The following is a 57,671-nucleotide window of genomic DNA, read 5'->3' as shown; positions in this document are numbered from 1 at the left end:
GGAGCAGGTGACGGCGTTCTCCGGTAACGGCTGGGCGCAGAATACCCCACAGGTGCCCGATGCGGCACGCATCACCCCGCCGGTGCTGGATCCGTCTGAAGCTCCTGTCAATCCGGTGTCGATCACTGTCCGGCTCGATCCGGGAATGCCCCTGGCACACCTGGAGAGCGTCTATCACCCCATCACACAGCAGCATGATGAGAACGGGGTCTACCATCTGGCGCTGCGCGACACGGCGGTGCCCGCCAACCGGGACTTTGAACTGGTCTGGGTGCCGCAGACGGGGGACGCACCCCAGGCGGCGCTGTTCAATGAGCAGTGGCAGGGAAATGAGTATGCCCTGTTGATGCTGATGCCGCCACTGGCGCCGGAGACGCTGCCGCAAGCCATGCCGCGGGAAGTGATCTTTGTGATCGACACATCGGGCTCCATGCACGGTGCCTCCATTGTCCAGGCCCGGGCGGCCCTCAAACTGGCGTTGCAGCGGCTGAAGCCGGCTGACCGGTTCAACGTGATCCAGTTCAATCACCAGACATCTGCCCTGTTTCCCCGGGCGGTGTCGGCGACCCCGGACAATCTGCGTCGGGCTGACGCCTACGTGGATCACCTGGTGGCGGATGGGGGCACCGAGATGTTGCCGGCCCTGCAATTGGCCCTGGGGCAGCAGGCGGAGCGGGGCATATTACGCCAGGTGGTGTTCCTCACTGACGGTAGCGTGGGTAATGAACAGGCACTGTTCAGCCTGATCCATCAGCAACTCGGTGACAGCCGGTTGTTCACCGTAGGTATCGGCTCGGCCCCCAACAGTTTTTTCATGACCCGGGCGGCCCGGTTCGGCCGGGGCACCTTCACCTATATCGGCAAGGTGTCGGAAGTGGGTGAAAAGATGGCCAACCTGTTCAGCAAACTGGAGACGCCGCGCCTGACCGATATCGAAATCCACTGGCCGGAGGATCAGAGCGTGGAGATGTGGCCGGCCCGTATCCCCGATCTCTACCAGGGGGAACCGGTGCTGGTGGCGCTGAAAATGGCCCGGTCGAACCTGCCCCTAACCCTGACCGGCAGTGCCGCCGGCACGCCCTGGCAGCAGCAGGTAATCCTGCGGGGTGGATCAGCCCGATCCGGTGTCCACCAGCTCTGGGCGCGGCGCAAGATCGCCGATCTGATGGATGGCCGGGCCCGGGGCGTAGCGGAAGCAGCGGTGCGCCAGGCGGTGCTGGAGGTGGCGCTGGCGCACCAGTTGGTGAGTCGTTACACCAGCCTGGTGGCTGTGGATAAAACGGTCTCCCGACCGGGAGAGCGGGAGCTGAAAAACAAGGCGGTGCCGACCAACCTGCCCCAGGGATGGCGTGCTAACAAGGTGTTCGGCAGCCTGCCCCAAACCGCCACCGCCGCCGATTTCCAACTGCTGTTGGGGGCGCTGCTGCTGACGCTGGGCTGGTTCAGTCGAAAATGGCTGGATGGAAAGCGGTTTCGGTTCAGCTGATACAACCCGACGGGCGGTGTTGCGGCCGGGGATCACCGCCCCAAGTCGATCTTTCTGACCCGGCATCAATAAGGAGGCCAAGATGGCAAAAACAACCGGTTCAAAGGGTAGTGGTGGTATGAAGAGCGGGGGCCGCCCGGCCACGGGATTTCCCGGTGGTAACTGGCCAAGCAAGACTGGCGGACTCTCGGGTGGTGGACGGGGCAATGCACCGGCAAAATCGGGGCGGCGTTAAACGGCATCCGGTTTGCACATTTGATTGAACCGTCGGCGGCGCGGCGGGACTGCCCACCGTGCCGCCCGGCATCTGTAACATTCAGCGGGAGTCTGTTGTGTCTTTTGTCCCATCCAGAGTAATCCATCCGATCCTTATCATCATGCTGCTTGTCGGCGGTTGGCAGATTGCCGAAGGCGGTTATATCAAGGCGAAGGTTTGGTTAGCCCAGTACCTGTTGCAGTCAGCCTGGGAAACCGCCCGGGCCGGTGGTGAACGGGTTCGTCCCTGGCCCTGGGCCGACACCTGGCCGCTGGCCCGGCTGCAGGTGCCCAGGCTCGGTGTGGACCAGATTATCCTGGCCGGCGCAAGTGGTCGGACCCTGGCTTTCGGGCCGGGTCATATGGCCGGTACGGCCGAACCGGGCGCTGCCGGGAACAGCGTGGTCAGCGCACACCGGGATACCCATTTTCGGTTTCTGCAACAGCTGCAGCCGGGTGACCGGCTTGAGTTGGTCACCCTGAAGGGGGCCCGGCTGAGCTACGCGGTCGCCAGCGCCGAAGTGCATGATAAAAGTGAGCTTTGGTTACTGGATCAGGGGCAAACCCTGCTGACCCTGATCACCTGTTACCCGTTTGATGCCTGGCTGCCTGGTGGTCCGGAACGCTTTGTGATTCGTGCCGTACCGTTGGAACGACCGATACTCCCATTCGCGGCTTCTCCCGGTAACAGTCCGGGTGATCGGCAACGGGTCTACCTATAGCCAGGCACAGGTTGAGCTGTCTTTTCAGCGGTTAATAGATATGGCGGGGCTGAAGTCGATGGGGCAGGTGTCGGTTTGGAACGGCCCGCCTGCCCGCGTCAATGGCCTGGTTGAATTCAGAGTCAGGATTTGTAGGATTCGAAGTCCGGGTGACTGGCTATAAAATGTTTCAGTACATTTTGCAGTAGCTTGGCATGGTCCGGGTTGTTGCTCTCCCTGGCGTGCTGAATATCCTCAATAATCATGCGCTTGATGGCAATTGTTCCGTCTGGCAGACGAATAAGATACTGGGCTAACTCCAGCGCGACGATCTCCGGGACATGTTCATGCTCGGCAATGGCCTTTATCTCATCTTCATCCAGATCACAGAGGCCGACGCAGTCTTCAAAAGTAAGCATGGCTAGATCCCTCCGGTTGGATACTCTCACCAGTAACTATGGCACGATGTGCCGTAGTGTGCGTTGATTCACATCATCGGAAATTACGCTTAACCGCCGGTAGCGTTCATGTGCCGGAACAGCACCGGCTGGCTGGTGAGATCAAACTCGTGACCTTTGGGTTTTATCTTCATGGAGGCGTGGATGGCGGCACGCAGGGGCGCGTCATCCAGGGGATTGGCCCGCAGCACCCGGCGCAGATCCATGGAGTGCTCCTGACCCAGGCAGAGCAGCAGCCGGCCTTCGGCGGTCATGCGTACCCGGTTGCAGCTGTCGCAGAAGTTGTGGCTGTGGGGCGAGATGAAACCCACCCGGGTCTCGCTGTCACCGAGCCGGTAATAGCGTGACGGACCGCCGGTGGTCTCCGTGGTAGGCACCATCCGGTAGACCTGTTGCAGATCCCCCAGGATCTGGTCGCTGGAGTAGTAGGCCTCGGCCCGGTCATGTTCGCTGATCACCCCCAGGGGCATCTCTTCAATGAAGCTGATATCTAATCCCCGTTCCTGGCAGAACCGGACCAGATCCACCACTTCGTCGTGATTGCGGTGCTTCAGGATCACCGCATTGATCTTGATGCGATCAAAACCGGCCTGCAGTGCGGCATCAATACCATCCAGGGTGTTCTGCAGTTCGCCGGTGCGGGTGATGGCTCGGAAGCGCTCCGGCTGCAGGGTGTCCAGGCTGATGTTGATCCGGTTGACGCCCGCCGCCTTTAACTCCTGGGCATAACGGGGCAACTGGGTGGCGTTGGTGGTGAGGGTGAAATCGTCCAGCCCTTCCAACTGCCCCAGGGCGTGGAACAGTTGCAGGATATTGCGTCGGGTCAGGGGTTCGCCGCCGGTGATGCGGATCTTGTTGACTCCCAGTTCCACGAAAGTTTTACCGACCCGGTAGAGCTCCTCCAGGGTGAGCAGCTGGGAGCGGGGGACAAACTGCATATCCTCTGACATGCAGTAGACACAGCGCAGATCACACCGGTCGGTAACCGAGATGCGCAGGTACTTGATCTCGCGGCCGAACCGATCGATCAGTCTGTTCGGCTCACTGGTGTGGTCGCGATCACTGGGTCCGGATGATGTCATAGTTTCTCCTCTCGGGAGAGTGTAGATTCAGCCTCCGGTAAATACCATAGTTGATTACTAGGGTTATTCCGGCACGGCAGCCGGTCCGGTGCACTCTTTGCCGGGGAGGCTGCCAGCCACTGGAGTTGATCCGGGCGTTTTTTCCCGAATGGTGTGCCGGATGTCGGGGAGGAGTGGTGTTATTTGTCCCAGTAATCCGGACCGGCTGTGACATTTTGCCGCAATTTTTCAGGTTGCCGAGCGGCCCGGTTGATCCGCGGGATCTGATCGCTGCTGATTCAGCGGCTGAATAGCGCGACTGGTATGGTCCTTGCGTCGTGGTTGCAATGGATAGCGGACAGGAGGTGATAGGGGATGTCTGAGCAGGGTACCGATTATCTGGCTGAACTGTCGCCCACGGTTTTTTCCCTGTCGGTGGTGATGCAGCGGTCTCCCGCTACCAGCCCCTGGCAGCGGTACGCCTGGGAAGCGACCGGAGTCACCGCCTCCCACTGGACGGATGGGGTCTCCCCGGCCGTGCACCTGGTGCACCAGGAGGGGGAACTGCGCCACTATCTCTACAGCGGCTTCCGTCTGCAACTCCATCTGGATGAGTGTGAAAGCTATTACCACAATCTCTGTTCCCCTTCGCCGCGGATGTTCGTGTTGGCGCGTGCGGACGAGGAGGGTGTGCCGGTCCCCTTTCTGGTCACCCTCAGTTTTGACGAGGCCAATGCCTACCAGGAGGGTGACGAGGTGGTCTACGCAGTGGCCATTCCGGCGGAGCTGTACCGCTGGTGTGAGCTGTTTGTACTGAACCAGTATGTGCCGGAAAAGCGAAAAAAACGTCGGCGAACCGAGTGGCATCAGAATCAGAACGGGAGCGTGGCGTCATGAGCCGGGACGAGAAAGAGCTGCTGGATTATGACCAGGGGGATGGTTTTGTGTCGCGCTGGTCGCGTCTGAAACAGGCCGCTGGTTCATCACCCCCTGAGCCGGTGACACAGCGTGCCGCAGCGCAGTTGCCGGCCGCGGAACCGGCGCCGGAGCCGGAACCTCTGACCGATGCGGACATGCCGCCGCTGGAGAGCCTGGATGAGTCATCCGATTACAGCGGTTTCCTGTCGGAACAGGTGAGTGAAGCGTTACGCCGTCAGGCGTTGCAGAAGCTGTTTCACCTGGAGTCCTTCAACGTCTGTGACGGCCTGGATGACTATGCGGACGATTTCACCAGCTTCACCAAACTGGGCGACATTATCACCGCGGATATGCGCCATCAGATGGCCATGGCGGAGGAGCGGCTGAAAGCCGCTCTGCAGTTGGAGTCGGACGAGTCCGGGTCGGCTACTGCGGCCGCCCAGACCGAATCGACCACCGGTCAACCGGTAACTCAGGAGACCATCTCCGACGGGCAACCGGACCCGCAGCCCGGCCTCGATCAGGAGGTGGTAGCGCATCATGAATGAATCCATAACCGACACGACCCGGATACGCAATCTGCGTGCGCGAGAGGCCGCACTGGAAGCGGTTGCCGGCCTGGAAACAACAGCCACTGACCTGGTTGACTACCAGTCCCGGGGGCGGGTGTTGATTATCGGAGGCAATGAGGCGCTGGAGTTTGCCCCCCGGTTGCGTCCGCCCCTGCATGCCCAGGTGCTGTTAACCGATGGCGAAGAGCTGCCCGGCGTACCGGTCATCTCCCAGGGCGGACGAACCCTCCGTATTGATGGTCACCTGGGGGCATTTCGCTTGCAGTTGGGCGAACCGGACAAACCCAACGGGGAGCTGGTCACGGCGGATCTGATCCTGGATCTGGGGGCGGTGCCGCAACTGGCGATGCCGATGAAGCCGCCGGGTTACATCTGCAGCAGCAGTGATGAACCCGATCTGACCCGGGCGGCTGAACAGCTCGCTGAACTGGTGGGTACTTTCGACAAACCGCGCTACTTCGATTACGACCCATCGATCTGTGCCCATGGCCGGTCCGGCCAGATCGCCTGTACCCGCTGTATGGACACCTGCCCGGCCGAGGCGATCAGCTCACTGGTGGAACAGATCAGCGTGGACCCCTATCGCTGTCAGGGTGGTGGGGTCTGTACCACGGTCTGCCCCAGCGGAGCGATCCGCTACCGCTATCCCCAACCGGCAGACACGCTGGAACGGGTGCGCCTGATGCTCAACAGCTATCGCCAGGCGGGTGGCTTTAATCCGGTGCTGGTGATTTACGCGGATGGGGATGGTGAGCCTCCGACTCTTTCCCCCCATATGCTGCCATTGCAGGTGGAGGAGCTGGCCAGTGTCGGGCTGGAGGTGTGGTTAAGTGCGCTGGCCTATGGCGCAGAGTCGGTCCTGCTGATGGAGCGCAACGCCCTGCCGGAGCGGGTTGCCACGGCAGTAAAACAGCAGCTGCTGACTGCGGGGGAGATCCTGGCGGCGCTGGGTTATCCGGCCGATGCCATCCGGCTGCTGGATGGGGCGGACCTGACCGACGGTGACGGGAGCGGCGCAGTGGCCATTGCGCCGGCCAACTACTCTGCCCGTGGCGGCAAGCGACAGGTCGCCTACCTGGCTATTGATCACCTGTATGAGCAGTCACCGGGACAGCGACCCCTGGTGGAGCTGACGGTGGGTGCACCGTTTGGTACCGCTCAGGTGGCGGCGGATGCCTGTACACTCTGCCTGGCCTGTGTCAGTGCCTGTCCAGGTCATGCACTGCTGGCGGGTCAGGAGGAGCCCCAGCTGCGCTTTATCGAGGCCAACTGTCTGCAGTGCGGCATCTGTACCCGCACCTGTCCCGAGGACGCCATCTGGATCACTCCCCGGTTGCTGTTCAACCGGCAAGAGCGCAACCGGGTGCGCCTGCTGCACCGGGAACCCCCCTTCTGCTGCAGCGAATGCGGCAAACCGTTCGCCACCCGCTCGGTGATAGAAAACATGCTGCAGAAGCTGGAGGGACACTGGATGTTCCAGGATGGCAGGGCACGGCACCGGTTGACTCTCTGTGAAGATTGTCGAGTGGTGGATATCGTTCAGGACCCGGAAGCGATGGCCCAGGGTGTAAAGGGCGAAACGCTCCAATAATCGATCCGGCCTGGTTGTATTACTCCCTATCGGTCATTTTTTTCCCGGGGCGTCTGGCCCGCCCATTGCTCTATAGCTGGTAATGAGGAAGGTGGAATGGTCGATCAGGTGGAGGCTATGCGGACAGAGGCGGTGGAACAACAAACAGAAACCGATAGCGCCGCGATCACCCCGGTGGATGGTGATCCGTCCCCGGAACAGCACTACCGCGCCGGTGCTTATGCCCTGCTGGCTTCGCTGCTGGGGGGAGCGCCGGACCAGGAGCGTCTGGGGTGGGTGTCCGGCTTTGCCGTGGTTGATCAGAGTGGCGATGAGATGGCGCTGGCCATGTCCATGCTGGGGCTGGCGGCCAAATCCTGCAGCCCCGAAACCATTGATGATGAATACCATGCCCTGTTTATCGGCCTGGGCCGGGGTGAACTGGTGCCCTACGGCTCCTGGTATCTCACCGGGTTCCTGATGGAGCGACCCCTGGGGCGGTTGCGGAACGATCTGGCCGCGCTGGGATTTCAGCGGGATCCGGCGGTGCATGAGCCGGAAGATCACGTGGCGGCGCTGTGTGAAGTGATGCAGCTGCTGATCAGTGATGGGGTGGCTCATGAACAGCAGTCTCAGTTCTTTAATACCCATATGGCCGATTGGTTTAAACGTTTCTTTGTCGATTTGAGCGAAGCCCGATCCGCCGTGTTTTACCGGGCGGTGGGCCGTTTTGGTATCGCCTTCATGGATCTGGAGCAGCGTTACCTGGCCATGCAGGTTTAAGCAACACTTACTGTCTGCCCACTGCGGGAGGAGATGTGATGAAACAGGATCAGAACAGGAACCCGGATGCTGATCGGCGCCGGTTTATCAAAGACTCACTGGTGACAGGGGTGGGTATCGCTACCGCTACGGTGTTGCCGGGCACGCTCATGGCGGCCGGGCAGGATGGATCGGCAGGCGAGCCGAAGGCCCAGAAAGGGTATCACCTGACGCCCCACATCATCGAGTACTACAAGACCATGAGAAGTTGAACGGCACTCGCAGCCCAGCAGGGGGAATGCAATGAAACTGACAAAAAGATCTGATCAGATAGCCACGCAATCAGGCGGCGAGAATCACGCTGAAGCGATGCCCGGACGACGCGCCCTGAGCCGGCGTGCATTCCTGCGCAACTCCGGTCTGATGGCTGGCGGTGCGGTATTGGCCGGCAACTACGCTCCCGGCATGATCAGACGGGTGCAGGCGGCCGAACCGGCAAAGGGTGGCACCACCGAACAGGTAAGGACGATCTGTACCCACTGTTCGGTGGGCTGCGGCATCATTGCCGAAGTGCAGAACGGCGTCTGGACCGGCCAGGAACCGGCCTTTGATCACCCCTTCAGTCATGGTGCCCACTGTGCCAAGGGCGCTTCGGTGCGGGAGCACGGCCACGGTGAGCGGCGCCTGAAGTATCCCACCAAACTGGTGGACGGTAAGTGGAAACGGATCAGTTGGGATGAGGCGATCAACGAGATCGGCGACCGGATGGCCCAGATCCGGGAGAGCTCCGGACCCGATTCGGTCTACTGGCTTGGATCGGCCAAGCATAATAACGAGCAGGCCTACCTGTTCCGCAAGTTTGCCGCTCTCTGGGGCACCAACAACGTGGATCACCAGGCGCGCATCTGCCACTCCACCACCGTGGCCGGGGTAGCCAATACCTGGGGTTACGGGGCGATGACCAACTCCTATAACGATATCCACAACTCCAAGGCGATCCTGATCATCGGGGGCAATCCCGCCGAGGCGCACCCGGTCTCCCTGCAGCATGTGTTGAAGGCCAAGGAGGAGAACAATGCGCCGCTGATCGTTATCGATCCCCGCTTTACCCGCACCGCCGCCCACGCCACCCAGTATGTGCGGCTGCGTCCCGGCACCGATGTACCACTGATCTGGGGACTGTTGTGGCACATCTTCAAGAATGGCTGGGAGGACAAGGCTTACATCAACCAGCGCGTGTATGGCCTGGAAGAGGTGAAGAGAGAGGTCGCCAACTGGACGCCGCAGGAGGTGGAGCGGGTGACCGGGGTGCCGGAGCACGAGATGTTAGCCGTGGCCAAGACCATGGCGGATCACCGGCCGGGCACGTTCATCTGGTGTATGGGCGGCACCCAGCACACCATCGGTAATAACAACACCCGGGCCTACTGTATCTTCCAACTGGTGCTGGGCAACGTGGGTGTGTCCGGTGGTGGTACCAATATCTTCCGGGGTCATGACAACGTTCAGGGGGCCACCGATTTTGGTGTGCTCTCCCATACCCTGCCCGGCTATTACGGTCTCTCCGAGGGGGCCTGGAAACATTGGGCCAAGGTATGGAATGTGGACTATGAGTGGCTTAAGGGACGTTTCGACCGGGAGGCCCGGGCCGGTGAATACTTTGGCGAGGAGGACGGTGGCGGAAGCGACAAGTTAGACGGGATGCAGAACAACGGTATCCCGGTGTCACGCTGGATCGACGGTGTGTTGGAAGAGAAGGCCAACATCGCCCAGAAGGATAACATCCGGGCTATGGTCTTCATGGGCCATGCACCGAACAGTCAGACCCGTGGCAAGGAGATGAAAGCCGCCATGGAGAAGCTGGACATGATGGTGATTATCGATCCCTATCCCACCGTGTCCGCGGTCATGCATGATCGGACAGATGGCGTCTACCTGCTGCCCGCCTGTACCCAGTTTGAAACCTATGGATCGGTCACCGCCTCGAACCGCTCACTGCAGTGGCGGGACAAGGTCATTGAGCCGCTGTTCGAGTCGTTGCCGGATCACACCATCCTGTACAAGTTTGCCAAGAAGCTCGGTTTTGCCGAACAGCTGGTGAAAAACATCCAGGTCAACGGGGAAGAGCCACTGATCGAGGATATCGTACGGGAGTACAACCAGGGGATGTGGACCATCGGATATACCGGTCAGAATCCGGAGCGGATGAAGCTGCACCAGCAGAACTGGGGTACTTTCGATTACACCTCACTGCTGGCGGAGGGTGGTCCCTGCGACGGGGACTACTACGGTCTGCCCTGGCCCTGCTGGGGCACGCCGGAGATGGGCCACCCGGGGACACCCAATCTCTACGATACCGGTAAGCCGGTGGCGCGTGGCGGGCTCAATTTCCGCGCCCGTTTTGGTGTGGAGCGCAACGGTGTGAATCTGCTGGCGGAAGGCTCCTACCCGGTGGGTAATGAGCTCAAGGATGGTCACCCGGAATTTACCGCCGACCTGCTGAAGAGGCTCGGCTGGTGGAACGATCTGACTCCGGAAGAGCAGCAGCTGGCGGAGGGCAAGAACTGGAAGACCGATCGTTCCGGCGGTATCCAGCGGGTAGCGATCAAACACGGTTGCGCCCCGTTCGGTAATGCCAAGGCCAGGGCGGTGGTCTGGACTTTCCCCGATCCGGTGCCGATTCACCGGGAGCCGCTCTACACCAGCCGGCGTGATCTGGTGGAGAAGTACCCGACCTACGAAGATCGTAAGTCGTTCTATCGGCTGCCGACCCGCTACGCCTCCATTCAGGCCAAGGACTACTCCACGGAGTACCCGATTATTCTCACCTCTGGTCGCCTGGTGGAGTACGAGGGCGGTGGCGACGAGACCCGCTCCAATCCCTGGTTGGCGGAGCTGCAGCAGGATATGTTCGTGGAGATCAATCCACGGGATGCCAACGATGCCGGCGTGCGGGATGGTGATGACGTCTGGGTGGAGGGCGCCGAGGGTGCCCGGGTGAAGGTGAAGGCCCAGGTGACCCGGCGGGTCTCCTCTGGAGTGGCCTTCATGCCGTTCCACTTTGGCGGACATTTCGAAGGCAAGGATCTGCGCGCCAAGTATCCGGAAGGGGCCGATCCCTATGTGTTGGGCGAAGCCTGTAATACGGCCATGACCTACGGCTATGACTCAGTGACCCAGATGCAGGAAACCAAGTGTAGCCTGTGCAGGATCAGCAAAGCGTAAACAAGAGGATATAACAATGGCCCGCATGAAATTCTATTGTGACGCTGAACGCTGCATCGAGTGCAACGCCTGTGTCACCGCCTGTAAAAACGAGAATGATGTGCCCTGGGGAGTAAACCGTCGCCGCGTGGTCACCATCAAGGATGGTGAACCGGGTGAACGCTCCCTTTCGGTGGCTTGCATGCACTGCTCCGATGCCCCCTGTATCGCGGTCTGCCCGGTTGACTGTATCTACGATACGATCGACGGAGTGGTACTGCATGACAAGGACATCTGCATCGGCTGTGGTTACTGCTTCTACGCCTGTCCGTTCGGCGCGCCCCAGTTCCCCCAGGAGGGGGCGTTCGGCTCCCGGGGCAAGATGGACAAATGTACCTTCTGTGCCGGTGGTCCCGAGGAGGACTTCAGTGTGGAGGAGCGGCGCAAGTACGGTTCCAACCGGCTGGCCGAGGGCAAACTGCCGCTCTGTGCCGAGATGTGCTCCACCAAGGCGCTGTTGGCCGGTGATGCCAATGTGATTGCGGATGTGTATCGGGAACGGGTGGTCAACCGGGGCGCCAGCGTGCTCAACCGGGGGGTCTCCTATCGCAACGCCGGCTTCCGCGCTTCCAGTGGCATGGAGGGTAAGGGGAGTAATAAAAAATAACGACACGGACATGCACGCTGGCATGGCGGGTTGATGCCCGACACCGGCTGCCTGTTGAAAACTTTCGCAACGGGCTGTGCCACTGTGTGGATTTCGCAGCCACTTGCCGACTACCCAGGGTTGCAGTCAGGAGGGCGTAATGAGCAGGGAGTGGTTCCCGCAAAGAGTGGCCGACGTGATGGCTGGCAGGGGTTGGGTACTGTTCTGCCTGGTACTGTTGCTGCCGTTACTGACATCCACCCTGGTGACAGGGGCGGAGGGAGTTGAACGGGCCCAATCCATACCGGTGCCCAATCCAAGTGCCGAACTGTGGCGGGAGGTACGCCAGCGGGATGGGGTGTTCACCGGCCGGACCCAGGTGGCGGGGGTGGACAGCGGTACCCTGATCAACCCCTACGGGGAAACCTGGCGCAATTTCCGTATGCAGCAGCTGATCCCCTACAGCGGCTATCTGCTGGCCGCTATGTTGCTGTTGCTGGCACTGTTCTATTTCATCCGCGGCAAGGTCCGGGTGAATGCGGGTATGAGCGATAAAAAACTGTTCCGCTACAGCCTGTACGAACGGGTCATACACTGGTTTATCGCCTCGGTGTTTCTGTTTCTCGCCCTGACCGGACTTGTTCTGCTATTTGGTAAACCCCTGTTGATTCCACTGATCGGGCAGGAGATGTTTGCCCTGTTCGCTTCGGCCAGCAAGGAGGGGCACAACCTGTTCGGCCCGCTGTTCGCGGTGGCGCTGTTGCTGGTCTTTATCCGATTTGTACGGCGTAATATCTATCAGCGGGGTGATCTCACCTGGCTGTTGAAAGGGGGTGGCATTATTGGCAACAGCCACGTGCCATCCAACTTTTTCAACATGGGCGAGAAGAGCATGTTCTGGCTGCTGGTACTGGTGGGTGCCGTGATTGTGGGCTCCGGCCTGATTCTGGTGTTTCCCCTGTTCGGTCAGGCCCGTATCACCATGGAACTGGCCCACGTCTCCCATGGGGTCACCACGCTGTTGATGATCGCCGTGATCATGGGCCATATCTATATCGGCTCGGTGGGTATGGAAGGGGCGCTGGACGGCATGACCACCGGTTATTGTGATCTCAACTGGGCCCGTGAACACCACGCCCAGTGGGCCGAGCGCTGCGAGCAGAAGGGCGAGGTGGTGCTGCAGGCGGAAGTCTCCCGCCTGCGGGGTGATGCCGGTCTCCGGCTGAATCCACCAGTTGATGCACAGGAGAGCAGCCGATGATCGGTGCCTTTATTGATGGACCGTTCTGGTATTTCTCCCTGGGTGTGTTCTGTATCGGGGTACTGTTTCGTCTTTTCAGTATCCTGCGTGTCGGCCTGAAGCCGGATCTGGCGCTGCCCCGTGGCAGTGGCTCCAGTGGCGCCCTGCGTAACCTGTTCAGCCTCTTTCTGCCCCGGCGGGATGTGGCGACCCGTGGCCGGCTGACACTGGTGGCCGGTTATCTGTTTCACCTGGGGCTGTTTGCGCTACTGTTTTTTGCCCGTCCCCACGTGGATTTCTATGCTGAACGGATTACCGGCTTCGGCTGGCCGGCGTTGCCCTACTGGGGCTTTATTATCAGTGCGGAGATTGCCTTCATCGGTCTGTTGCTGCTCTGGCTGCACCGTCTGCTGCATCCGGTGACCCGGTTGCTGTCAACCGCCGATGACCATATCGCCACCGGACTGGTTTTTCTGGTGATGCTGACCGGTTGTCTGGCATTGGCACAATCTTTTGAGCCGTTGCGACTGCTGCACCTGTTTCTGGCTGAACTGCTGTTGATCTATTTTCCGTTCAGCAGCCTGATGCACACCTTCACCTTTGCGTTCAGCCGCAGTTATAGCGGTGCCGTCATGGGCCGCAAGGGTGTTAACGCCTGAATCCGGGGGCCATTATGGAGCACGATTTTGCCAAAGGGGTAGAGGAGCTGGGTCTACAGATCGACTCCAGGATCGCCGCCTATTTCTCTTCCTGTATCCATTGTGGACTCTGTGCCGAGGCGTGCCTGTTTTACACCGAGACCGATGATCCCCGTTATACACCCATCTACAAGCTGGAACCGATGCGTCGGTTGTGGAAGGCGCAGCACACCTTCTGGGGCAAGTTCGCCGTCAAGCTGGGGTTGAGCAAACCTTTGACAGAGCAGGATTTCGCCGACTGGGAGGAGTTGGTGTATGACAGCTGTACCATGTGTGGCCGCTGCTCCATGGTCTGCCCGGTGGGTAACGATATCGCTTACATGATCCGCAAGGAGCGGGAGGGATTCTCTTCAGCAGGTTATTCCCCGGTGGGTATGCAGGAGGCGACGCATCGTGCCCTGACTATCGGCAGTCCCATGGGGGTAACCCTGAAAACTCTGCGGGCGGCGCTGGCCCATGTTGAAAAAGACACCGGACTGAACATACCGATGGATCAGCAGGGTGCCGACTACATGACCCTGTTCTCCTCCATGGAGATTGTCAATTTCCCGGAATATATCGAAAGCCTGGCGCGCATCTTCGCTGCTGCCGGAGTCTCCTGGACCATCAGCAGCGAGGCGTTCGAGGCGACTAACAGCGGTATACAGATCGGCAGTCACCAGGCGGCGGCTGAGCTGGTCGGTCGGGTGGTGAACGCGGCGGAATCACTGGGTGTGAAATACGTGATCAGTCCCGAGTGTGGCCACGCCTACAGCGCCATCCGCTGGGAGGGGCCGAATCTGATCGGGCGGCCCTATCGTTTCCAGGTTATCCATATTCTGGAACTGCTGGATGAACTGCAGAAGTCCGGACGCCTGCAACTCTCCGGTCACACCGATACGCCACTCACTTTTCACGATCCCTGCCAGATCGTGCGCCGTGGCGGGGTAGTTGAATCGCCCCGGGATCTGCTGGGCAAGGTCGCCAGCGGTTTTGTGGAGATGGCGGATCACGGCACCATGAACTGGTGCTGCGGCGGCGGTGGTGGTGTCAGTGCCAATGAGCGGGCCGAGGAGCTGCGCCTCAAGGTATTTGATCGTAAGCGCAAACAGCTCGATGAACTGGGGGTCACGACCATGGTTACCGCCTGTGCCAATTGCCGTATTGTGCTTGAGGAGGGGATCGAAGATCGTGAAATGAATGTGGAAGTTATTGGTCTGACGGAACTGCTGGCCGAACACCTCCTGCTGCCTGAGAAGCGCACTGACTGACAATTGCGGCACCCGGTATTAAGTTATTCGATGACATCTTTTACATTGATTTTTATCAGGTTATTGGTTGCCTAAGTTATTATTTCCACAGGGTTTTGCTGCGGTTTTTCGATCCCGGTTACCGTTTTTCCGGCCTGAATAGTCCCTCATGAATCATTGCATATCACCCAGTATGTGTGGCAAATGACCTAATCGTCTTGGTGGGTATTTGCTTTTGTGATCGGTACTTGAAAAAAGCCGGTGCCCACCATTTCTTTTAGCTCCCAACTCTCTAGACTGCCGCCTGTACGGCGTCGCGCGATGTCCGGTCCATGGCCATGGCGCATAGATGATGGACTTTGGGAGAATTTGCAGTAATGAATAAAAACAGTAGTGGGATTAATACACCTCCTTTCAGACGACGTTTGCTGGTCTTGCTGACCGCTTTTCTGGTTCAGGGCAGTGCCCTGGCAGAGGATACAGCCCCCAGTATTACGGTTAGCGCGGAGCCTGTCACTGACGGTGAAGCTCCCGACCGGACGGCCATGGATGCAGCCGTGGTGAAACGCTCGCGGGCCGCCACCAGCGACACCGCCAGTATGCTGAAAAATATCCCCGGTGTGATGACCTATAGTGCCGGTGGTGTCTCCAGTCTGCCGGTGATCCATGGACTGGCTGATGACCGTCTGCGTGTCAAAGTGGATGGTATGGATCTGATCTCGGCCTGTGGCAACCATATGAATCCGCCACTCTCCTATATCGATCCCACCAGCGTCAGCAATGCCCAGGTGTTTGCCGGTATTACCCCGGTCAGTGTGGGTGGTGACAGTATTGGTGGCGCGATCCTGGTTGACTCGCCCGATCCGGAATTTGCCCAGCCAGGCGCCGGATTGCTGACCAAGGGCGAGGTGGGCGCCACTTACCGAAGCAATGGCAATGTGCGTGGCGGTAATGTGAAAGCGACGATTGCCAACGAGAACCTCAGCCTGACCTACCGTGGCTCCACCATCAAGGCGGATGATTATAAAGCGGGCGGCGCCTTCAAACCGGCGGGGCCGGCGGCGGCCGGTCGGGAGTGGCTGGATGCCGATGAAGTTGGCTCCACCTACTACGACTCCACCAACCATGCGCTGGATATTGGTCTGCGCAATGGCAATCACCTGTTTGAACTGACCCTGGGCTTGCAGGATATCTCCGACCAGGGCTATCCCAATCAGCGCATGGATATGACCGGCAACGACAGCACCCAGATCAACTTCGGCTACAAGGGCGATTTTGACTGGGGTAGCCTGGATGCCCGGGCCTATCGGGAACATACCCGGCACAAGATGCAGTTTGGTGACGATAAACTGTTCTGGTACGGGCCCAATCCTCCTGCGCCCAACACAGATGGTGTGCCCTGCACACCGGCTGGTGGAGGTGCTGGTTGTGCCGCAGGCATGCCGATGGATACCGAGGGTGATAACCTGGGGTTGCAGGTGAAAGCGGAAATCCCCCTCTCCTTACGGGATATGTTGCGAGTCGGCGGTGAGGTCCAGCGCTACCGGCTGGATGACTGGTGGGAACCTGCCGGAAAGGGCATGTGGCCGGACGCCTTTATCAATATCAACGATGGTCAACGGGATCGTCTGGCCCTGTTTGCCGAGTGGGAGGCCCAGTGGACGCCTCAGTGGCTGACCCAGTTTGGCCTGCGGGGTGAGCGCGTCAGCATGGATGCCGGTGAGGTACAGGGTTATAACACCACCTCGGCACAGTATGCGGCGGAGTCGGCGGCATTCAACGCGGCTGACCGGGATAAGACCGACAACAATCTGGATCTGACCGCCCTGGCCCGTTTTACCCCGGACCGGAATCGTTCCATTGAATTCGGTTACGCCCGCAAGACCCGCTCACCCAACCTGTATGAGCGTTACGCCTGGTCGACCGGTGGCATGGCCATGCGCATGATCAACATGGCGGGTGATGGCAACGGCTACGTGGGTAACCTGGATCTGGAGCCGGAGATCGCCCACACCCTGAGTGCAACCTTTGATTGGCATGCCGCAGATGGGAAGGAGTGGGGCCTCAAGTTGACCCCTTACTTCACCTACGTGGATGACTATATCGATGCGAAACGCTGCGCCTCGGCTAATATGAACTGTGGCGCCGCCAACCAGACGGCAACGAATGCCTTTGTCTACCTGCAGTTTGTCAACCAGTCGGCCAGGCTGTATGGGCTGGATATCTCCGGTCACTACCCGCTGGCCAAGGGCACCCGGTTTGGCCGCTTTACCGCCCGCGGTGCGTTGAGCTACGTACGGGGTGAGAACCGGGATACCGGCGACAATCTCTACAACATAATGCCGTTGAATGCCAAGCTGGCGGTTGAGCAGCAGTATGGCGGTTGGACCAACGCCATCGAGGTGGAACTGGTGGACAGCAAGGACGATGTCTCCAGTGTCAGGAACGAGCTGGAAACCGACTCCTATGCACTGCTGCACCTGCGCGGCAGCTACGAGTGGAAGCAGTTGCGCCTGGACTTTGGCGTGGAGAACCTGTTTGACAAGTTCTACAACCACCCGCTGGGTGGCGCCTACACCGGTCAGGGCAAGACCATGTCCGGAACCGGAGTGGCCTGGGGTACGCCGGTACCGGGAATGGGTCGTTCCCTGTATGCCGGGGTTAACTACAGCTTCTAGTTCTGGCAGTTTGTGACTAGAGAAAAGCGCCGGCTCCTGCCGGCGCTTTTTTTTGCAAGGGTTATTATGTAGTCAGAGGTGGTTAAGCAGCCGTTGGTAGATCTCCTTCAGGCCGGCCGGTTTGCTCATGTAGTCGTCCATCCCGGCCTCCAGGCAGCGCTCCCGATCACCGGGCATGGCCAGAGCCGTGAGGGCAATAATCGGCGTCTTGGCCAGGAGTGGGTGCTTGCGTAATTGGCGTGTCACTTCCAGACCATCCATGTCACTGAGTTGAATATCCATAAGGATAATGTCGGGCAGATTCTGGTAGGCCAGTTTCAGGGCCTCTGTACCGCTGCTGGCGCTGATCACCCGGAAACCCTGCAGTTCCAGGAAATCGCTGACCATGCTGCGGTTCGCCGGGTTGTCTTCGGTCACCAGCACCGTTTTCTCCGCCAGGACTTCCGGTTGCAGGGTGGCGTTGCTGGTTTGCTCCTGGGGCAGTTTGTGCTGATGTGCGGCGTTATCTTCCGGGGTCCAGGGCAGGGTGATGGTAAAGCGGCTGCCGACCCCTGGCGTACTCTCCACACCCACTTGACCTCCGTGCAGCTCGGTCATGCGTTTCACCAGCGTCAGGCCGAGACCGGTACCGCTGTAACGCCGGGTCGAGTCGTTGTCCAGTTGTACGAAGGGTTCAAACAGATGGGACTGCTGCTCCTGCTCGATACCGATGCCGTTGTCCCAGACGCAGATCTCGATTGCGCGATTGTCATCCCGGGCAGAGATATCCAGGCCGATAGTGCCGCCTTCCGGAGTAAACTTGATCGCGTTGCCCAGCAGATTGACCAGCAACTGTTTCAGACGCCGTCCATCACCATGGATCAGTTGTATGGCCGGATCGATGTGCTGTTTCAGTTGATGGTGTTTGCTGTTGGCGGGTTGCCGGACCATTCTCAGGCTGGCTTCGGCAAGTTGATCGACCGGTAGATAATCCCATTTCAGCACCATCTTGCCCGATTCCACCTTGGCCACATCCAGGATGTCGTTAATCAGGGTCAGCAAGTGACGGGAACTCTCCTGGATGGTGGCCAATGAGCGTCCCTGGCCGCTGTTTACCGGGCCGTAGAGCTGATCCTGCAACATCTCCGTCAATCCCATGATGGTGGTCAGGGGAGTGCGTAACTCATGACTCATGGTGGCCAGGAACATATCCTTGGTCTTGGCTGCGCGGGCCAGTTCGGCGTTGGCGATGTTGAGGGCCCGGGTACGCCGCTCCACCCGCTCCGCCAGCTGTGACTGCTCCTGCTTCAGTCTCTCCTGGGAGGTCGCCACGCTATCCTGCATGGTTTTCAATGCCTGAAGCAGCTCACCCGCTTCATCATTGCCATGTATGGGGATGGTACCATCCAGATCACCCTTGGATATACGCCTGGCTACCTGGGTCGCCTGGGCAATTGGCCGGGCAATCACCTGGTCGCCAAACCAGACCAGCAGCATGACGGTCAGGGTCAGCACGCCGATAGCCGCAAACAGAATGCGCTGCTGTGTCGCCGATTGTTCCCGGGTGATCTGGTCCAATCGTCTGTTTTTGTAAGCCACGGCTGCATCCACCACCTGGCGCATCAATTCCGTGGGCTGGCGGTCAATGCCTCTTACGGTCCGGTCGATCTCGGTATAGCTGCTGTTGGTGATCCTGGGGTGGTTCTGCAGTGCCTGCCGATACTCTTTGCCAAGTGTTTCATGGGCCAGTTGGAAGTTGTGGGCGGCCTGCCAGGAATCGGTTTCCGGCTCGAGCAGTTCCAGCAGCCGCCTGATACTCTGCTGGGTCAAGGTCTCTTCCTGTTCAAACTGTTCGAAGTATCGCGCGTAGAGTTCATCCTGGTGGCCTCGGATCAGAATATTTTTCCACTCCTGCACCTGTTTTTTGAAATGCACCTGGGTGGCCAGGCTTTCGGTGACAATGGTGAAGGTGTGCTCGGTTATTCTGTTGGCATTAAGTGTCGCCTGCCTGAAACTGATGAAGGCGTAATACCCCACTGCCAGGTTAATGATGAGTGCGCTACTGATAGTGACGAATAGCTTCCAACGGATATTCATGGTTGGGTGGGTATCGAGTCCGGGATAATCGACGTTATAGTGTACAACGGCGTGGACTGGTATAGGTGTAAAAAGTGCTAACCTATACCACTTCCACCCTTGGTGACAGGTTTTTGAAGATGCAGCCCATTTCCGATCTCGGCCGATTACTGCAGGCCATGGAGCCCGTTCAGACGCCGGGCGTTTATATATTCACCATGCTCCCGGATGGTGTGGCTATTGATCCGGCATCGATTGTGGCCAGTATACGGGAGCCGGAAGGGGTATCCCTGGTAGTGACGGAGGAGACAGCGGTACACCTGGAACTGCCCGTTCTGTTTCGCGCTGCATGGATAACACTTAATGTCCATTCTGATCTGGCCGCCGTGGGTTTGACGGCAGCTTTTTCCACCGCGCTTGGCGAGGTTGGTATCAGTTGCAACGTGGTTGCCGGTGTGCATCACGATCATATCTTCGTGCCCTATGAACAGGCGAACAGCGCGCTGACAGCGCTGCGCCGACTGCAGCACTCCGCCAACTGAAGTAGGGGCGTTTACGATGCAGGGCAATGGTCTTGCCGGTAAGCCCCGACCGGTGACGTGTTCTGTTTAGGGTATTACCCAATTGAACCTGATACAGCTATTCACTTAACCTTAAAAGTTACTCCGAAATCATCACGTTAGGTTAAAAATATTAGAAACAGCACCGTACGAGTGCTGACAGGGAGATTTACATGAGGATTAAACTGGGTGGCTTGGGTGTTTTGTTTTCACTGTTCGCCTCAACGGGGTTGGCGCAGGGGCCGGAGGAGGCTGCCCGGGAAGTGGAAAAGGCGTTGCATCTGACGCCAGACCCGGACAACGGCAGGAAGGTTTATATGATCTGCACCGTCTGCCATGGCCCCGAAGGGTGGGCGAGCCCGGATGGTATGTATCCCCAGATTGCCGGCCAGCAGGCCAGTGTGCTGATCAAGCAGTTGGCGGATATCAGGGCGCGCAATCGTGACAATCCCACCATGCGGCCCTTTACTTCGCCCCGTTTGCTGGGTGGGGCGCAGGAGATCGCCGACGTAGCGGCTTACATCGCTGCCTTGCCCATGAACCCCAACAATATGGTTGGTCCCGGATTTGATCTGGCGCTGGGTGAGCGGCTGTACAAGGATCAGTGCGCCGAGTGTCACGGTGCATCGGGTGAAGGTGATGCCGATGACCATATACCCCTGATACAGGGACAGAACTACTTCTACCTGATTCGCCAGTTTGACTGGATACGCACCGGCAAGCGGCGCAATGCGGATAAAAAGATGGTCAGACAGATCCAGCGCTTTTCCCAGCGAGAGGAGTATGCGGTGTTGGATTATGTCTCCAGGATCAGGCCGCCGGCCGAGAAACTGGCGCCGGCGGGTTGGCTGAATCCCGATTTTCCGGACTATGTGCGTCCTCCCCGGCAGGGTTTTCCTGCCCATCAGCCGATACGCTAGGTTGGATAGTCAATAAAAAACGGGGCCGGACTGGCCCCGTTTTTTTCTGCCGGCTGCTGATCAGCCGAAGATGTCGTGGGTGATATTATTAAACCAACTGTGGGCGTAAGCCACCTCCCGCTTGAACACCTCGGGGCTGGAATCGCCTGGGGTCAGACCGCCGGAAACAGAAGTGATCTTGGAACGGTCGTCAGCCAGTCGATAGACGGCTGCCACTGAGAAGGCGTAATCCTTACCCGCGATGGAGTAGCAGGTGTTGATGTAGGAGGGTGTGCCGGGCTCCTGACCATTCAGCATGGCCACAATAGCTGCGGCGCAGACCTTCGCCTGGGAGTTGGCGGAGTAACCCGATTTCGGCATGCCGGTGGCGATACTGGCATCACCCAGCACATGGATGTTGGCGTGGATCTTGGACTCGAACGTGCCCAGATCGACCGGGCACCAGCCGCCGTCGTTGGTCAGACCCGCAGCGAAGGCGATCGCACCCGCTTTCTGGGGTGGAATCACGTTCAGTACGTCGGCTTTGATCTCGTCGCCAAATGCGGTTACCACTGATTTGTTGGCGGCGTTCACTTTGACCACGCCGGCCTCTTCCTGCTGGCCGTGCCATTCGATCATGGCATTGTCGGTACCGTAGCCGTACATCTTTTTCCAGGCACCCATAAACAGGCCCTGTTTGGAAAACTTCGGCTTGGGATCAAAGATCAGAACCTTTGATTTTGGTTTGTGCTGTTTCAGATACATGGCGATCTGGCTGGCACGCTCATAGGGTCCGGGAGGACAGCGGAACGGGTTGGGTGGCGCGGCGAGTACCACGGTACCACCATCCTTCATATCCTCAAGCTGCTTGCGCAAAGTGGCGGTTTGGGGACCGGCCTTCCAGGCGTGCGGGATGGTCTCGGCAACCTTCTCGTCATAGCCCTCGATCTGATCCCATCTGAAATCGATACCGGGTGCTACCACGCAGCGGTCGTAGTTGTAACTGCCGCCATCATCGGTCTTAACCACACGGGCCTTGGCATCGATGCCGGTGACCCGGGCATGCACCACTTTGACGCCATGTTTTGCCAGACCGTCGTAGCCGAACTTGATGGAATCCAGGCTACGCTCACCACCCAGCACCTCGTTACTCATGTAGCAGGTGTAGTAGTTGCGATTTGCCTCGATCAGGGTGACTTCGGTGCTGGGGTCAGCCATGCGGATATATTTGGCAGCGGTAGCGCCACCGGTACCACCACCGACAATAACCACCTTTTTTGATGCCCCCAGTGCAATGTAAGGCATACCGATCATGCCGGCAGCGGTTGCAGCGCCGGCAGTTTGAATAAATCCTCGACGTGTAATCTTCATGTCTCTAGTTCCCCTATCTTATTTCTGCTGGCTGGCGTAGTAGTTGAGGAGTGCAATGACACCGTCGCTGCCTTCCCGTTCCAGCAATCGGGAGAGTTGTTTCTTCATCTTTTTGGTGGCTACCCGATCACCCGCCTTGTAGTCCGCCAGGGTCCAGTTGACGTAGGGTGTCCACTGGCCCGCCAGTACGCCAGCATCGTCATCTGCGGACTGGCCACCGTCGGCGTGGCATTTCTCACAATACTTGTCGTGCAGCTTGGCACCTTTGGCAGCCAGATCGGCATCGAATGACTGCTTTGCCTTGACCATGTTTTTACCGGCATAGAACTGTGCCATGGCCTTGATCTCTTCTTCAATGTATCCCTTGGCGATACGGTCCATGATGGTTGCCGGAATCTCGCCGCTGGCAAAGCCCACCATGGTCTCCTCAAAGTAGTCTGGAGAGAGTCCCGCAATACTGGGTGCTGCGGGGCCCATGCTGTTGCCGTTGGTTCCGTGGCAACCGGCACAGGTGTTGGCAAGCATGGCGGCATCTGCGCCCATCATTGTCTTTGGTTTGTCCGCTGCCGTGGCTGTGAACGCAGCACCAACTGCGAGTCCAGCGACCAGTGCGGCCCTTGTTAAAGTTTTATACGCCATGATACCTCCTTTGGTTTTCAGGCTTTTTTTTCAAACAAGAGGATTTAGTACCTCTTTTTTAACGATACGGAAATTCCTAGGATAGGTCTTTCCCGCATCACTTTTTACGACATGAATTTAACAGTTTCATGTCTGGATGTGCCGGTATGCCGGCTACAAATCTATGGGTGCTCTGGATGGGTCCGTGCATGATCCGCCAGCAGTGAGATTACCCGGTCGTTCCGTTTCTTGCGGGCAATATCAGCCGCGCTGCGTCCCTGTTTGTCGGTCAGTGTGATATCCGCGTCATTGATCAGCAGCAGTTTAACCAGCTCTTCGTCCCGCAGGGATACCGCCTCCATCAGGGCAGTGATCCCGTCGTTGTCGGCTATGTTCACATCCGCCTTACGACGCAGTAGCAGTTCAACCGCAGCCAGTTTACCCCGGCCCACTGCCCAGATCAGGGCTGTGGCCCCATCATGGTCCCGGGCATTCACGTTGGCACCTTTGTCCAGTAGTGTTTGAATGACCTCCAGGTGCCCCTTGTCTGCGGCAATTATCAGAGCCGAACTGCCCTGCGCATCGCGGGCTTCCAGGTCGGCACCCCACTCGATCAGCTTGGCGGCGGTTTCAGCATGATTTTTTTCGGCGGCATGCATCAGTGCGGTGCGCCCGTGGTTGTCGCCCTGATTGGGGTTCGCCCCCTTGTAGAGCAGCTGTTCAACGATATCGGTCAGACCATAACGGGCCGCTATGGCGAGAGAGTCCCAACCGGCGCGGGTTCTGGCATTCAGATCGGCACCCCGTTCCAGCAGCATGGCGGTCAGGGCGGCGTGGCCATTTTCCGCCGCAAAGGTGAGGGCGGTGCAGCCGACGGTGGCTTTGGCATTGACATCAGCACCCCGGGTCAGCAGGTAGGCGGTGGTTTCGAAATTGTCATTCTGGATAGCCATCATCAGAGCGGTGACACCGAACTGATTGGCGCTGTCCACGTCCACCCCTTCATCCAGCAGTCGGGCCACGGTATCGATATCACCGATACTCGCGGCCAGTCGATACTCAACTTCCCGGGGGCTATCTCCCGCGAACGCAGATGTGATGATTACCCAGTCTAGCAGTAGAACGAAGATCCAATTCAGCTTCATGATCTCAGGCGTCTCCCTTCGTTGGAACCGTGGCGGATGTTCAACCCCTGTCTTCGCTTGGTTCTTCAGGTTCATCCGGCTCCATATGGGCAATCCCTTTATGGCAGTCGATGCAGGTCAGTCCTTCGTCCACCGCTTTTGAGTGGCGCTTTCGGGCTATGCGGCTCTGGCTGCTCAGGTCCATCTGATCAAAGTTGTGACAACTGCGGCACTCCCGGGAATCGGTGGCCTTCATCTTGGCCCATACCCGGCTCGCCATATCCCAACGGTGAGCTTCAAACTTCTCCCGGGTATCAATGGTGCCGATAATCTCATGGAACACATCTTTGACGGCCACCACTTTGGCGACAATCTTGGGGCCGAACTCCTTGGGGACATGACAATCGGAACAGGTGGCCCGCACACCTGATGTGTTCAGGTAATGGGCCGACTCTTTATACTCTTCAAGATTGACCTGCATGGAGTGGCAAGAGGTACAGAACTCCATTTCGTTAGTTGAAGATAGTCCGATATTGAACAGTCCGGTAAAGATTATCCCCGCGATAAATACCAGCCCAAGGATAACTGCCATTTTTGTTCTAGAGGTGCTTTGACCACTGGAGCTGCCTGCCATACACAATCCTCGAAAATTTCCTACCCTTTGGATTTGGAGCGATCGTGGATAACAGGAATAGTCAGGCGGGGTCTGTTTTTATTACTCCCACCTGCTTATACAGCACCTGATCCCCGCTCCTTTTGTCTCTATAAATACAGAGTTTCTCTTTATTATTCATGACGATGGTACGGGATATTCTGGGTTATTGCAAAGCAGGTGGTGGTTTTCCACTATATGGCGCGGACCCTTGAAATGGGGCGCAAAGGTTGGATTAAACACCGATTATCATCTTGATTGGTAAGGCGATTTTTTTTTATGCGGCTGGGAATTTTTCGTTCATTCAAAATTGTTTTGCATGAATAAGAAAATCGAATGGCCTTTTTTCACGGTTCCAGGCCGCTTCAGGCGGTCAGTTTTGCGTACAGCAGTGGCAATTCACGGGGTAGTTGGGATGGCTTGTGGATTACCACATAACTGCCGCTACCAAACAGGTAGGGCAGGTAGTCATTTGCCCGGGCATCGATAGTGACGCAGAAGGGTTGCAGTCCCTGCTGACGGGCTTCATGGATAGCCTGACGGGTATCTTCAATGCCGTAGCGCCCCTCATATTTATCCAGGTCATTGGGTTTTCCATCGGTCAGAATCAGCAACAGCCGGCGACCGGCGGGTTGTTCCCGCAGGATGTTGCTGCTGTGTCTTATAGCTGCACCCATGCGGGTGTAATAGCCCGGCTTTATGGCATCGATACGACCCCGGACAGTGCCGCAGTAGTGTTCATCGAAGTTTTTCAACTGATGGACCCGGACCGGATCCCGTTTGCGGGAGGAGAAGCCATACATGGCGAACTGATCGCCGGTGGCGGAGAGGCTTTCGGCGAACAGGAACAGTGAATCACGGATCACGTCAATGACCCGGCTGTGGTCATTGACCCAGGTGTCGGTTGAGAGAGACAGATCGGCCAGCAGCAGACAGGCCAGGTCCCGGGCACCAACCCGCAGATCCCGGTAGAGTCCGTCACTGGTGGAGGTGTGGCCCGCCGCCCGATCACTGGCAAAGCGCAGATAGGCATCCAGGTCGATCTCACAGCCGTCCTGCTGGCCCCGGTGCCAGATGCGGGCCGGTGTCAGGTGCTGAAACTGGGCACGCAGTTTTTTAGCTGTTCTGCGCAGCCGCTCGGGTAGCTCCATGGAGCGCGCATCGGCCGCCATCATGGGCAGGATGCGGCACTGTTCCGGTACCAGTTTCTGTTTCTTAAAGTCCCACTCCGGCAACAGAATACCTTCGCCAAGAACCCGGTCATCATTGGCCTCCGAGGGCAGGTCCAGGTCGAAGCGCAGTTTGCCGGCCGACGCCTTGGCATCGCGGCTGACACTGAGGCTGTCCATATCCTTGAGGGCGTCGGCGGCGCTGTCCAGATCATCGTTCTCTTCCGAGCCCCGATCCAGGTTCATGAATTCGCCCCAGGTGAAGATATTTTCCATCCGAATGGTGATCAGGCCCTGGTCCTCTTTATCCGGTTTTTTGGCGCGCTCCGCCGTGTGCCGTTGCTGGTCGTCGATCTCCTTGGTTTCGCCATGGCCACGCCCCCCTTCCTGGTCTGGTGTGTCAGCGCTGCCGGGGGCCGTAATGGGCGGGAAGGGGTGCAGCCAGAGAGGCACCGGCTGTGGTGGTCTGTTGGCAGACGGCAGCCGGTCGATGCTGCCGGGTTTCAGCAGGGCCTGGCGAATAGCGGTCTCCTGGGCAGCTTCTGAGGGTGGTAAACGATCCGCCGGCATACGCTCCGCCAGATGGGCCTCCACCAGCTGCTGGTAGCGGCTGGTTATGCCGGGGTAATCGTGCAACGTTTTTACTGTCAGGCGCTGGTTCTTGGCGATCCACGCCTCTTCCTCCTGGTGATCCCCGACCGCCAGAGCCGCCAGCCAGGTATAGAGGTAGTGGTTGAGTTGCCGGTGGGGAAAGTAGTCGATGGTGGCTGGCAGTCGCAGTGAGCGTTGATCACGCCAGGCCAGTTCGACCCGTTTGTTGCTGCCGGCCACACGGGCCAGCAGACCCCGCCGGGCACCGTGACGGGTGGCTGGTGCGGCGGAGACCTCCAGGCCGCCATCGCCGCCCAGGGCACGGAACAGAATGCCGATGCGCAGTTCGATCTCCTCCAGGTGCACCGCCGCATCCGGATACCGGGTGTTCGCCATACGGGTAATGATGCGGTGCCAGAGTTCGCCAACTTTCTCTTCCATATCTAGGGTTCCTGGCAACTGGTGGAGATCGGCGCAGAGGGTTGCCGATGGTTTGTACCGGAAGGGGATGGCTTGGGCCTGCTTGAGATATCACGTCCTGTGACAGCTGCCATCGCCTGTTGATCAGCAACCCAGCTGAGCAGACCGGGGCGGGCCTGTTGCGCCTGTACCTGGGTACAGGCGGAGATGCACTGGGCGCATTCGGTACAGGTGAACATTTTGCGTTTCACCGAACGGGGCTTGAGTCGCATGGGGCAGGCGTTGTCGCAGGCATTGTTGCAGTCTGAGCAGAGACTGGCCCGCTGGCGATCGAATCCCACCACCATGCCCCTGTCATTGGCCATCCAGGCGAGGCTCTGAAACAGACCCACCGCACAACCGAAACGACAGAACAGGTGCCGGGCGAACATGAACTCGATGAATAACAACAGGGTGCCAATACCCAGAAAGCGCATCTGGTTGGGAGTCAGGGAGAGGGTCAGCAGATTGTGGTAGATCTCCACCGGCGGCAACAGATAGGTGAGCAGGGATAACGCCCAGAGAAAGGCAAAAAAGAGGGCTGCCAGCACGGTGACGGGCCAGAAACGCCGATCCGGTTTCTGTATGGTGCCGTTGGCCTGTAGCTCCGGCAGTGGATTTTTCTCCCAGATACTGGGTTTACCGCTGGCCCGGTACATCAGTCTGTTGATGGTCTCCACCACGGAAAAATGGGGACAGAGCCAGCCGCAGTAGAGTCTGCCATAGCGCCAGGCGGTCCAGATCAGCCCTCCGCCCACCAGCACGATGGGCAAAAAGCCCCGAAATATGAGATTGATCGCCGCCTGTCCGGGCCCGATATCGCCGCTGATAAAAGCATCCAGCCCCAATGTCCAGTGCTGCCCCAGGAAGAAGAAATGGTTCCGGGTCAGATCAAAGCGAAACAGATCCAGGGGCGGGGCCAGTATAAACAGGCAGAAAAATCCGGTCTGGAACCAGAACCGGTTGATCTGCTGCCGGGTTGCGCGTTTGATCAGACCCATGAAGTACTATTTGCCAAAAGCGATCTGGACAATTTCCATCAGCGCCGCGGTAGTCTCATCGTCATCCGTCAACGGTTCCACCATGGCGGCACGACAGGCCTCCACAGGGTCATAACCACCGAGAATCAGGGTTGCTGTGTAGACCAGCAGGCGGGTCGATGCCGCCTCTTCCAGATCGTGATCCTTGAGCGCGCGCAGGCTGTTGGCCAGGTTGACCAGCCGTTTGGCGGTGGCGGTATCGATACCGGTTTCGCCGATTATCACCTCCTGCTCCAGATCGCTGCTGGGGAAGTCAAACCGTGCCGCTACGAAACGTTGCCGGGTACTCGGTTTCATCCCCTTGAGCAGATTCTGATAACCGGGATTATAGGAGACCACCAGCATGAACTCGGGCGGTGCATGGAGAATTTCGCCGGTGCGCTCGATGGGCAGAATGCGACGGTCATCGGTCAACGGATGCAGCACCACCGTGGTGTCCTTGCGTGCCTCCACCACTTCGTCCAGGTAGCAGATCGCACCTTCCCGAACCGCCCGGGTCAGGGGGCCATCGCTCCAGTAGGTGCCGTTTTCCCCGATCAGGTGGCGCCCCACCAGATCAGCGGCGGTCAGGTCATCATGACAGGCCACGGTATAGACCGGTCGACCCAGTTGGGCAGCCATGTAGTTGATGAAACGGGTTTTGCCACAGCCGGTCGGTCCCTTGATCAGCATCGGCAACTGGTGTTTGAAGGCGTGTTGAAACAGCTCAACTTCGTTGCCCTGGGGTTTGTAAAATGGCGTTGCGGGCGCCAGAGTCTGGCTTGCGGCCTGGGGTGCGTTACTCATGCGATCAATCCCGTAATATATATTGGTTTAATAAGATAACGTGAAGGCAGTGGCGATCAGAGCGCCGGGGATGATCAGCCAGACTGACACAGGCCAGCGCCACAGTCCACGCAGTTGGCCAAGTCCCATGAAATAACTGCCCACCAGATGGCCCTTGATAATGGCGATGCCCAGCACCAGCAGGGAGATCTGGAGACCGCCCAACCCCTGTTCACCGATCGAGTAGGTGACAAAGGTCAACAGGATCAGGATGCCGTATACCCAGGTGCTGGGGAGTATGCCGAGAAAAGGTTTGTTGCTCATGGGTTACCTCAGCGCATGACGTAAACGAGTGGGAACAGGATCAACCACACCAGGTCCACCATATGCCAGTAGGAGGCGCCGGTCTCGACGCCGGTGTGCTCCTGTACGGAATAGCCACCTCTTTTCGCCTTCAGTGCGACGGCTGCCAGGATCACCATGCCCATGATGACGTGCATAAAGTGGAAGAAGGTGAGGGAGAGGTAGAACATGTAGAAGGTGTTGGTGCTGAGATTGATCCCCAGTTCGATGTGGTGGCTGTATTCGGCTGATTTCACCACCAGGAAAACCGCCCCCATGAACATGGCGGCAACCAGCCAACGGCTGCAGGCGATGCTGTTGTTCTGTTTGATGGCGGATACCGCGCGCACCACGAAATAGGAGCTGGTGATCAGGGCCAGGGTATTGATCAGGGCCGCCTGGCGATCCAGATGGAGCTGGAACTCATTGAACAGGGCAACATGATTCATGCGGGTGAAGGCGTAGGCGCCAAAAAAGACCGCGAATACCGACAGCTCCGCCAGAATGAAGATCCAGATCGCCAGGTCTCCCGGTGGATAACGGTTTGGCTGATCAGTAGCCTCTGGCAGCTGATCGGAATTGAGTGTGTCTACCGCCTCTGTCATCGATTGAACTCCGTGAAAGATCCGTTATTGGTCCGAATGGAAATCCAATTGATCTTTGTAAATCAGTCGGTTAATGGGAAGTTACAGCTAATCTACCAGAACCGCCTCGGGTGGCGACTTGATCAAGGTTAAATAGGCGGGGAAATATCCAACTATTTTTGTCAGGTAAAGGGTTTCGCCTGGCTGGACAGCCTTGGGCGAGAAACGCAGGGAACCCCGTAGGGGTGGCGGGGTGGAGCGGGGTTTTGGTTACTTTTACCCGTAAAAGTAACCCGGCCCAATGGGCCGGATCCCCGGTTTAAAAAAGAATTGATCTGCTATAGGAATTCGCCCGGCCTACGGCCTTTTGGCGAGGTACTTTTGTGGCCAAAAGTACCCAAAACCCTTTCCCCGGTCAGCCTGCCCTGCGGGTACTCTGCGCTTCTCGGTCTGAGCGGCGCGTGAAAAAACTCGCCGCGTCGCGGCTCAGACAATTTCACGCTTGATTCCGCTCAGCCCTGCGATGCTCGACAGGCTGAACGGGGAGGTGCACTGATATACAGCCTGCCAATCCGCTTGTCCTTCATATAAAAACTTCATTCTAAGTTTAGGCTTCGTAGGATAGCCCGACTTCCACGCCACCGTGTATCGCAGCCGGCGACGGAAAACGGCGCGCATTTGTCTGAGCGCAGCGAGTTATGCGCGCCCCGTCGCTGGCGAGAAACGCAGGGAACCCCGTAGGGGTGGCGGGGTGGAGCGGGGGGGTTTGGTTACTTTTACCCGTAAAAGTAACCCGGCCCGGAGGGTCGGAACTCCTTCTTAACTAAAGACTCTTCGCTGCTAATAGTTAAGAAATACTTGAGCAGCGAAAGGCATTTCGCCCGGCCTGGCGGCCTTTAGCGAGGTACTTTTGAGGCTAAAAGTATCCAAAAGCCTCTCCCCGGTCAGCCTGCCCTTCGGGTACTCTGCGCTTCTCGGTCTGAGCGGCGCGTGAAAAAACTCGCCGCGTTGCGGCTCAGACAATTTCACGCTTGATTCCGCTCAGCCCTGCGATGCTCGACAGGCTGAACGGGGAGGCGCACTGATATACAGCCTGCCAATCCGCTTGTTCTTCATATAAAAACTTCATTCTAAGGTTTAGGCTTCGTAGGATAGCCCGACTTCCACGCCACCGTGTATCGCAGCCGGCGACGGAAAACGGCGCGCATTTGTCTGAGCGCAGCGAGTTATGCGCGCCCCGTCGCTGGCGAGAAACGCAGGGAACCCCGTAGGGGTGGCGGGGTGGAGCGGGGGGGTTTGGTTACTTTTACCCGTAAAAGTAACCCGGCCCGGAGGGTCGGAACTCCTTCTTAACTAAAGACTCTTCGCTGCTAATAGTGAAGAAATACTTGAGCAGAGAAAGGCATTTCGCCCGGCCTGACGGCCTGTGGCGAGGTACTTTTGTGGCCAAAACTGCCCAAAAGCCTTTTCCCGTTCAGCCTGCCCTTCGGGTGCTCTGCGCTTCTCGGTCCGAGCGGCGCGTGAAAAAACTCGCCGCTGTGCGGCTCAAACAATTTCACGCGTATCTCCGCTCAGCCCTGCGATGCTCGACAGGCTGAACGGGGAGGGTACACTGATATACAGCCTGCCAATCCGCTGGTTCTTCATATAAAAACTTCATTCGAAGTTTGGGTTCCGCAGGAAGATCCGACCTCCACGCCACCGAGTATCGCAGCCGGCGACGGAAAAAGGCGCGCATCTGTCTGAGCGCAGCGAGTTATGCGCGCCCCGTCGCTGGCGAGAAACGCAGGGAACCCCGCAGGGGTGGCGTGGTGGAGCGAGGGTTTTGGTTACTTTTACCCGTAAAAGTAACCCGGCCCAGTGGGCCGGAACTCCTTCTTAACAAAGACTCTTCGCGGAATACGTCCATTCCTGGCTAAAGCCGCTCCCGCACATCCTTGTGCTGCGCGGCATAAATCCATCCCTGGATAAAAAAGGCCGGCTCAAGAGCCGGCCTGGGTTAAGACTTACCCATCCGGGTATCAGGTCTCGGCGATCACCGCCTCCGGCTCACTCTGCCCGATGAAGAAGCTGGCGATGTAGACCACCAACCCGACAAAGAACATCAGGCCGGCCACCTCACGCAACCAGTAGAACAGGGAGATCTGATCCTGTACCACCATGAACGGCTGGGGATTCTCCGCCACCCGTTGCAGATAGACCTGCAGGATACCGGCACCGGTCAGGAACAGGGTGATGAACACAATCGCCACCGTCATCAGCCAGAAGCCCCACATCTCCAGCACCTGCTGTTTGTTGCTGTTGGCCGCGGTGCGACCCCGCAACAGCGGCATGGCATAGGAGATAATAGTCAGACTGATCATCACGTAGGCACCATAGAAGGCCATGTGACCGTGGGCCGCCGTGATCTGGGAACCGTGGGTGAAGTAGTTGACCGGAGAGAGGGTGTGCAGGAAGCCCCACACGCCGGCCCCCAGGAAGGCCATCACCGCCGTACCCAGCGCCCACAGGGTAGCCGCCCGGTTGGGATGGTTACGCCGCCGCTTGTTGACCATGTTGAAGGCGAACACGGTCATCATGAAGAACGGAATCGGCTCCATGGCGGAGAACACCGAACCCCACCACTGCCAGTACTCGGGAGTACCGATCCAGAAGTAGTGGTGGCCGGTACCGATCAGGCCGGTAATCAGGGCCATGGCGATAATGATATAGAGCCACTTCTCGATCACCTCCCGATCCACACCGGTCACCTTGATCAGCACAAAGGCGAGGATAGAGGCCATGATCAGCTCCCAGACACCCTCAACCCAAAGATGCACCACCCACCACCAGAACATCTTGTCCAGCACCACGTTGGTGGGGTTATAGAAGGCGAACAGGAAGAACACCGCCAGGCCCACCAGTCCCAGCATCATCACCAGGTTGATGACGGTCTTGCGGCCCTTGAGGATGGTCATGCCGATATTGAACAGGAACACCAGGGCCACCACCACAATACCGAGCTTGGTGATGGTGGGCTGCTCCAGGAACTCACGCCCCATGGTGGGCAGCAAGGCGTTGCCGGTCAGCTCGGCCAGGGTGGCGTAGGGGACCAGCAGGTAACCGGCCACAGTGAGGGCCGCGGCGACCAAAAAGACCCAGAACATCAGCTTGGCGAGCATGGGGCTGAACAGCTCGGTCTCGGCCTCTTCCGGGATCAGGTAGTAAGCGGCCCCCATAAAGGCCATCAGCAGCCAGACGATAAGTGCATTGGTATGCACCATACGGGCGACGTTGAACGGGATATAGGGGAACAGGAAGTCCCCGATCACATACTGCAGGCCGATGATCAGACCGAACAGGATCTGTGCGGCAAACAGCGCGATGGCAGCCATGAAATAGAGCTTGGCGACCGATTGAGATTGATAAGTCATGGTTAAAACTCCCCCTTAACCCTGAATGTTTGGCGGCCAGTCGGCGGCATTGATCTCGGAGACATACTTCAGGAACTCGGCGATGGCATCGAGCTCATCATCGTCGAAGTTGAACTGAGGCATGCTGCGTCGCCCGGGAATCCCGTTGACGGGGCGGCTCTTGATAAAGCCGATAATGCCGTCTTTGGAGTTGCCGAAGCGCTTGTAGACATTGCCCAGTTCGGGCGCGAAATAGGCGCCCTCGCCGAGCAGTGTGTGACAGCCGATACAGTTGTTCTCTTCCCAGAGCATCTTGCCCTTGGCGACCTGTTGGCCGACCGGGCCTTCGAGTGCGGCCCGGTTATCGCGGTTGGGCAGTTGGCTGACCGAATCAAAGGTCAGGGCCAGGAAGAGGAGGAAAAAAAACGCAGAACCACCATAAAAGATGTTCCGCGCCATGGTCTTTGTGAAGGCCTGAGCCATTATGCTAACTCCTATGCGGATCGAATATGCAGGCCGATTACAAAGCAAAGCAGACAGGTTGGGCATTGACCTTAATCAAGTTCGAAAAATGACTGACTGTTTTTGTAAACTAATGCCACTGAGCAGCAGGAAAGGAGCGGCCCGATTTGCTGTGAATGGGGCAGATCGGGAAATTGATCGGCGATGTTTGAGGTATAGTGAAGCCTTCATGGTAAACAGTAATCAGGCGGGCATGAGATGGTTAAAAAAAGTGCGGTATGGTGGATGGCGATCTGTCTGTTAACCGGTATCGGTGACAGTGTGGCGGCGGAGAAGTGGCTGACCCTGCCGCCGGCCAGTATCGCCCAGTGGTACAAGCCGCAGAATGAGCGCCAGGTCTGGCTCCACACCATGTTCAGCCTGAGACGGGAGATGCAGGCCATTACTGAATATGCGGCGGCTGATGAGCAGGCGCTGACCCGGAAATGGATTGAACGTTTCGCCGGCCATTATCTGAAGATTGCCGAGATGGTGCCGGAGTGGAAGGATGAACTGGAGTATCAGTGGCTGGAACGTCTGCAACTGGCGGCAGGTGCGGGTGACCGGGATGGCATTGAGCGGGCACTGCGCAAGATCGGCCAGGGGTGTAACGCCTGCCATCGTGAATACCGGGCAGTGACTGCCATGCTCTACCGGACACCGGAGTTCGGAAACATCAGCATAAAGAGTTCCGCTGATGGATCGACTGAACAGTTTGCCGATGTGATGGAACAGCTGTCGCTGCTGGTCAACCGGATCAAGATCGCCACGGATGACGACAGGCATGGCGTGGCGCTGAGTTCCCTGCGAGAGTTGCGCTCCAGGCTGGATGACCTGGGGGAGAGTTGTGCCAGTTGTCACAAGGATCCGGCACCCCGGGAACGTTTCCTGGGGACGCTCACCAGCGCAGCGTTACAGGATCTGGAGCGGGGCATCAAGCAGGGTGATAAAAAACTGGCCGGACGTTCGCTGGGTGGGGCGGCGGTATACGCCTGCGCCCGTTGCCATGCGGTACACCGCGCCCCTTACGACATGCGTGAAACCCTGCTGCCCTAGCTGGATTACTGACCGCTCCAGCGCAGCGCTGCCGCTTGGTGGGATCCCCAGAGTCCCCGCTTTTCAGCCTGCGCCTGCTGCTGGCGGGCTGTCAGTTCGGTCTTGATATCCTCGGCAATGGTGGCCCGTGACAGCACCACCGCGTAACCGTCACTCACCATCATCAGGTTCAGCGAGTGGTGATCCTTGTAGACAAACACCGGTATGCGACCGTAGCGGTCGCTGCGGGTCAGATCCCCCACCACCTGGATCTGATCGCCCGGTGAAATCAGCTGTTTGAGATGTGCTGTGGCGGCATTGCCCAACTCCAGCAGCATATCGGATGACAGGCCGGTGCGCTCCAGATCCCGGCTCAGTTTTGGATTGGCCTGATCCTCCGGTGCATCAATGCCGGCCAGTTGCAGACGCTTCACGTGCTCCCCGACCTGTACTGTGATGGTATCGCCATCCTCGATCGCCACCAGCGGATAGTGGCTGCTCTGCTCTCCCAAGCTGATGGAGCTCCAGGCGAACAGGGTAATCAGTGGCAGAAGGTAACTTTTCATCATGGGATTCCTGGGTCTGGTTAAAGGTGCCGCATGACCGGTTACCGGGGTAACCAGAAGACGAGGAACAGGCAGAACAGCACCAGGCCGATCCAGAACAGGATAAACCTTGGCCGGGCGCCGGCCCGGTAGCCCCGGGTCTGAAAATGGGAGACAGCGCCACAGTGCGGGCACTCAGCCACGTCATTATCGATTTTCTTGCCGCAATAGAGACAGTTGACCTCTGTATCGCCCATCCGGTTGGTTTCCCGATCTAGTGGCTGGTGCCCGCCGAGCGGGTCAGCTTGTTGTGTACGTTGTATTTACCCGATGGCTTTTTCATGGGCAAGCGTTTCACCTCTTCCAGCGTGTTGGCGTCGTAGATGACCAGCCCGCCATCATCGTCCCAGATGCTCACCAGGGCATACCTGCCATCCTTGGTGAACTCCACGTGGGCGGAGGTTTTACCGGGTGCCGGAACCAGGGTCTTGACGATCTCCAGGGTCTGCTTGTTGATCACGTGCATACGGTCCCGGTGGGGACCGAAAAACACATCCACCCAGGCGTAGGGGCTCTGTTCGTGACTGCGGATGAAGAATCCGGGGCCATCGGTCCGGATCTGCTTGATCACTTCCCAGGTTTTGGTGTCGATGATGGAGACCTGGCCCTGTTTGATGTTGGGGGTGGCCAGTACGGTACGATCCCGGTACTGCCAGGTAATACCGGAGCTGAGGTGGGGCATGCCGGGCAGTGCCACGTTGGCCACGGCCCGCTTCAGATCCAGATCCACCACCTGGCCGGAACCGTTGCGGGTGGTGCCGATGATCTGGTCATAACTCTGGGTCATGAAAAAGTCGTCCAGGTAATCCTTTACCTGAATGCGCCGCAGGGCAAACGGCTCCTCCTTGCGGGCGTCGCCGGACTCCTGGTTGTAGTCGTGTACCCAGCCGGAGAAGCCGGCCGGTGGTTCGTCCAGGTAACTGATCTCCCACACCTCGGGGATATCTTTCAGGGCCGCTACAAAGCTGTTGCGGGGGTCGGCGGTGTAGACGGCGCTGACCCGGGAGCTGTTGCCCTGCTTGTCCTTGGCTTCAATCACCTTGATGGGGGAGAGATCCCGGGCATCCAGCACAGTCAGGGTGTGGGGCAGGTAGTTGGCCACGATCACATAACGGCCGTCGTGGGAGACCGCCAGGTTGCGGCTGTTGATGCCGGCGCGCACCTCGGCCACGTAGGTGAGGTTGAACACATCGAACTTGCTGATCCAGCCGTCCCGGGAGGCGAAATAGATATAGCGTCCCCCGTCGGCCCATTTGGGTCCACCGTGCAGGGCGAAGCGGGTAGGCAGGCGGAAGATCGGCTCGAAGGTGTCACCGTTCAGCAGGGTGGCGTGGTGATCCCCCAGTTCCACCACCATGAACAGGTTGTCGATAGCGGCCTCGAACAGCGGCCGGTCGGGCAGTGAGCCGGGCTGATGGTAGATAATCTGGCTGGCCCTGATCTGGGCCATGCCCCAGGTGGGAACCCGATCCAGCGGGGTATAGACCAGCTCCACCAGGGACTGGATCTGTTCCTTATCCAGTTTATCTCCGAAGGCCGGCATCTGGGTGGCGACGCGACCATCCCGGATCACCTGGATGGCACTCTTCTTACGCAGCCGTTTCAGGTTCTCCGGCAGCAGGGCCGGGCCCATGATGCCGAGCCGGTCGGCGCCATGACACTCGGCGCAGTGCTGTTTATACAGGGTGTCAGTGGAGATTGGGGTGCTCGCCATGGTCAGGCTGCAGATGCCCAACAGACCGAACGTCAGACAGATGGATAACAGCCCTTTCATCGTTCCGCGGCCGCCGGTCGGGTGATGCCGATCTCCTCATCGGTCAGATAACAGGCCGGGTCTTCCGCCCAGGCGTCATTGGTCAGCTGCAGGGCGCGCACCCGGGTGTTGCCGCCACAGATATCGAAGTAGGCGCACTCACCACAGCGACCGCCAACCTTACGGGGGGAGGCCTTCAGACCGGCCATGATGGGGTCGGATGTGTCCTGCCAGATCTCCGAGAAGGGGCGCGCTTTGACGTTGCCCAGATTGTAGTGCCACCACATGGTGTCCGGGTGGACATTGCCCTGGTTATCGATATTGGCGATGTTGACCCCGGAGCTGTTGCCGCCCCACTGGGCCAGTTTGGCACGGATGTGCTCCACCTGCTGCGGATAGTGACGTGCCACCCAGTGCAGCAGGAAGACGCCGTCGGCATCATTGTTGCCGGTGACGAATTCGGTCTTTTTGCCCCTCTTGATATCAGCCAGGGCACGCTCGAACAATAGTTCCATGGCCCAGCGGGTGGTCCGCAGAAACGCGTCGGTCTCCCGGTTCTTGTTGCCGCGTCCGGCGTAGTTGAGGTGGGAGAAGTAGAACTTGTCGACCTGTTCCGCATCCATCAGCTCCAGCAGCTGGGGTAACTCGGCGGCGTTGTCCTGGGTCATGGTGAAGCGCAGGCCCACCTTGATATTCCGGTCGCGACAGAGCCGCAGGCCATGCAGGGAGGCCCGGTAGGAACCCACCTTGCGGCGGAACTTGTCATGGGTCTGTTCCATGCCATCGATACTGATGCCCAGGTAATCAAATCCAACTGCGGCGATCCGCTCGATATTGTTTTCATCAATCAGGGTGCCGTTGGTGGAGAGGGCGGTATAGAATCCCATCGCCTTGGCCCGGTGGGCGATGTCGAAAATATCCGGCCGCATCAGGGGCTCACCGCCGGACAGGATCAGCACCGGCACGCCGAACTGCTTCAGGTCATCCATCACCCCGAATACCTGGTTGGTGTTCAGTTCGTTGGGGAAATCCTTGTCGGCCGAGATGGCGTAGCAGTGTTTGCAGGTCAGATTGCAGCGGCGGATCAGGTTCCAGATCACCACCGGGCCGGGCGGATTACGCTTGGGTCCCAGGGGCTTGGGATCGAGGACCTCTTGCATGAACTGTGTGATGCGAAACATGGCGTACCCCGAAGGCTATTTGTCGGAAACCAGACGCAGGCCGGTTTTCTTGAGGATGCGGGAGCTGTAGAGAATCTCATGTCCCCGATTGTCGTCGCCCAGCAACTCGGCGATCCTGGTCACTTTCTGTTCAACCTCTGCCCGGTCCCTGCCATGTACCATGGCGAACAGGTTGTAATTCCATTCGGGCGGGTGGCGGGGCCGCTCATAGGCGTGGCTGACAAAATCGAGTTGACCGATCAGCGCGCCGTAGTGGCTGATTTTGTCGTCCGGGATGTCCCAGACGGTCATGCCGTTGCCCCGGAAACCGAGTGTGTAGTGATTGGGCACCGCACCGATACGGCGGATCACGCCGCTCGCCAGCATCCGTTGCAGGCGCGTCATCACCTCCCCGCTGCTGCTCTCCACCTGGGCGGCGATGGCGGCGAAGGGTTCCGGCACCAGGGGCAGGCCCGACTGGGTGGCCAGGATGATGCGGCGATCCAGCTCGTCCAGGGTGGTGGATAGGGCTTCTGTCATGGCTGGAAACACTCCATTGGTTGCCTGTTGATCGGACCGGTCTGCACTGTTCCGTTACACCTCGAACTTCAGCCCGATAAAGAACTCCTGCAACTTGGGCATATTGTAGACCCGGAAACCGGTGCGCTGCTCGATCTCTTTCAGTACGGCGTCGATACGTTCCGGGGTTTCGGTGGCCAGTACGAACCACATGTTAAAGGCGTGATCCCGGGCGTAGTTATGGGCCACTTCCGGAAAACTGTTGACCTGTTCCGTAACCTGTTCGTAGCGATCCTCGGGGATGCGCATGGCGCAGAGGCTCAGTCCGCCGCCCAGGCGTTCAGCGTGGTACATGGGACCGAACCGGGACAGCTGTTTCTGGGCCAGCATGCGCTCCAGCCGCTGGATCAGTTCCTGCTCGGTGATACCGAGCTGTTCTGCCGCGGCCTGGTAGGGGCGTTCACAGATCGGAAAGCCGCCCTGGTAACGATTCAGGATGGCCCGATCGATGTCATCCAGCGCGGGGGTCATTGGTAGCGGGCTCCGCGCTGTTTGAAGCGGCGACCGCTGAACAGCACCTTGTGGGGAATGTCGCTCAAGCCCTGGCTCTCCACCAGCCGGTCAATATAGGCGAGCACTTTTGACCGTTCCTGTCCGTGGATCATACAAAACAGGTTGTAGGGCCAGTCCGGCAGACGCCGGGGGCGCTGATAACAGAGCGTTATGCACTCCAACGCGCCCAATCGTTCCCCCAGTTCATCCAGCCGCTCATCCGGTACATCCCACACCACCATGGCATTGGCGGTATAACCCAGTTCGCGATGACGAACCACGATGCCGAGGCGTTTGATGACACCGCTTGTCAGCATGGTGTCGATGCGGTCAATTACGGCCTGTTCATCCAGCCCGATCCGTTCGCCGATCGCCGCGTAGGGGTGACTGGTGAGTGGCAGACCACCCTGGATTTCGGCAATCAGTTGGTAGTCCTGTTCGTTCAGCACCATAGCGGGAATCCCAGGTCGATGTGAAACTGCTTTTCCAACGGCAGGTTGAGGATGGCATAGCCGGTTTCCCGCTCCATCTCCTGCAGCACCTGTTCCAGCCGTTGCTGATTGGGGGCGGTGACCACGAACCAGAGGTTGTAGTGATCTTCCCGTTCGTAATTGTGATTGACCTCGGGGTAGGCGCTGATCCGCTCAGCCACGCTCTCCAGCAGTGCTTCCGGTACCGCCATTGCCGCCAGGGTGCTGGTGCCGACTTGTCGCGGTTTGAATACCGGACCGACCCGGCTTACCACCCCCAGTTTTTGCAGGCGATCGAGAATCTTCAGTACCAGGGCCTCACTGGTGCCGAGTCGTTCCGCGATATCCCGAAACGGGGTCGGGGAGAGGGGCAGCCCCTTCTGGTATTCGTTCAACAGGCGCTTCTCAAGGTCGTTCAACGGTATTGCATCCTTGGTCTGGTTGTGGCGCATGATCGATGCTGGTGTTGCCATATCAGAGTCCTGTGGTGTGTGCGCGAGCGGTGAAAAAGATCCCGCTGGGACTGGCGGCCGGTAAGCTGTGGGTCATTTCCAGGCTGCGGGTGTCGTAGACCTGGATCTCATTCCTGTCCCGGATGGAGATCCACACCTCTTCGCCACGGGGGGCGAACTCCATGTGCAGCGCGCCCTTGCCCGGTTTGAGGGTCTTGATCACCTGCAGTGTTTCAGTGTCGATCACCTGGATGGTGTCATTGTTGGGGAAGGCGAAATTGACCCAGATCTGGCGCCCATCCGGGCGTGCCATGACAAACACAGGTTGGCCATAAACCGGGATCTTGCCGACCGGTTTCCAGTCGCCCCGTTCCACCACCAGCACCTGGTGGTGTCCGACCCCCGGCAGAAAGGCGCGGTTGCCGGCCATGGCCCAGCCTTCCAGATGGGGCATCTTGTAGACCGGCAGTTTCTGTTCGCCCTTGCCGTAGTCTTCCAATATCAATCGGGTGCCCTGTTCCGGGTGCCACATGTCCAGCAGGGCCAGGCCATCCTGGCCGAACAGGCCGGCAATGTAGTAGCGGCCATCCTTGGTGATCAGCCCATCATAGGGCTGCTGGCCGATATGCTCATACTTGTGGATCTGCGGCTTGGTGGGATCGCTCATGTCCACGATCCAGGTCTCACCGGTATCATAGAGACTGAATACAAAGCGCTGTCCCGGCGCATCCACCAGGCCGACGGTTTTGGCGCGCTTCTCGCTGTTGACCGGTGTTGCAGGAATATCGGCCACCAGGCTGAGATCGCTGGCCGAGAAGATCTTCACCCCACCCGGTTCGTAATTGGAGACCGCGATCAGATTACCGTCCTGGGAGATGGCGCCGCCAATGCTGTTGCCACCCTGCACAATCCGGTGGGTGATGGTGCCGCACAGGATGTCCAGCCGGGTCAGACCGCCGTCACGGCCAAACACGTAGGCGTACCGCTCATCCGGTGAGTAGACTGCCGAGGCGTGGGAGAGATCCCCCAACCCCTCGATCCTGAACAGGGCTTTATGGGCACGCCGGTCCACCACCTGTACGCTGCCGTCGGCCCGTTCTATCACGATGCCCATATCGCCCGTGCCCCGGGTCAGACACTGGGCCGAGACCTGGCCGGAAAAGAGCAGCAGTGCGGAAAACAGGTAGTGCGATATTTTCATCAGTGGGCACCTTGTTTGAGTTGCCGGGCCAGCCAGAGGGCCTCTTGTTCTGACATAAAGGGTTTCCAGGGTGGCATGGGGGTTCCGGGCCTTCCCTGGAGGATGGTTTGGGTGATGAACTGGATGTCGTAGGGAGCCAGTCTGTCGGCGCCCAGGGAGGGCCCCAGGCCACCCTTGAGCCGCATACCGTGACAGGCGCCGCAGTCCTGTTTCAGCAGGTAGCGGAGCTCCGCTTTGCGTTCGGGACTGATCTCATCCGCCGTCGCCGGGACAGTCCCGGTAAGGAGCAGTAGAGTGATGAGAATGATGATTCCGGGCATTCAGGTTACTCAACAAGTTCTGGTTGGATGTTCAAGTTGGCTCCCCTCACGGGATAGTTTTTTTACCGGTTATTATCCCGGCTCGCAGCTGTCGGCGGTTTACTTGTAAGGCAATGTAGCAACACTGCCATAAACGGGGCATTGACCTTCATCAAATATCAACAGTTGTAAATTCAATGACTTATGATTACAAGCGTTTTGTTCCTTATCCGGGGCGCACACCGCCGGTGTTGGCCGGGGGTGTGGTATCACCCGATCGCTGCGGGAAGTGACCCAAATGCCGGGACCGAATCCGGCGTGGATCTATCGCTGCGCCTCATTTGTCGCCGGTTAGCTTCGTCGCTGGCCAGAAACCCAGGGGTGCGTGGTGGAGTGAGGGTTTTGGTTACTTTTACCCGTAAAAGTAACCCGGCCCGGAGGGTCGGAACCCCTGTTTAAAAGGGAATTTCGCCAGGCCTGGCGGCCTTCGGCGAGGTACTTTTGTAGCCAAAAGTACCCAAAACCCTTTCCCCGGTCAGCCTGCCCTTCGGGTGCTCTGCGCTTCTCGGCCTGAGCGGCGCGTGAAAAAACTCGCCGCTGCGCGGCTCAGACAATTTCACGCGTATTTCCGCTCAGTCCTGCGATGCTCGACAGGCTGAACGGGGAGGAGCACTGCCATACCATCTGCCAATCGACTTGTTCGTCATAAACAGGCAACCCGGAGTGCGGGGCCGGCAGGATAGTCCGACTTCCACGCCACCGAGTATCGCAGCCAGGGACGGAAACTGGCGCGCATTTGTTCGAGCGCAGCGAGTTATGCGCGCCCCGTCGCTGGCGAGAAACCTAGGGAACCCCGCAGGGGTGGCGTGGTGGAGTGAGGGTTTTGGTTACTTTTACCCGTAAAAGTAACCCGGCCCAGCGGGCCGGTTTCCCCAGGTCAAAAAAAGGTTGACCTGTTAGAGGAATTTCGCCCGGCCTGGTGGCCTTCGGCAAGGTACTTTTGTAGCCAAAAGTACCCAAAACCCTTTCCCCGGTCAGCCTGCCCTTCGGGTTCTCTGCGCTTCTCGGCCTGAGCGGCGCGTGAAAAAACTCGCCGCTGCGCGGCTCAGACAATTTCACGCGTATTTCCGCTCAGTCCTGCGATGCTCGACAGGCTGAACGGGGAGGAACACTGCCATACCATCTGCCAATCGACTTGTTCGCCATAAACAAGCAACCCGGAGTGCGGGGCCGGCAGGATAGTCCGACTTCCACGCCACCGAGTATCGCAGCCAGCGACGGAAAACGGCGCGCATTTGTTTGAGCGCAGCGAGTTATGCGCGCCCCGTCGCTGGCGAGAAACGCAGGGCACCCCGCAGGGGTGGCGTGGTGGAGCGGGGGTTTTGGTTACTTTTACCCGTAAAAGTAACCCGGCCCAGCGGGCCGGTTCCCCAGGGTTAAATAAGGATTGGCCTGCTAAAAGCCTTTCCTCGGTCAGCCTCCAAATCTGCCTGCGCGTCGAAAATCTGCAACCGCGGCGCAGGGCCTGGTTTCCTGTATAAAAAAATACGCGTCACCGTGGTGGGTGACGCGTTAAGGGAGGAGGAGTGTAATTATGCTCTGTAGTCGATCATTGTCGGATGGCGTTGATCTCCACACCGTCGGAATCGTTATCGAATCCGAGCTTGTAGCCAAGGCTGACATGGTGAAAACGGGCGTTGCTGAAATCGTCGTGGATGGCGAAACCGAAGTTGTATACCTGATCGGTGGCCAGGCTGATATCACCGGCCTGGTCTGACTTCAGTTTACGCTTCAGGGTCACCACCCAGTTGCCCGCTTCCCGTGTTGCATGGGCCTGGAAGCCCTGGCCGCCTGTCATGTGGCGCTGCTCCAGGATGTAACCGTCCTCGGTCTCGCCGGTGCCCGATTTGAAACGGAGAATATCCATGAACTGGTGCCCATCCAGGGCGGTGTTGATCTCTTCGGGCGATTTCAGTTTGTCCCAGCCGCCCCGTTTTTTGCCCCGGCGGCCCTTGATCTCGATCTTGCTGCGGCTCTCTTTAAGGTACTTGGTGACACCCGTCTGGAGATCCAGTTTTTTTGCGGCATCATTGGCGGCAAGGGCGGCGGCTTCCGGTGTGTCCGGCATGCTACTGGCGTCCTGGTGACAGGTCTGCCAGCAACCGGCCCGATCGGCGAATTCCACGTCATCGGTGGCAAACATCAGGGCCAGTTTGATGGGATTTTCCGGATCCATCTTGCCGCCCTCCACGAAGGGTACCGGCACATGTTCACCTTCCGGCCAGCTAAAGCGCAGGTAGAGATTTTCATCGTCATAGGTGGATTCAAGTGTCACCGGGATACTGCCCCGCTTGCCGGGAATGGGGCTGCTCTCGGCCTTCTCGCCCGAAACCATCTTTTGCCCCATGTCGGCGGTCTCCTTGTCATGGCAGGTGACGCAGCGGTCACCCCCTTTCAGAAACGGCCGGGCGCCGCCGTGATCCTTGCCGGTCATGACCCACTCCATGGAGGTCTCGCCGGGATAGAACAGGGTGATGTCGCGGCTGCCGGCCTTGCTCCAGTCCACCGTAATAGGTGACCCCGCAGCGGCAGCGGCAGCGTCGGCGGTTGTAGCCGGCGCCCCAGCCATCGGTTTGGCCTCCCGTTTTACCGCGTTGACTTCCGCGGTTTCATTGTCCAGTCCCAACTTGTAACCAAGACTGACATGGTGGAAGCGGGCGCTGCTGTAGTCGTCGTGGATGGCAAAGCCGAAGTTGTAGAGTTTGCCCGGTTCAAGGCTGATGTCGCCGGCCTGGTCCGATTTCAAGGCCCGTTTCATCTCCACTATCCAGTGGTTGCCCTCTTTACGGGCATCGACCTGGAATCCCTGGCCTCCCTGCATGTAACGCTGTTCCAGGATATAGCCATCCTCGCTCTTGCCGGTGCCCGACTGGTAGCGCAGCAGATCCATGAACTGGTCGGCTTGTAAGGCCGCGGCCACATCCTCGTCGCTCTTCAGCTTGTCCCAACCGCCGCGTTTTTTACCCCGGCGACCCTTGATCTCAATTTTGCTGCGACTCTCCTTGAGGTACTTGGTGACCCCCGCTTGCAGATCCAGTTTTGTGGCGGCATCACTGGCGGCCAGGGCGGCGGCGTCCGGCGTATCCGGCATGCTGCGGGCATCCTGGTGACAGGTCTGCCAACAACCGGCCCGGTCGGCGAACTCCACCGCGTCAGTGCCCAGCATGACCGCCAGTTTCATCGGGTTGTCCGGGTCCATCTTGCCGCCATCCACAAACGGGACGGGGGTGTGGTCGGTGTCTTCCCACTCGAAGCGCAGGAACAGGTTGGTTCCATCGTGGGCGGCCTGCACTGTGACCGGGATACTGGCCCGTTTGCCCGGGATGGGGGTGGACTCGGCCTTTTCACCGGAGACCATCTTCTGGCCCATGTCGGCGGTCTCTTTATCGTGGCAGGTGACACAGCGGTCGCCACCTTTCAGGAACGGCCGGGCGCCGCCGTGATCCTTGCCGGTCATGACCCACTCCATGGAGGTTTCGCCGGGGTAGAACAGGGTGATTTTGCGCTCCGGTACATCGCTCCAATCCATACCCATACCGGTGGCAGCGACCGGAGTGCGGGATCCGGTTGCGCCCTGATTCGCCAGGGCTACGGCCACCGCCGCTTCGATCCTGGCCTGTTCAGCCTTTTTCGCCGCCAGTTTAGCGGCACGCTCCTGCTCTTTTCTGGCCTTCTCCGCTTCTGCGGCGGCGGCCTCCTTCTCTTCAACCCGCTTAAGTCCGGCGGCAAACATCTCCGGGATTGGACGTATGAAGTCAGGGTTGGGCGCTTCCAGTTGTTCCAGCTCTTCGTCGGTCAACAGGTTACGTACCGACTTGTGGGCGATGCCCTTGTGGCAGTCGATACAGGTCTGGCCGGTCTTAAAGGCGTTCATGTGTTGTTTGCGGGCACGGGGCCGCTGGAATTCGGGGTTCATGGACTCCAGGTTGTGGCAGTTGCGGCACTCACGGGAGTCGGTCTCTTTCATGGTATGCCAGACCCGTTTCGCCATGGTCAGGCGGTGCTGGTCAAACTTCTCCGGGGTATCCACGGTCCCCATGATCTTGTGGTAGACCTCGTTGCTTGCCTGGATCTTGCGCACCATCTTGTGCACCCAGGGATCAGGTACGTGGCAGTCCGGGCAGGTGGCCCGCACGCCAGTCCGGTTGGAGTAGTGAATGGTCGGTTTGTACTCCTGGTAGACGTTTTCCTCCATTTCGTGACAGCTGATACAGAACTCCAGGTTATTGGTGGCCTCCATGGCGGTATTGAAGCCGCCCCAGAATATGATGCCGCCAATAAAGAAAATGAGTGCGCCCGCTATCGTGCTGCCAAGGATAATGCGGCGTGACATAAAGCCGGTTTTTTTTGAATTCTGAACCGCCATCTTTGATTTCTCCAGCAACAGAAGAGAAGAGTGAGGTTGGTTATGAAAAAGCGGGCATGGAGGCTGCTCCATACCCGCTTTCAGACTAGTTCATGCTACAGCCACAATCAGGTGACGTGGTTGACGCGGTTGTAAACATTGAACTTGCCGGTCGGGGCAAACAGACCCTTGATGCGTGCCTTCTCCTCGAGCGTCTTGGCATCGAAGATGATGATCTCGCCATTGGGCTCCTTGCTGTCCTTGCGGTTCCAGACCGAGGTCCAGACCTCGGAACCATCGTCGTTGAACTCGATGTGAACAGCGGCGTAACCCTCGACCTCGGTCAGGCGTATGGTCTTGACGATCTCGCGGGTCTCCTTGGAGATAACCTGCAGGGACTGCTGCACTTCAGGTTCCGGGTGCTTGGTCTGGTCAGCCCAGATGTAGTCGCTCTTCGGATGGGTGCGGATGAAAACTCCGGCGCCATCGGTTTCGACTTCGTAGCAGATTTTCCAGGCCTGATCCTTATGGCCGACCGGATCATTGCCCCAGGCGGTGACCTTGCCCACACCCAGATGGGTGGTGCCGCCCACCGGGCCACATTTGGGATCGATCCAGTTGGCGCCCGGTCCCGGATGGGGTTTCTTGTCCACGTCGATCATGGCTTCCAGCTTCTGGGTCTCAGTGTCCACCACAACCATTTTGTCTGAGGCGTTTGCAGCAATCTGGAAGTAACGACCGGTGGGATCAAAGAATCCGTCATGCAGGTACTTCGCGGTATCCATTTTGGTGATGGTCAGGTTGTCGATATCGGAGTAATCCACCTGCCACATCTGTCCCAGCTCTTTCATGGAGACCAGCCAGCTGGGGGCCTTGGGGGTATCGTAAACCGCCGCGACGCGGGATTCGTTGACATACTCGCCATCGATATTGACACCGCGGGCGGAGACCACTTTAAGCGGTTCCATGGTCATACCGTCGAGGATAACGAAGTGGGGTGGCCAGTAGCCGCCACCGATGACATATTTGCCGTCACCGGATACCGCTACGTCACGGGCGTCATAGGCTACCTGGGTCTGGGCGACTTTCATCTTCTCCGGTGTCTGCCACAGGTCAACCTTGGTCATCATGCCGTCGCGACCCATGACGTACCAGAAGCGTCCCGGGTTATCCACGTGCATACCTTCGTGGTGCTCGACCGCTTTCAATACGTGTACCGCATAGCCGGTGGGGATATGGGCCACCACCTCTTTCTTGTCTCCATCGATAACGGCGATTTTGCCCACGTCACGTTCAATCACCAGGAAGAAGTTCTCCCAGTTACGACCGTGCAATGGTTTGGTCGGATAATCCTTCGGCTCTACAAAAACCTTGTGACGCTCTTTCATCAGGGCGAGGCTCATCTCGGGCGGAATTGGCGGTTCCAGCTGGATGTAGGTGGCCATCAATTTGATCTCTTCCTGGGAAAGGATGTCATCAAAGTTGTTCATGCCGCCTTCGGTGCCGTACTGGATAATCTTTTCCAGCCGCTCCTGTCCCAGTTTCTTGGTGTTCTCCGGCTCCAGGTTTTTTCCGGTAGCACCTTTACGCAGGGTGCCATGACAACCGGCACAGCGTTGGAAGTAGATTGTCTTGGCTTGTTCAAAATCCGCTTCCGAGAGTGTCGGTTCTGCTGCGGTGACATTCACGGCCACACCTGATGCAGCCAGGCCAACAGCCATACCCAGTGCAGAAAGGCTGAAGTTGTATTTTTTCATGTAGAAACTCCCCATCGATGGCGATTGATACGAGTAAGGCGGTAATGGTTCCGCCGTGGCATATTCCCGAGTCGCTAAGATCATCCATACGGCAGATCGCTGCTTTGACCTTGGTCAAAACGGGGTATTTAGCCCGGCTGGCCTGTTTTTACGGGGGTCGGGGCGTCATCTGATGACGATTGTGCGGTGCAACCAGAGGTGCTTTCTGTTTTTCGGTGAAACTTGAATAAACATCATAATATCAGTTAGATAGGGTGGTTTTTCTGGATAGCCTGATGTGTTGTGGAGCCAACTGGAGGAAGCTTGGAGTGAGTTGTTTTTTGTCACTTAAAACCTTTTTTTTATATGGTGATATATTGATTTGGATCAATAAAAAATTTTATTCGTATTGGGTTTTCCTACAATTAATTTCCCCGGCCTGGCGGCCTTTGGCGAGGTACTTTTGAGGCCAAAACTGCCCAAAAGCCTTTCCCCGGTTAGCCTGCCCTTCGGGTACTCTGCGCTTCTCGGTCCGAGCGGCGCGTGAAAAAACTCGCCGCTGTGCGGCTCAGACAATTTCACGCTTGATTCCGCTCAGTCCTGCGATGCTCGACAGGCTGAACGGGGAGGCGCACTGATATACAGCCTGCCATTCCGCTTGTCCTTCATATAAAAACTTCATTCGAAGTTTGGGTTCCGCAGGAAGATCCGACTTCCACGCCACCGAGTATCGCCGCCAGGGACGGAAACAGGCGCGCATCTGTCTGAGCGCAGCGAGTTATGCGCGCCCCGTCGCTGGCGAGAAACGCAGGGAACCCCGTAGGGGTGGCGGGGTGGAGCGGGGGGTTTTGGTTACTTTTACCCGTAAAAGTAACCCGGCCCGGAGGGCCGGTTTCCCCAGGTCAAAAAAAGGTTGACCTGCTAGAGGAATTTCGCCCGGCCTGACGGCTTGTGGCGAGATACTTTTGTGGCCAAAAGTATCCAAAAGCCTTTCCCCGGTCAGCCTGCCCTTCGGGTACTCTGCGCTTCTCGGTCCGAGCGGCGCGTGAAAAAACTCGCCGCTGTGCGGCTCAGACAATTTCACGCTTGATTCCGCTCAGCCCTGCGATGCTCGACAGGCTGAACGGGGAGGTGCACTGATATACAGCCTGCCAATCCGCTTGTCCTTCATATAAAAACTTCATTCTAAGTTTAGGCTTCGTAGGATAGCCCGACTTCCACGCCACCGTGTATCGCAGCCGGCGACGGAAAACGGCGCGCATTTGTCTGAGCGCAGCGAGTTATGCGCGCCCCGTCGCTGGCGAGAAACGCAGGGAACCCCGTAGGGGTGGCGGGGTGGAGCGGGGGGGTTTGGTTACTTTTACCCGTAAAAGTAACCCGGCCCAATGGGCCGGATCCCCGGTTTAAAAAAGAATTGATCTGCTATAGGAATTCGCCCGGCCTACGGCCTTTTGGCGAGGTACTTTTGTGGCCAAAAGTACCCAAAACCCTTTCCCGGTCAGCCTGCCCTGCGGGTACTCTGCGCTTCTCGGTCTGAGCGGCGCGTGAAAAAACTCGCCGCTGTGCGGCTCAGACAATTTCACGCGTATCTCCGCTCAGCCCTGCGATGCTCGACAGGCTGAACGGGGAGGTGCACTGTCATACAGCCTGCCAATCGGCTTGTTCAGCATAAACAGGCAACCGAAAGTACAGGCCCGGCAGGATGATCCGACCTACGCGCCACCGAGTATCGCAGCCGGCGACGGAAACCGGCGCGCATCTGTCTGAGCGCAGCGAGTTATGCGCGCCCCGTCGCTGGCGAGAAACGCAGGGAACCCCGCAGGGGGGGCGGGGTGGAGTGAGGGTTTTGGTTACTTTTACCCGTAAAAGTAACCCGGCCCGGAGGGTCGGAACTCCTTCTTAACTAAAGACTCTTCGCTGCTAATAGTTAAGAAATACTTGAGCAGCGAAAGGCATTTCGCCCGGCCTGGCGGCCTTTAGCGAGGTACTTTTGAGGCTAAAAGTATCCAAAAGCCTCTCCCCGGTCAGCCTGCCCTTCGGGTACTCTGCGCTTCTCGGTCTGAGCGGCGCGTGAAAAAACTCGCCGCGTTGCGGCTCAGACAATTTCACGCTTGATTCCGCTCAGCCCTGCGATGCTCGACAGGCTGAACGGGGAGGCGCACTGATATACAGCCTGCCAATCCGCTTGTTCTTCATATAAAAACTTCATTCTAAGGTTTAGGCTTCGTAGGATAGCCCGACTTCCACGCCACCGTGTATCGCAGCCGGCGACGGAAAACGGCGCGCATTTGTCTGAGCGCAGCGAGTTATGCGCGCCCCGTCGCTGGCGAGAAACGCAGGGAACCCCGTAGGGGTGGCGGGGTGGAGCGGGGGGGTTTGGTTACTTTTACCCGTAAAAGTAACCCGGCCCGGAGGGTCGGAACTCCTTCTTAACTAAAGACTCTTCGCTGCTAATAGTGAAGAAATACTTGAGCAGAGAAAGGCATTTCGCCCGGCCTGACGGCCTGTGGCGAGGTACTTTTGTGGCCAAAACTGCCCAAAAGCCTTTTCCCGTTCAGCCTGCCCTTCGGGTGCTCTGCGCTTCTCGGTCCGAGCGGCGCGTGAAAAAACTCGCCGCTGTGCGGCTCAAACAATTTCACGCGTATCTCCGCTCAGCCCTGCGATGCTCGACAGGCTGAACGGGGAGGGTACACTGATATACAGCCTGCCAATCCGCTGGTTCTTCATATAAAAACTTCATTCGAAGTTTGGGTTCCGCAGGAAGATCCGACCTCCACGCCACCGAGTATCGCAGCCGGCGACGGAAAAAGGCGCGCATCTGTCTGAGCGCAGCGAGTTATGCGCGCCCCGTCGCTGGCGAGAAACGCAGGGAACCCCGCAGGGGTGGCGTGGTGGAGCGAGGGTTTTGGTTACTTTTACCCGTAAAAGTAACCCGGCCCAGTGGGCCGGAACTCCTTCTTAACAAAGACTCTTCGCGGAATACGTCCATTCCTGGCTAAAGCCGCTCCCGCACATCCTTGTGCTGCGCGGCATAAATCCATCCCTGGATAAAAAAGGCCGGCTCAAGAGCCGGCCTGGGTTAAGACTTACCCATCCGGGTATCAGGTCTCGGCGATCACCGCCTCCGGCTCACTCTGCCCGATGAAGAAGCTGGCGATGTAGACCACCAACCCGACAAAGAACATCAGGCCGGCCACCTCACGCAACCAGTAGAACAGGGAGATCTGATCCTGTACCACCATGAACGGCTGGGGATTCTCCGCCACCCGTTGCAGATAGACCTGCAGGATACCGGCACCGGTCAGGAACAGGGTGATGAACACAATCGCCACCGTCATCAGCCAGAAGCCCCACATCTCCAGCACCTGCTGTTTGTTGCTGTTGGCCGCGGTGCGACCCCGCAACAGCGGCATGGCATAGGAGATAATAGTCAGACTGATCATCACGTAGGCACCATAGAAGGCCATGTGACCGTGGGCCGCCGTGATCTGGGAACCGTGGGTGAAGTAGTTGACCGGAGAGAGGGTGTGCAGGAAGCCCCACACGCCGGCCCCCAGGAAGGCCATCACCGCCGTACCCAGCGCCCACAGGGTAGCCGCCCGGTTGGGATGGTTACGCCGCCGCTTGTTGACCATGTTGAAGGCGAACACGGTCATCATGAAGAACGGAATCGGCTCCATGGCGGAGAACACCGAACCCCACCACTGCCAGTACTCGGGAGTACCGATCCAGAAGTAGTGGTGGCCGGTACCGATCAGGCCGGTAATCAGGGCCATGGCGATAATGATATAGAGCCACTTCTCGATCACCTCCCGATCCACACCGGTCACCTTGATCAGCACAAAGGCGAGGATAGAGGCCATGATCAGCTCCCAGACACCCTCAACCCAAAGATGCACCACCCACCACCAGAACATCTTGTCCAGCACCACGTTGGTGGGGTTATAGAAGGCGAACAGGAAGAACACCGCCAGGCCCACCAGTCCCAGCATCATCACCAGGTTGATGACGGTCTTGCGGCCCTTGAGGATGGTCATGCCGATATTGAACAGGAACACCAGGGCCACCACCACAATACCGAGCTTGGTGATGGTGGGCTGCTCCAGGAACTCACGCCCCATGGTGGGCAGCAAGGCGTTGCCGGTCAGCTCGGCCAGGGTGGCGTAGGGGACCAGCAGGTAACCGGCCACAGTGAGGGCCGCGGCGACCAAAAAGACCCAGAACATCAGCTTGGCGAGCATGGGGCTGAACAGCTCGGTCTCGGCCTCTTCCGGGATCAGGTAGTAAGCGGCCCCCATAAAGGCCATCAGCAGCCAGACGATAAGTGCATTGGTATGCACCATACGGGCGACGTTGAACGGGATATAGGGGAACAGGAAGTCCCCGATCACATACTGCAGGCCGATGATCAGACCGAACAGGATCTGTGCGGCAAACAGCGCGATGGCAGCCATGAAATAGAGCTTGGCGACCGATTGAGATTGATAAGTCATGGTTAAAACTCCCCCTTAACCCTGAATGTTTGGCGGCCAGTCGGCGGCATTGATCTCGGAGACATACTTCAGGAACTCGGCGATGGCATCGAGCTCATCATCGTCGAAGTTGAACTGAGGCATGCTGCGTCGCCCGGGAATCCCGTTGACGGGGCGGCTCTTGATAAAGCCGATAATGCCGTCTTTGGAGTTGCCGAAGCGCTTGTAGACATTGCCCAGTTCGGGCGCGAAATAGGCGCCCTCGCCGAGCAGTGTGTGACAGCCGATACAGTTGTTCTCTTCCCAGAGCATCTTGCCCTTGGCGACCTGTTGGCCGACCGGGCCTTCGAGTGCGGCCCGGTTATCGCGGTTGGGCAGTTGGCTGACCGAATCAAAGGTCAGGGCCAGGAAGAGGAGGAAAAAAAACGCAGAACCACCATAAAAGATGTTCCGCGCCATGGTCTTTGTGAAGGCCTGAGCCATTGTCATCACCTCATTATTTTTCGTTAGTCCAGTAACGCAAAAGGTGTCCAGGTCGCATTAGGCCTGCCCGTCAGGGTGAGTTCCTTGACTTGAGTCAAAGTGGCTCCGGCGGAATGGCAAGCGCCTGAATCGGTGATGGCTTGATTGAAATCAAGGTGCAGACCGCCGGGAATTATCGATACTTTGCCCTCAAATCCGCTAACCTCACTTGCATCAGGGTACAAATTAATGACGACGATTACTGATACCATGGCGAACGACCATCGGCGCTGCGATTCACTGTTTGTCGAGGCTGAAGAACTGATTGCGCATGGAAACTGGTCTGAGGGGCAGGTAAAGTTCGAGGCCTTTCGCGATGCCACCGAAAATCATTTCAGCATGGAGGAGGGGATTCTGTTTCCCGGTTTCGAGCAACGTACCGGACAGAGTGCAGGACCCACCCAGATGATGCGCATGGAACATGTGCAGATGCGCCAGCTGTTGGTGGATATGGAAACCGCAGTACGGCTGATGGATAGTGAACGCTATCTGGGGCTGTCGGAAACCCTGATGATGTTGATGCAGCAGCACAACATGAAAGAGGAACAGATGCTCTATCCCATGACGGACCAGGTATTTGCCGCCGATGCCCAGGCCACATTGCACGAGATGAAAATGCTCTAACATCTGGAAAACGGATGAACAGCAATTCACGTATTGATGGGCAGTGTCATCAATGCAGTCTCGCCATATTTTGTTCTGATTATCGCGATGGAAATTCAACTTGATGTGAGCATGCTGGAGCCCTGTGAACCTCTGGAACAGGTGCTGGAAGCCATTGGTAAGTTGGCTTCGGGCGACTATCTGCGTGTTTTTCATCGCCGGGAGCCGCACCTGCTCTATCCGATGCTGGAGAAATGTGGGTTTAGCTGGCAATGCCTGGATGATTCATCCGGTGGATATGAGATCTATATCTGGAAGAGCGGGGATGTCACTGCTGCCCGTGATGTTGCTGCCGCCACACCATGACATCCTATAACGGCGTCGGCACTGCGAAGCCCGTCTACTAATTGTTATAACCGGGTAGATTAACACATGCTAAACACCGCCAGTCTCTCCCTGGATCAGGCCCCGCCCATCTCCATTCCGTTCCGTTTTTTTTTGACAGCACCGCTGTTTGGTCTGGCCGCAGCAGGTATGTTGTTATTCAGCGGTGCGGATCTGTTCCTGACCCGCTGGTCATCCCTGACCCTCGGGTTTACCCATCTGCTGACCCTGGGGATGTTGGCCATGGTGATGTGTGGCGCTCTATTGCAGATGCTGCCGGTGATTGCCGGCTCACCTGTCCCCGGTGTCGTGGCGGTGGGTACGGCCAGTCACCTGATGATCACCCTGGGAACCGGTACGCTGGTGGTTTCGTTCCTGTCTGGAAGCCTGCTGGCGGATTCTATCGCGATGTTGCTGATGGGCGGCGGTATCATGCTGTTTTTTGTGGCCGTGATGGTGGCCCTGTGGCGGGTGAAAAGTGTCAGTGACACGGTTATCGCCATACGTCTCGCGATGGTCTCATTTCTGATCACCCTGAGTCTGGGGCTGCTGCTTGCCAGTGGACTGCTGGGACGGATGGGGTTCGGGCAGATCGCGTCCCTGGTGGATGTGCACCTGGGGTGGGGTATTCTGGGCTGGGTGGGCCTGCTATTGATCGGCGTCTCTTACCAGGTGGTGCCGATGTTTCAGGTGACACCGGAGTACCCGGTCAGATTCCGTCGTCTGCTGGCTCCGGCGCTGTTTGGCGGACTGGTGATCTGGTCACTGCTGGTGTCAGGCAGTCTATTCGGAATAGTTGACGCAATAGTGCCTAAACTATGGCTGTTTTTTCCGCTGCTTGGTTTTGTCGCTTATGCCCTGATGACGATCCGGCTGCAACAGCAGCGGAAGCGCCGGATCTCCGATGTCACACTGCTTTTCTGGCGCACCGGGATGCTGTTTGTGCCACTCTGTGCGCTGTTCTGGGTGATGGGAAGTTTCACCCGGACGATTGGCGCCGGCCCCCAGTTTAATCTGTTGCTGGGCATTGGGTTGTTGTTCGGGGTAGGGCTGTCGGTGATCAATGGTATGCTCTACAAAATCGTCCCTTTTCTCTCCTGGTTCCATCTTCAGAACCGACAGATGAGCCTGATGTGCCTGTCAGTGAAGGTGCCGAACATGAAGGAGTTTATCCCGGACCGGTCTGCCCGGTTGCAGTTTTACCTGTTTCTTTCCGCCCTGTTAATGACCTTGCTGGCTGTGCTGTTTCCCACCTGGTTTGCCCGCCCGGCCGGGTTGCTCTTCTTCCTGTCCAATGCGCTCCTGTTAAAAAACCTGGCTGTCGCTGTGTGGCGCTACCGTGCAACCAACCAGGCGTTACTCGCCTATGCGCGGCGTGTTCCCGCGCCTGTTGATCCGGTCGACCGGGTTCAGCAGCGCTAGTCCTTAAAGGATGTTGTTCGATCTGTTTGCTGCGCTGCAGTGATGGGCGCAGTTTGTGCGTCTCCGCCAATTTGATTTCCAGAAGGTGTCAACTGCGCTAGAATACCCGGTCAAAAATACTAACTCCATGAAAGTTAAGTAAATATTATAATCAGGGTGCGATCATGCTGACCGAACTGAAAGATGCCTACCTTTTTTCCCAGCTGGATGAGAGTCAGTTGGAGCGCGTTCGCAAGATGAGCAGTGAGATAGAACTCCAGGATAATCAGGCATTGTTCGAGGTAGGCGATCCGGCCAAGCGATTTTTTCTGGTACGTGAAGGACAGATAAAACTCTCCCGGTTGTCCATGAATGGCAACGAGAAGGTGATTGAGGTGGTCACGGCAGGTTACACCTTTGCCGAGGCCTTGATGTTCTCCGACAAGCCCGCCTATCCGGTACGGGCGGCCGCTATCGGTAAGACGCGACTCATCGCCGTGGACGGCCGTGGCTTTCTTGATCTGCTCAGGGAGTCAACCGATACCTGTTTCCGGGTCATGGGTGATATGAGCATGCGTCTGCGGCGGATGATCAAGGAGATCGATGACCTGACGCTGCAAAGCGCAACCGGTCGGGTGGCCGGCTATCTGTGCGGCAAGGCGATGTTCAATGGGCAGGTCAGGGTGGCATTTGAACTTGCCACGCCAAAGGGTGTGCTGGCTTCCCGGTTGTCAGTCAAGCCGGAGACCTTCTCTCGAATTCTGAGCAATCTCAGCAACCAGGGTCTGGTCAAGGTAAGGGGCGGACATATCGAAATCCTGGATGTGGAGGGGTTGCGTAAACACGCGGAGTCCTCCGGGGTCTGCGGGCACCAGATCAGTCCGTAGGATCATGGATGGAATGCTTCCATCAGACCAATGACAGAGGGCGCCTGCGGGCGCCCTCTGTCATTCGGTGTCGTCTGTTTGAATAGCAGGGGAGTCAGATTTTAAATTGTCTGACCTGGGCCTGCAGATCTTCGCTTAGTTTTGCCAACGCATGGCTGGAGGTGACGACCTGATCTGTGCTGCTGGTCGCCTGCTCGGCCAATTGGGAGATCTGTACAATACTCTGGTCGATCTCTTTGGCGACTGCTGACTGCTCTTCCGCAGCACTGGCGATCTGCGTGTTCATGTCAGAAATTGTAGTGACTGACTGTACAATCTTATTGAGTGATTCTGCCGCTGCCCGTGCTTTATCGACAGTGAGCTGGGTTGTGGACTGGCTCTGTTCCATCACCTGGACCGCTTCGCTGGTTCCGGATTGCAGGCGCTCAATCATCTCCTGAATCTCCTGGGTGGAGTGCTGAGTTCGACTTGCCAGTGTGCGCACCTCGTCAGCCACTACGGCAAAGCCGCGACCCTGTTCACCTGCCCGTGCCGCTTCTATCGCGGCGTTCAGGGCCAGCAGGTTGGTCTGTTCTGCAATACTCCGGATCACATCCAGGACACTGCCGATAGCGCCGCTTTCGGTTTCCAGTCGGTTAATAACACTGGAGGCTTTTTCAACTTCGCCGGCCAGTTGATGTATGGCTTGGGAGGTCTCTTCTACCACGCCCCGGCCGGCCGTTGCCTCGGAATTGGCATCACGGGCGGCAGTCGCCGTATTCTCCGCGCTCTGGGCAATTTCATGGACAGTGGCAGCCATTTCAGTCACGGCGGTGGCTACCTGGTGGGTTTCGTTACGTTGTTGGTCCATGCCTTCATGGCTCTGGGCTGTGATGGCTGTGAGCTCATCCGCCGAGATGGCAATCTGATTGCTGGCGATACTGACCTGGGTAATGGTGTTTTGTACCTTGATGGCAAATTCATTGAATGCACCGGCCAGTCTCGCGACCTCATCTCTGCCATCGCTGTCGAGCCGCTGGGTCAGGTCGCCGTCGCCGGCAGCAATGTTGTGCATGGCCTCGGTGGTCAGTAGCAGCGGGTTGCTGATGCTGCGTGCGATAATCAGCGATACGCTAATCAGGATGAGCAACACTATCCCGGTACTGACGGATAGCGTAGTGGCATTGTTCCAGAAAACGCTCTCCACATCGTCGATATAGATGCCGGTACCGACGACCCAGCCCCAGGGTTTGAAACCTTTGATGTAGGATACTTTGCGGACCGGGTTCTCGCTGCCGGGTTTTGGCCAGAGATAGGGCACCATGCCCTCGCCGCTCTCTTTTGCCTTTTTGACAAAGGAGGCGAAGATGGCTGTGCCGTTCGCATCCTTCAATCCGGACAGATCCTTGCCTTCAAGTGAAGGTTTAATTGGATGCATGAGGGTGACTGCATCCATATCGATGACCCAGAAGTAGTTACCGTCTTCGTAACGCAGCGCCCTGATACTGTCCAGGGCGTCTTTCTGTGCGGTTTGTTGCTCCAACTCGCCTTTGTCGGCACGGGCGTGGAAGTCAGCAATGATGCTGTAGGCTGTCTCGGTCAGATTGCGGGTTTGCAGCTCTTTCTCATACAGAAG

At 58.1% G+C, this 57,671-nt stretch carries 50 protein-coding genes (2 of these 50 running past the window's edge); 21 read left to right on the top strand and 29 right to left on the bottom strand.

Going from position 1 to position 57,671, the window contains the following annotated elements; translation table 11 throughout:
* The 3 genes from AAY24_RS09155 to AAY24_RS09150 all read left to right on the top strand — a co-directional run.
* Positions 1-1,486: the 3' portion of a marine proteobacterial sortase target protein gene (locus tag AAY24_RS09155; protein ID WP_199930327.1), read on the top strand. 683 nt of this gene lie to the left of the window's left edge; 1,486 of the gene's 2,169 nt are visible here — the last part of the coding sequence; its start codon lies off the left edge, out of view; its stop codon occupies positions 1,484-1,486.
* 82 nt (positions 1,487-1,568) lie between these two features.
* Positions 1,569-1,721 (top strand): hypothetical protein, encoded by a 153-nt coding sequence (locus AAY24_RS19175; protein WP_199930326.1) that lies wholly within the window; start codon positions 1,569-1,571, stop codon positions 1,719-1,721.
* A gap of 97 nt (positions 1,722-1,818) precedes the next feature.
* Positions 1,819-2,463, top strand: coding sequence for a class GN sortase (locus AAY24_RS09150; RefSeq protein ID WP_199930325.1), 645 nt, complete (start codon positions 1,819-1,821; stop codon positions 2,461-2,463).
* Positions 2,464-2,585: 122 nt separating this feature from the next.
* Here AAY24_RS09150 and AAY24_RS09145 read toward each other — a convergent pair whose 3' ends face one another.
* Positions 2,586-2,861: a hypothetical protein gene (locus tag AAY24_RS09145; protein ID WP_046859423.1), complete on the bottom strand. Its 276-nt coding sequence runs from the start codon at positions 2,859-2,861 to the stop codon at positions 2,586-2,588.
* Positions 2,862-2,950: 89 nt separating this feature from the next.
* Entirely contained in the window at positions 2,951-3,982 is a 1,032-nt protein-coding gene (moaA, locus tag AAY24_RS09140) for a GTP 3',8-cyclase MoaA (protein ID WP_046859422.1), read from the bottom strand.
* Positions 3,983-4,336: 354 nt separating this feature from the next.
* Here moaA and AAY24_RS09135 point away from each other — a divergent pair, with 354 nt between their 5' ends.
* The 11 genes from AAY24_RS09135 (at position 4,337) to AAY24_RS09085 (ending at position 17,478) form a co-directional block, all read left to right on the top strand.
* Positions 4,337-4,858 carry a DUF3305 domain-containing protein gene (locus tag AAY24_RS09135; protein WP_046859421.1) on the top strand — a complete coding sequence of 174 codons (522 nt, stop codon included), beginning with the start codon at positions 4,337-4,339 and terminating at the stop codon, positions 4,856-4,858.
* Positions 4,822-5,427, top strand: coding sequence for a DUF3306 domain-containing protein (locus tag AAY24_RS09130; protein ID WP_199930324.1), 606 nt, complete (start codon positions 4,822-4,824; stop codon positions 5,425-5,427). The genes AAY24_RS09135 and AAY24_RS09130 overlap by 37 nt, the downstream gene beginning before the upstream one ends.
* On the top strand, positions 5,420-7,042 hold the full coding sequence (locus AAY24_RS09125) for a 4Fe-4S binding protein (protein ID WP_046859420.1): 1,623 nt from the start codon (positions 5,420-5,422) through the stop codon (positions 7,040-7,042). Before AAY24_RS09130 ends, AAY24_RS09125 begins: the two co-directional genes overlap by 8 nt.
* A 96-nt stretch (positions 7,043-7,138) precedes the next feature.
* Positions 7,139-7,804 carry a TorD/DmsD family molecular chaperone gene (locus AAY24_RS09120; RefSeq protein WP_234422147.1) on the top strand — a complete coding sequence of 222 codons (666 nt, stop codon included), beginning with the start codon at positions 7,139-7,141 and terminating at the stop codon, positions 7,802-7,804.
* 38 nt (positions 7,805-7,842) lie between these two features.
* Positions 7,843-8,055, top strand: a complete 213-nt coding sequence (locus AAY24_RS09115; RefSeq protein WP_046859419.1) for a twin-arginine translocation signal domain-containing protein — start codon at positions 7,843-7,845, stop codon at positions 8,053-8,055.
* Positions 8,056-8,086: 31 nt separating this feature from the next.
* Positions 8,087-11,008, top strand: coding sequence for a formate dehydrogenase subunit alpha (locus AAY24_RS09110; RefSeq protein WP_046859418.1), 2,922 nt, complete (start codon positions 8,087-8,089; stop codon positions 11,006-11,008).
* Between the two features lie 16 nt (positions 11,009-11,024).
* A complete protein-coding gene (gene fdh3B, locus AAY24_RS09105; protein WP_046859417.1) occupies positions 11,025-11,654 on the top strand; it encodes a formate dehydrogenase FDH3 subunit beta in 630 nt (209 codons plus the stop codon).
* 139 nt (positions 11,655-11,793) lie between these two features.
* Complete coding sequence (locus AAY24_RS09100; protein WP_082117095.1) at positions 11,794-12,894, top strand: formate dehydrogenase subunit gamma; 1,101 nt, start codon at positions 11,794-11,796, stop codon at positions 12,892-12,894.
* On the top strand, positions 12,891-13,532 hold the full coding sequence (locus tag AAY24_RS09095; RefSeq protein WP_046859416.1) for a hypothetical protein: 642 nt from the start codon (positions 12,891-12,893) through the stop codon (positions 13,530-13,532). Before AAY24_RS09100 ends, AAY24_RS09095 begins: the two co-directional genes overlap by 4 nt.
* Before the next feature lie 14 nt (positions 13,533-13,546).
* Positions 13,547-14,821 carry a (Fe-S)-binding protein gene (locus AAY24_RS09090; protein ID WP_046859415.1) on the top strand — a complete coding sequence of 425 codons (1,275 nt, stop codon included), beginning with the start codon at positions 13,547-13,549 and terminating at the stop codon, positions 14,819-14,821.
* A 356-nt stretch (positions 14,822-15,177) separates the two neighbouring features.
* Positions 15,178-17,478: a TonB-dependent receptor gene (locus AAY24_RS09085; RefSeq protein WP_046859414.1), complete on the top strand. Its 2,301-nt coding sequence runs from the start codon at positions 15,178-15,180 to the stop codon at positions 17,476-17,478.
* A gap of 72 nt (positions 17,479-17,550) precedes the next feature.
* On the opposite strand, the gene AAY24_RS09080 is transcribed toward AAY24_RS09085, so the two are convergent.
* Positions 17,551-19,554: an ATP-binding protein gene (locus AAY24_RS09080; RefSeq protein ID WP_046859413.1), complete on the bottom strand. Its 2,004-nt coding sequence runs from the start codon at positions 19,552-19,554 to the stop codon at positions 17,551-17,553.
* A gap of 119 nt (positions 19,555-19,673) precedes the next feature.
* Between AAY24_RS09080 and AAY24_RS09075 the strand changes: the two genes are divergently transcribed.
* Positions 19,674-20,075 carry an ACT domain-containing protein gene (locus AAY24_RS09075; protein ID WP_046859412.1) on the top strand — a complete coding sequence of 134 codons (402 nt, stop codon included), beginning with the start codon at positions 19,674-19,676 and terminating at the stop codon, positions 20,073-20,075.
* A gap of 191 nt (positions 20,076-20,266) precedes the next feature.
* Complete coding sequence (locus tag AAY24_RS09070; protein WP_046859411.1) at positions 20,267-21,013, top strand: c-type cytochrome; 747 nt, start codon at positions 20,267-20,269, stop codon at positions 21,011-21,013.
* Between the two features lie 60 nt (positions 21,014-21,073).
* On the opposite strand, the gene AAY24_RS09065 is transcribed toward AAY24_RS09070, so the two are convergent.
* From AAY24_RS09065 to AAY24_RS09015, 11 genes are all read right to left on the bottom strand, one after another.
* Positions 21,074-22,363 (bottom strand): NAD(P)/FAD-dependent oxidoreductase, encoded by a 1,290-nt coding sequence (locus tag AAY24_RS09065; protein WP_046859410.1) that lies wholly within the window; start codon positions 22,361-22,363, stop codon positions 21,074-21,076.
* 18 nt (positions 22,364-22,381) lie between these two features.
* Positions 22,382-23,002, bottom strand: coding sequence for a c-type cytochrome (locus AAY24_RS09060; RefSeq protein ID WP_046859409.1), 621 nt, complete (start codon positions 23,000-23,002; stop codon positions 22,382-22,384).
* Positions 23,003-23,163: 161 nt separating this feature from the next.
* Positions 23,164-24,126, bottom strand: a complete 963-nt coding sequence (locus AAY24_RS09055; RefSeq protein WP_046859408.1) for an ankyrin repeat domain-containing protein — start codon at positions 24,124-24,126, stop codon at positions 23,164-23,166.
* 40 nt (positions 24,127-24,166) lie between these two features.
* Complete coding sequence (locus AAY24_RS09050) at positions 24,167-24,697, bottom strand: NapC/NirT family cytochrome c (protein WP_234422146.1); 531 nt, start codon at positions 24,695-24,697, stop codon at positions 24,167-24,169.
* A gap of 425 nt (positions 24,698-25,122) precedes the next feature.
* The gene (locus tag AAY24_RS09045) at positions 25,123-26,958 is read right to left on the bottom strand and encodes a nitric oxide reductase activation protein NorD (RefSeq protein ID WP_046859406.1); all 1,836 of its coding nucleotides are present in this window, start codon (positions 26,956-26,958) and stop codon (positions 25,123-25,125) included.
* Between the two features lie 2 nt (positions 26,959-26,960).
* Positions 26,961-27,977 carry a 4Fe-4S binding protein gene (locus tag AAY24_RS09040; RefSeq protein WP_046859405.1) on the bottom strand — a complete coding sequence of 339 codons (1,017 nt, stop codon included), beginning with the start codon at positions 27,975-27,977 and terminating at the stop codon, positions 26,961-26,963.
* A gap of 6 nt (positions 27,978-27,983) precedes the next feature.
* Positions 27,984-28,802, bottom strand: a complete 819-nt coding sequence (locus AAY24_RS09035) for a CbbQ/NirQ/NorQ/GpvN family protein (RefSeq protein WP_046859404.1) — start codon at positions 28,800-28,802, stop codon at positions 27,984-27,986.
* 27 nt (positions 28,803-28,829) lie between these two features.
* Positions 28,830-29,105 carry a cytochrome C oxidase subunit IV family protein gene (locus AAY24_RS09030; protein WP_046859403.1) on the bottom strand — a complete coding sequence of 92 codons (276 nt, stop codon included), beginning with the start codon at positions 29,103-29,105 and terminating at the stop codon, positions 28,830-28,832.
* A gap of 8 nt (positions 29,106-29,113) precedes the next feature.
* Positions 29,114-29,728 carry a cytochrome c oxidase subunit 3 family protein gene (locus tag AAY24_RS09025; RefSeq protein WP_046859402.1) on the bottom strand — a complete coding sequence of 205 codons (615 nt, stop codon included), beginning with the start codon at positions 29,726-29,728 and terminating at the stop codon, positions 29,114-29,116.
* A gap of 2,000 nt (positions 29,729-31,728) precedes the next feature.
* The gene (locus AAY24_RS09020; protein ID WP_046859392.1) at positions 31,729-33,120 is read right to left on the bottom strand and encodes a cbb3-type cytochrome c oxidase subunit I; all 1,392 of its coding nucleotides are present in this window, start codon (positions 33,118-33,120) and stop codon (positions 31,729-31,731) included.
* 15 nt (positions 33,121-33,135) lie between these two features.
* Positions 33,136-33,582 carry a c-type cytochrome gene (locus AAY24_RS09015; RefSeq protein WP_046859391.1) on the bottom strand — a complete coding sequence of 149 codons (447 nt, stop codon included), beginning with the start codon at positions 33,580-33,582 and terminating at the stop codon, positions 33,136-33,138.
* Between the two features lie 237 nt (positions 33,583-33,819).
* On the opposite strand from AAY24_RS09015, the gene AAY24_RS09010 reads away from it, so the two are divergent.
* Positions 33,820-34,656 (top strand): cytochrome c, encoded by an 837-nt coding sequence (locus AAY24_RS09010; RefSeq protein ID WP_082117094.1) that lies wholly within the window; start codon positions 33,820-33,822, stop codon positions 34,654-34,656.
* 5 nt (positions 34,657-34,661) lie between these two features.
* On the opposite strand, the gene AAY24_RS09005 is transcribed toward AAY24_RS09010, so the two are convergent.
* The 14 genes from AAY24_RS09005 to AAY24_RS08940 form a co-directional block, all read right to left on the bottom strand.
* Complete coding sequence (locus AAY24_RS09005; protein WP_046859401.1) at positions 34,662-35,204, bottom strand: thermonuclease family protein; 543 nt, start codon at positions 35,202-35,204, stop codon at positions 34,662-34,664.
* A 38-nt stretch (positions 35,205-35,242) separates the two neighbouring features.
* Complete coding sequence (locus AAY24_RS09000; RefSeq protein WP_046859400.1) at positions 35,243-35,437, bottom strand: protein nirD; 195 nt, start codon at positions 35,435-35,437, stop codon at positions 35,243-35,245.
* A 17-nt stretch (positions 35,438-35,454) separates the two neighbouring features.
* Positions 35,455-37,014 carry a nitrite reductase gene (locus AAY24_RS08995; RefSeq protein WP_046859399.1) on the bottom strand — a complete coding sequence of 520 codons (1,560 nt, stop codon included), beginning with the start codon at positions 37,012-37,014 and terminating at the stop codon, positions 35,455-35,457.
* The gene (gene nirJ, locus AAY24_RS08990; protein ID WP_046859398.1) at positions 37,011-38,174 is read right to left on the bottom strand and encodes a heme d1 biosynthesis radical SAM protein NirJ; all 1,164 of its coding nucleotides are present in this window, start codon (positions 38,172-38,174) and stop codon (positions 37,011-37,013) included. The genes AAY24_RS08995 and nirJ overlap by 4 nt, the downstream gene beginning before the upstream one ends.
* Before the next feature lie 15 nt (positions 38,175-38,189).
* Entirely contained in the window at positions 38,190-38,693 is a 504-nt protein-coding gene (gene ahbB, locus AAY24_RS08985) for a siroheme decarboxylase subunit beta (protein WP_046859397.1), read from the bottom strand.
* Between the two features lie 54 nt (positions 38,694-38,747).
* The gene (locus AAY24_RS08980) at positions 38,748-39,203 is read right to left on the bottom strand and encodes an Lrp/AsnC family transcriptional regulator (RefSeq protein WP_234422145.1); all 456 of its coding nucleotides are present in this window, start codon (positions 39,201-39,203) and stop codon (positions 38,748-38,750) included.
* Entirely contained in the window at positions 39,200-39,676 is a 477-nt protein-coding gene (ahbB, locus tag AAY24_RS08975) for a siroheme decarboxylase subunit beta (protein ID WP_046859396.1), read from the bottom strand. Before ahbB (AAY24_RS08975) ends, AAY24_RS08980 begins: the two co-directional genes overlap by 4 nt.
* The gene (locus AAY24_RS08970; RefSeq protein ID WP_082117093.1) at positions 39,667-40,167 is read right to left on the bottom strand and encodes a winged helix-turn-helix transcriptional regulator; all 501 of its coding nucleotides are present in this window, start codon (positions 40,165-40,167) and stop codon (positions 39,667-39,669) included. Before AAY24_RS08970 ends, ahbB (AAY24_RS08975) begins: the two co-directional genes overlap by 10 nt.
* A 1-nt stretch (position 40,168) precedes the next feature.
* Positions 40,169-41,347 (bottom strand): cytochrome D1 domain-containing protein, encoded by a 1,179-nt coding sequence (locus AAY24_RS08965; protein WP_046859395.1) that lies wholly within the window; start codon positions 41,345-41,347, stop codon positions 40,169-40,171.
* Positions 41,347-41,667 (bottom strand): c-type cytochrome, encoded by a 321-nt coding sequence (locus AAY24_RS08960; RefSeq protein ID WP_046859394.1) that lies wholly within the window; start codon positions 41,665-41,667, stop codon positions 41,347-41,349. Before AAY24_RS08960 ends, AAY24_RS08965 begins: the two co-directional genes overlap by 1 nt.
* 1,588 nt (positions 41,668-43,255) lie before the next feature.
* Complete coding sequence (locus AAY24_RS08955; RefSeq protein WP_046859393.1) at positions 43,256-46,072, bottom strand: NapC/NirT family cytochrome c; 2,817 nt, start codon at positions 46,070-46,072, stop codon at positions 43,256-43,258.
* A 107-nt stretch (positions 46,073-46,179) separates the two neighbouring features.
* Positions 46,180-47,808 (bottom strand): cytochrome D1 domain-containing protein, encoded by a 1,629-nt coding sequence (locus AAY24_RS08950; protein ID WP_082117242.1) that lies wholly within the window; start codon positions 47,806-47,808, stop codon positions 46,180-46,182.
* A 3,080-nt stretch (positions 47,809-50,888) separates the two neighbouring features.
* On the bottom strand, positions 50,889-52,280 hold the full coding sequence (locus tag AAY24_RS08945; RefSeq protein WP_046859392.1) for a cbb3-type cytochrome c oxidase subunit I: 1,392 nt from the start codon (positions 52,278-52,280) through the stop codon (positions 50,889-50,891).
* A 15-nt stretch (positions 52,281-52,295) separates the two neighbouring features.
* Entirely contained in the window at positions 52,296-52,742 is a 447-nt protein-coding gene (locus AAY24_RS08940) for a c-type cytochrome (protein ID WP_046859391.1), read from the bottom strand.
* Positions 52,743-52,970: 228 nt separating this feature from the next.
* Between AAY24_RS08940 and AAY24_RS08935 the strand changes: the two genes are divergently transcribed.
* From AAY24_RS08935 to AAY24_RS08920, 4 genes are all read left to right on the top strand, one after another.
* Complete coding sequence (locus AAY24_RS08935; protein ID WP_046859390.1) at positions 52,971-53,405, top strand: hemerythrin domain-containing protein; 435 nt, start codon at positions 52,971-52,973, stop codon at positions 53,403-53,405.
* A 36-nt stretch (positions 53,406-53,441) separates the two neighbouring features.
* Positions 53,442-53,750 (top strand): DUF2249 domain-containing protein, encoded by a 309-nt coding sequence (locus AAY24_RS08930; RefSeq protein WP_234422266.1) that lies wholly within the window; start codon positions 53,442-53,444, stop codon positions 53,748-53,750.
* Between the two features lie 66 nt (positions 53,751-53,816).
* Complete coding sequence (locus AAY24_RS08925; RefSeq protein WP_046859389.1) at positions 53,817-55,190, top strand: hypothetical protein; 1,374 nt, start codon at positions 53,817-53,819, stop codon at positions 55,188-55,190.
* A 164-nt stretch (positions 55,191-55,354) separates the two neighbouring features.
* Positions 55,355-56,056 (top strand): Crp/Fnr family transcriptional regulator, encoded by a 702-nt coding sequence (locus tag AAY24_RS08920; RefSeq protein WP_046859388.1) that lies wholly within the window; start codon positions 55,355-55,357, stop codon positions 56,054-56,056.
* Between the two features lie 94 nt (positions 56,057-56,150).
* Here the strand turns inward: AAY24_RS08920 and AAY24_RS08915 are convergent, their stop codons facing one another.
* Positions 56,151-57,671 carry the 3' portion of a methyl-accepting chemotaxis protein gene (locus AAY24_RS08915; RefSeq protein ID WP_046859387.1) on the bottom strand. Its footprint extends 114 nt past the window's final position, so the window shows 1,521 of its 1,635 coding nt (coding positions 115-1,635); the start codon falls outside the window, past its right edge; it ends in the stop codon at positions 56,151-56,153.

Origin of the sequence: Sedimenticola thiotaurini, assembly GCF_001007875.1 — a bacterium.
Classification (GTDB): domain Bacteria; phylum Pseudomonadota; class Gammaproteobacteria; order Chromatiales; family Chromatiaceae; genus Sedimenticola; species Sedimenticola thiotaurini.
Note: the sequence above shows the minus strand (reverse complement) of the source record. Positions and strands in the feature narration are given on the sequence as shown.

What these genes read in the sequence shown, in the direction of transcription:
- AAY24_RS19175 (WP_199930326.1), top strand. Translation starts at nt 1,569, where the DNA reads ATGGCAAAAACAACCGGTTCAAAGGGTAGTGGTGGTATGAAGAGCGGG.
- AAY24_RS09145 (WP_046859423.1), bottom strand. Translation starts at nt 2,861, where the DNA reads ATGCTTACTTTTGAAGACTGCGTCGGCCTCTGTGATCTGGATGAAGAT.
- moaA (WP_046859422.1), bottom strand. Translation starts at nt 3,982, where the DNA reads ATGACATCATCCGGACCCAGTGATCGCGACCACACCAGTGAGCCGAAC.
- AAY24_RS09135 (WP_046859421.1), top strand. Translation starts at nt 4,337, where the DNA reads ATGTCTGAGCAGGGTACCGATTATCTGGCTGAACTGTCGCCCACGGTT.
- AAY24_RS09125 (WP_046859420.1), top strand. Translation starts at nt 5,420, where the DNA reads ATGAATGAATCCATAACCGACACGACCCGGATACGCAATCTGCGTGCG.
- AAY24_RS09120 (WP_234422147.1), top strand. Translation starts at nt 7,139, where the DNA reads ATGGTCGATCAGGTGGAGGCTATGCGGACAGAGGCGGTGGAACAACAA.
- AAY24_RS09115 (WP_046859419.1), top strand. Translation starts at nt 7,843, where the DNA reads ATGAAACAGGATCAGAACAGGAACCCGGATGCTGATCGGCGCCGGTTT.
- AAY24_RS09110 (WP_046859418.1), top strand. Translation starts at nt 8,087, where the DNA reads ATGAAACTGACAAAAAGATCTGATCAGATAGCCACGCAATCAGGCGGC.
- fdh3B (WP_046859417.1), top strand. Translation starts at nt 11,025, where the DNA reads ATGGCCCGCATGAAATTCTATTGTGACGCTGAACGCTGCATCGAGTGC.
- AAY24_RS09100 (WP_082117095.1), top strand. Translation starts at nt 11,794, where the DNA reads ATGAGCAGGGAGTGGTTCCCGCAAAGAGTGGCCGACGTGATGGCTGGC.
- AAY24_RS09095 (WP_046859416.1), top strand. Translation starts at nt 12,891, where the DNA reads ATGATCGGTGCCTTTATTGATGGACCGTTCTGGTATTTCTCCCTGGGT.
- AAY24_RS09090 (WP_046859415.1), top strand. Translation starts at nt 13,547, where the DNA reads ATGGAGCACGATTTTGCCAAAGGGGTAGAGGAGCTGGGTCTACAGATC.
- AAY24_RS09085 (WP_046859414.1), top strand. Translation starts at nt 15,178, where the DNA reads ATGAATAAAAACAGTAGTGGGATTAATACACCTCCTTTCAGACGACGT.
- AAY24_RS09080 (WP_046859413.1), bottom strand. Translation starts at nt 19,554, where the DNA reads ATGAATATCCGTTGGAAGCTATTCGTCACTATCAGTAGCGCACTCATC.
- AAY24_RS09075 (WP_046859412.1), top strand. Translation starts at nt 19,674, where the DNA reads ATGCAGCCCATTTCCGATCTCGGCCGATTACTGCAGGCCATGGAGCCC.
- AAY24_RS09070 (WP_046859411.1), top strand. Translation starts at nt 20,267, where the DNA reads ATGAGGATTAAACTGGGTGGCTTGGGTGTTTTGTTTTCACTGTTCGCC.
- AAY24_RS09065 (WP_046859410.1), bottom strand. Translation starts at nt 22,363, where the DNA reads ATGAAGATTACACGTCGAGGATTTATTCAAACTGCCGGCGCTGCAACC.
- AAY24_RS09060 (WP_046859409.1), bottom strand. Translation starts at nt 23,002, where the DNA reads ATGGCGTATAAAACTTTAACAAGGGCCGCACTGGTCGCTGGACTCGCA.
- AAY24_RS09055 (WP_046859408.1), bottom strand. Translation starts at nt 24,126, where the DNA reads ATGAAGCTGAATTGGATCTTCGTTCTACTGCTAGACTGGGTAATCATC.
- AAY24_RS09050 (WP_234422146.1), bottom strand. Translation starts at nt 24,697, where the DNA reads ATGGCAGTTATCCTTGGGCTGGTATTTATCGCGGGGATAATCTTTACC.
- AAY24_RS09045 (WP_046859406.1), bottom strand. Translation starts at nt 26,958, where the DNA reads ATGGAAGAGAAAGTTGGCGAACTCTGGCACCGCATCATTACCCGTATG.
- AAY24_RS09040 (WP_046859405.1), bottom strand. Translation starts at nt 27,977, where the DNA reads ATGGGTCTGATCAAACGCGCAACCCGGCAGCAGATCAACCGGTTCTGG.
- AAY24_RS09035 (WP_046859404.1), bottom strand. Translation starts at nt 28,802, where the DNA reads ATGAGTAACGCACCCCAGGCCGCAAGCCAGACTCTGGCGCCCGCAACG.
- AAY24_RS09030 (WP_046859403.1), bottom strand. Translation starts at nt 29,105, where the DNA reads ATGAGCAACAAACCTTTTCTCGGCATACTCCCCAGCACCTGGGTATAC.
- AAY24_RS09025 (WP_046859402.1), bottom strand. Translation starts at nt 29,728, where the DNA reads ATGACAGAGGCGGTAGACACACTCAATTCCGATCAGCTGCCAGAGGCT.
- AAY24_RS09020 (WP_046859392.1), bottom strand. Translation starts at nt 33,120, where the DNA reads ATGACTTATCAATCTCAATCGGTCGCCAAGCTCTATTTCATGGCTGCC.
- AAY24_RS09015 (WP_046859391.1), bottom strand. Translation starts at nt 33,582, where the DNA reads ATGGCTCAGGCCTTCACAAAGACCATGGCGCGGAACATCTTTTATGGT.
- AAY24_RS09010 (WP_082117094.1), top strand. Translation starts at nt 33,820, where the DNA reads ATGGTTAAAAAAAGTGCGGTATGGTGGATGGCGATCTGTCTGTTAACC.
- AAY24_RS09005 (WP_046859401.1), bottom strand. Translation starts at nt 35,204, where the DNA reads ATGATGAAAAGTTACCTTCTGCCACTGATTACCCTGTTCGCCTGGAGC.
- AAY24_RS09000 (WP_046859400.1), bottom strand. Translation starts at nt 35,437, where the DNA reads ATGGGCGATACAGAGGTCAACTGTCTCTATTGCGGCAAGAAAATCGAT.
- AAY24_RS08995 (WP_046859399.1), bottom strand. Translation starts at nt 37,014, where the DNA reads ATGAAAGGGCTGTTATCCATCTGTCTGACGTTCGGTCTGTTGGGCATC.
- nirJ (WP_046859398.1), bottom strand. Translation starts at nt 38,174, where the DNA reads ATGTTTCGCATCACACAGTTCATGCAAGAGGTCCTCGATCCCAAGCCC.
- ahbB (WP_046859397.1), bottom strand. Translation starts at nt 38,693, where the DNA reads ATGACAGAAGCCCTATCCACCACCCTGGACGAGCTGGATCGCCGCATC.
- AAY24_RS08980 (WP_234422145.1), bottom strand. Translation starts at nt 39,203, where the DNA reads ATGACCCCCGCGCTGGATGACATCGATCGGGCCATCCTGAATCGTTAC.
- ahbB (WP_046859396.1), bottom strand. Translation starts at nt 39,676, where the DNA reads ATGGTGCTGAACGAACAGGACTACCAACTGATTGCCGAAATCCAGGGT.
- AAY24_RS08970 (WP_082117093.1), bottom strand. Translation starts at nt 40,167, where the DNA reads ATGGCAACACCAGCATCGATCATGCGCCACAACCAGACCAAGGATGCA.
- AAY24_RS08965 (WP_046859395.1), bottom strand. Translation starts at nt 41,347, where the DNA reads ATGAAAATATCGCACTACCTGTTTTCCGCACTGCTGCTCTTTTCCGGC.
- AAY24_RS08960 (WP_046859394.1), bottom strand. Translation starts at nt 41,667, where the DNA reads ATGCCCGGAATCATCATTCTCATCACTCTACTGCTCCTTACCGGGACT.
- AAY24_RS08955 (WP_046859393.1), bottom strand. Translation starts at nt 46,072, where the DNA reads ATGGCGGTTCAGAATTCAAAAAAAACCGGCTTTATGTCACGCCGCATT.
- AAY24_RS08950 (WP_082117242.1), bottom strand. Translation starts at nt 47,808, where the DNA reads ATGAAAAAATACAACTTCAGCCTTTCTGCACTGGGTATGGCTGTTGGC.
- AAY24_RS08945 (WP_046859392.1), bottom strand. Translation starts at nt 52,280, where the DNA reads ATGACTTATCAATCTCAATCGGTCGCCAAGCTCTATTTCATGGCTGCC.
- AAY24_RS08940 (WP_046859391.1), bottom strand. Translation starts at nt 52,742, where the DNA reads ATGGCTCAGGCCTTCACAAAGACCATGGCGCGGAACATCTTTTATGGT.
- AAY24_RS08935 (WP_046859390.1), top strand. Translation starts at nt 52,971, where the DNA reads ATGACGACGATTACTGATACCATGGCGAACGACCATCGGCGCTGCGAT.
- AAY24_RS08930 (WP_234422266.1), top strand. Translation starts at nt 53,442, where the DNA reads ATGGGCAGTGTCATCAATGCAGTCTCGCCATATTTTGTTCTGATTATC.
- AAY24_RS08925 (WP_046859389.1), top strand. Translation starts at nt 53,817, where the DNA reads ATGCTAAACACCGCCAGTCTCTCCCTGGATCAGGCCCCGCCCATCTCC.
- AAY24_RS08920 (WP_046859388.1), top strand. Translation starts at nt 55,355, where the DNA reads ATGCTGACCGAACTGAAAGATGCCTACCTTTTTTCCCAGCTGGATGAG.